This window comes from Cellulomonas sp. P5_E12 (assembly GCF_054049315.1).
The window spans coordinates 1-57,671 of sequence record NZ_JBFUMP010000014.1; the positions used below are offsets into that span (position 1 = coordinate 1).

A 57,671-nucleotide genomic window follows, 5' to 3' on the forward strand; every position below is an offset into this window, starting at 1 on the left:
GTGTCCGCGGGCAGCCCGAGCACCGCCGCCGCGACGGCGGTCGGCAGGGCTGCCGCCTCGCGCAGCGCGGCCGTCCGGTAGCGGGCGGCGCCCGCCCGCCACGAGGCGACGAGGACCGCCGAGCGGACCTCGCTCGCGCGCTCKGCACCCGGGACGGCCGCGAGCAGCGAGCAGAAGAGCGCGAGGTCGCCGGCCCGGGCCACGGTCCRCGCGGCACCGCACACGGCCTCGACCGTGGCCGCCGGCTGGGTGCCCGCCAGGCCGGCGAGCCGCGGCAGCACGTCCAGCACCGCGGCCCGATCCGGGTCGCCCGCACCCCATCGGCCCCGCGCGGCGAGGTCCGTCACACGGGCGACCAGCGCCCGGCCGAGGACCGGGTCGAGCTCACCGCCTGCGGCCCACGCCCCACCGAGCTCCACGACCGCCGACCGCACGACGTCCCGGTCGGCGCCGCGCGCGAGCGCGCCCTGCAGCATCGCGTCGACGGCCGCCCGGTCCGCGAGCAGCCAGCGTCCGAAGCCGGAGCCCCGGTCGACGCCGACGCTCACGCCCCGCTCCACCGCAGCCACGTGAGGTACGCGGAGTACCTCTGGTGCGCGTACTTGAGGGCGAGCGCGTCCTCGAACAGGCTGCCGTGCAGCTTGGTGGCGTCCTGCCAGCCGGCGAGCACGCCCTCGATCTGCGCCAGACGGCGACGGACCTCGGCCTCACCGAGCCCGTCGAGACCCGCGGCGAGCTCGGCGAGGATGGCGCCCACCGGGTCGTCGGCGTCGAGCCCCTCGGCGTCGTACTGCCGGCACGCGGTGTCGAACAGGTCGCGGATCCACGACACCCGGTCGGTGCGCAGGGACTCGCGCTCGGGGTCGTCGAACGCGGTCGACTGCAGGTCGGGCTGCAGCTTGTCGTGCAGCACGAACGGCAGCACCGCGCGCAGGTCGTCGAGCGTGACCTCCGCGTTGCCGCGGAAGTAGGCCATGGCCTTGGCGTAGGCGACCAGCGACTGCAGGGCGCGGACGGACAGCCCGTTGAGCGTCTGGGAGCCGATGTCCGCGCGCTGGTCCCGGCCGGTGTCCAGGGCGGCCAGCAGGTGCGGGTCCTGACCCGCGAGCCGGGCGGTGTCCTTGGTGCGGTACTCCAGCTGCCGGGCCGCGCGCTCGAGCAGCTCGAGCTGGGACGCGAAGTACTCGAGCCGGCGGCGCACGTCGACCGGGATGGGCACCGCGGTGACCTCGCGGTGCAGGCGCTCGTGCTCGTCCGCGTCGAACACGATGGCCGGCGGCACGTTCTCCTCGGGGCGCAGGCCGCGCTCGGCCCGCTCGACCAGGTCGCCCACGAATCGCGAGTTGAACGACAGGGCCTTCACGACGACGTCGATGCGGTCGCGCAGGGCGTCGACGACCTGGAACGTGCCGCCGCCCGCGTCGTCGTTCGCGGTGAGGTACCAGGCCGCCGCGCCCGTCTCGTAGACCTGGTCGAACACCTCGACGTACCCGTCGGCGAGGACCGTGAGCAGGGCCGACTGCGTGCGGGTCGGGATGCGGTTGTACTCGTCGACGATCTTGACCCGCAGGCCGAGCCAGGACCGCCAGGCCACCTCGATGTCCGCCAGGCTCTCCGCGGCGACGAGGTCGCGCGGCAGCGGGGTGCCGAACATGTCCTGCACCGTGAGCTGCGGGTGGCCGTGCTGCATCGCGCGCCGCACCTCGCGCACCGGGTAGCCGGCGAGCACGCCCATGAGGATCGCGCTGGCCGTCTTTCCCCGCCCGGGACCGCCGACGAGCAGGCAGCGGCCGCGGACCGCGAACGTGAGCAGCGGCAGCAGGACGAACGACGAGTACGACTGGTCCGTCGGCAGGTCGACCTCGGCCTTGGAGTCACCGAGCCGGAAGTGGGTGCGCGCCCGGCTCGGGTCCTGGAACTCGACGTCGTAGTGCGGGCTGATGATCGCGTGGTTGACCATCCAGAAGTAGGCCTGCCGCAGCTTCTCGTCCAGCGGCGCCGGACCCGCGGCGACGGACCCGTCCGCGTCCGCGAAGAGCTGGTCGACGTCGAGGTCGAGCCGGTCCGCCGGGGCGGTGCGCGCGCCGGCGCGCGTGGGTGCCGCGGACACCTGGCTCAGGAACGGGTCATGGCGTGTGTCGGTCACGGAGGGGAGTCTCGCAGAACGCTCACGCGCGCAGTGTGACGACGTCACCGTTGCGCTGCTCGAGCGGCTCCGCGAGCGTGCGCGGCGTCGCGAGCAGCGGCTCGACCAGCGCGACCGCCCGGGCGAGGCGCTCCGCGGGGGTGCCCCGCAGCTCCACCCACGGCGCGGGCTGGGCGGCCAGCACCGCACGGAACCGGTCCTGCATCGCGTGCCGCAGGTGCTCGCCGTCACGCATCCCGTCCTGCACGAACGGGATCTCGTCGCCGGTGAGCAGATAGAGGTCGGGGATCCGCTCGGCCGCGAGCGCCGTGACCGTCGGTGAGGCGTGGCCGACGTAGCGCTCGTGCCAGACGGTGGTCGCCAGCACGTCGGTGTCGCAGACGAGAAGCGGGACCGGCGTCGCCGCGGCGGCGGCGTCCTCGCGGCGCGCCTGCTCGCGCGCCACCAGGTCGAACTCGGCCGTGTGCCAGGGTGCCGCGAGCCCGCCCGGCCGGACCTGCGACCACTCGCGGCCGAACTCGGCGACCGTCGGCAGCCCGAAGCGCGCGGTCAGGTCGTCGGCCAGCGTGGTCGTGCCCGTCGACTCGGCACCGAGCACGACGACGCGGCGCACGAACCAGGACCGGACCGGGGCCGGCAGCGCCCACCAGTACCGCGCGGGGTCGGCGCGCACCGCGCTCCCCGAGACCGGGGTCGCGCACCGGTCCGGGTCGACCTGCACCCACGCCGCACCCAGCCGCCGCGCCAGCTCGGCGCCATAGCGGTCGGAGGTGAACACCGCGTCGACGGGCGCGTCGAGCAGGTCGCGGATGACCCGCACGTGCGCGTCCCACGCGTCCGGGCTGCCGTAGTCGACGGGCGCGTCATCCAGACCGGCGACGACGTGCGCACCGGGCAGCTCGGCCCGCAGCCACGCGGCGCGCAGCTCGGGCGCGAGGCTCTCCTGGGACGACCCGAGCACCTGCACTGTCACGCGGTCGCACCGCGCCATCGCGGCCCGCACGAGCGCGAGGTGGCCGGCGTGCGGCGGGTAGAACTTGCCGATGACCAGGCCGTGGCTCATGCCGCCGCCGCGACCGGCACGAGGGCCGCCGCCTGCGCGGTCAGCGCGCGCCGCCATCGGACCACGCCCTGCACGCACAGGCCGATGAAGAGGGCGTAGAGCACGGCGGTCAGGTACAGCCCCTGGCTCGCGTACAGCCCGACCAGCAGGACGTCGGTGACGATCCACACCGCCCAGCTGCCGAGCCACTTGCGGCCCATCATCAGCTGCGCGACGAGACTCAGCGCTGTGGTGAGCGAGTCCCAGAACGGCGCGGCGGACGCGTCGGCCAGCAGCACCGTGAGCCCGGCGGTGACCCCGACCACGGCCACGGCGCCCACCACCCACGCCACCCGCGGCGCGCGTCGCACCTCGAGCACGCCGTGGTCCCGCCCGCCGCGCAGCCACCAGTACCAGCCGAGCCCGTTGAGGACCAGGTAGACCACCTGCAGGCCGGCGTTGGCGTACAGGCCGGCCGAGGTGAAGAGCACCAGGAAGAGCCCGGTATTGACGATCCCGACGGGGAAGTTCCAGACGTTCTCCCGGGCGGCGAGCCAGACGCACGCGGCGCCGGTGACGAACCCGAGGATCTCGACCCAGCCCACGCCGTCAGGTGGCCGACGCGACGACGGGCGGGAGCGCCGACCACGGGAACACGATCCACTTGTCCGTGCGCCGCCAGACGTAGTCGGGCTCGACGATGGACCGTGGCTTGGAGTAGAGCACCGCCGTGCGGGCCTCCTCGCAGTGCAGCGCCATGATCTTCTGCACGAGCGCGAGCGTCTCGCCGGTGTCGGCGACGTCGTCGACGACGAGCGCGCGCAGCCCGTGCATCGCGTCCGTGTCGAGCAGCGGCGGGAGCACGACCGGGTCGGGCAGGCGCTCGTCGATGCCCGTGTAGAACTCGACGTTCAGCGTGCCCACGGCCTTGGTGCCCAGCGCGTACGCGATCGCGCCGCCCGGCGGCAGTCCCCCGCGGGCCACGGCGATGACGATGTCGGGCACGAAGCCGTCGTCGACGACCGTCTGCGCGAGCTCCCGGGCCGCGGTGCCGAAGAGCTCCCAGTCGAGCACCTCCCGCTGGTCGGGCAGCTGCTGGCCGGGTGCGGTCTCCGTGGTCGCCATGGGGTCAGCCTACGAGCGGCGACGCCGGGCGCTCGACGCCCCGGGCATGATCGATGCGTGACCTCTCCCCTCGTCCTGCTCGACCTCGACGGCACGCTCATCGACTCCATCCCCGGCATCACGGCGTCCATCGCCGTGGCGTACCGCCGGTGCGGCCTGCCGGTCCCGACGACCGCGTCGATGAGGTCGTCCGGGCCTACCGCGAAGACTTCGGCGCGACGGGCATGCACGACGCGACGGTGTTCGACGGCGTCCCCGAGCTGCTGGCCGACCTGCGTGCGGCAGGCTGCCGGCTGGTCGTCGCGACCTCCAAGCCGGAGGTGTTCGCCGTGCCGATCTGCGCGGACCTCGTGCTCACCCCGCTGATCGACGGCATCTTCGGCGCATCGCTGGACGAGTCCGGCACCAAGGCCGACGTGATCGCCCGCGCGCTGGCCGCGGAACCGCACGCGCCGTCGCCCGCGACCACGCTGATGGTCGGCGACCGCGAGCACGACGTGCACGGTGCCCGCGCGCACGGCATCGACTGCGTGGGCGTGACCTGGGGGTACGCGGCGCCGGGTGAGCTCGCGGCCGCGGGTGCCGTCGCCGTCGTCGAGACCGTCGACGAGCTCCGGCGCACGGTCCTGGCCCGCGTCGGCGACGGGATTGCTCCGCGGGCTTGACCTTGACGCTGCGTCAACTCTTACCGTGGACCGCATGGAGGCTTCGATCCAGGAGGTCGCCCGGCTGACGGGCACCACCAGCCGCGCCCTGCGGCATTACGACGCGATCGGGCTGCTGCCGCCCAGCCGCGTGGGCGAGAACGGGTACCGGTGGTACGACGACCGCGCCCTGGTCCGGCTGCAGCGGGTGCTGTTGCTGCGCCGGCTCGGGCTCGCCCTGCCGGACATCCGGCGCGTGCTCGACCGCGAGCAGGACGAGACCGCCGCCCTGCGCCACCACCTGGACTGGCTGCGCGGCGAGCAGCGACGGCTGGAGCGGCAGGCCGCCTCTGTCGAACGGACCATCACCGCACGAGAGAACGGAGGGCCACTCATGGCCGAGGACATGTTCGACGGCTTCGACCACACCCAGCACAAGGAGGAGGTCGAGCGCCGCTGGGGCGCGGACGCCTACGCCACCTCCGACGGATGGTGGCGGGGCATGACCGACGACGAGCGCGCCGCCTGGAAGGCAACGACCGCGCAGCTGGCCACCGAGTGGGGCGCGGCCGCGTCCGCGGGCGCCGACCCGGCGTCCGACGAGGCGCAGGACCTCGCCCGGCGGCACGTCGCCTGGCTCGGCAGCATCCCCGGCACGCCCGGGCACGGCTCGACGCCCGTCAAGGAGTACGTGGTCGGCCTGGCCGAGATGTACGTGGCCGACCCGCGGTTCGCCGCCAACTACGGCGGCGAGGAGGGGGCGACGTTCGTCCGGGACGCGCTGCACGAGTACGCGGCGCGGCACCTCTGACGGACGCGGCCGCGCCGACGGCGCCACGTGGTGCCTGACGGACCAGGCCGCGCCGAGGTCGGCGGCTGCGCCGACGGCGCCAGCWGGTGCCGACGGCTCCCGGTATACCGGGGGCCGTCGGTACCTGCTGGCGCCGTCGAGGGGCTGGCTCGGCGTGCGAGCCGGGCGCGGGGGCGGCCCGCCGTGCGGGTCGTCGGGATGCAGCCTCGCCCACCGACAACCGGGCGGCTCGCGGTCGGCGGCCTTCAGGTCGTGCTGCGGATCGACCGTTGCCAGTCGGCGTGCAGCTCCGCGAAGTGGCCGCCCGCCGCGACCAGCCCGTCCGGGGTGCCGTCCTCGACGATCCGGCCGCCCTCGATGACGAGCACCCGGTCCGAGCCCATCACGGTCGAGAGCCGGTGCGCGATGACGACGCTCGTCCGGTCGGCGAGCAGGGTCTGCAGGCCCAGCTGCACGAGTGCCTCGCCCGGCACGTCGAGCGAGCTGGTCGCCTCGTCGAGGATCAGCAGCGCCGGGTCCGCCAGGAACGCGCGCGCGAACGACACGAGCTGTCGCTGCCCGGCGGAGAGCCGCACGCCGCGCTTGTCCACCTCGGTGTCGTATCCGTCGGGCATCGACGCGATGAGGTCGTGCACGCCGACCGCACGCGCGGCCGCCTCGATCTCCGCGGGCGTGGCGCCCGGCTTGCCGAGGGCGATGTTGGCGCCGACGGACCCCGAGAAGAGGTACGCCTCCTGGGTCACCATGACGACCGCCCGCCGCAGGTCCACGGGGTCGATGGACCGTAGGTCGAGGCCGTCGAGGCGGACCGCGCCCTCGCGGACGTCGTAGAACCGGGCGAGCAGCTTGGCGATGGTCGACTTGCCGGCACCGGTCTCCCCGACGAGCGCGAGCGACTGGCCGGCGGGGATGTGCAGGTCGACGTGCGGCAGCACGGTCGGGCCGGTGCCGTAGCCGAACTCCACGCCGTCGAACCGCACGTCGCCCCGGGCGTCCGCCAGCCTGGTCGGGTGCGTCGGGTCGGGCACGGTCGGCTCCTCGGCCAGCAGGGAGGCGACCTTCTCGAGGGCCGCCGTCGCCGACTGGAACGAGTTGTAGAACATGCCGATCTGCTGGAGCGGGCTGAAGAACCGGCGCGCGTACAGCACCGCCGCGACCAGCACGCCGACCTCGATCCCGCCGTCCAGTGCGCGCAGACCGCCGACCAGCAGCACCGCGGCGACCGTGACGTTCCCGATGAGCGTCAGTCCGGTGTCGAAGACGCCGTTGAGCCGGATCGACTCCGCGGTGGAGCCCCGGTAGTCCTCCGCCAGCCCGCCGTACACGCCCTCGACCTGCGGCTCGCGGCGGAACGCCTGCACCGCGCGGATGCCCGTCATGGTCTCGACGAACCGCACGATGAGCCGCGCCGCCGCCGTGCGCTGCTTGCGGTACTGCAGCTGCGAGCGGACTTGGAACCAGCGGGTGAGCACCACGCCCGGGACCACCGCGATGAGCAGCACCAGGCCGCTGCGCCAGTCGAGCAGCACCAGCGACACCGCGGTGAACACCATCGCGAGCACGCTCGAGGCCAGCGTGGTGACGCCGCCGTCGAGCAGCTCGCGCAGCGCGTCGACGTCGGAGGTCTGCCTCGAGATGATCCGGCCCGACGTGTACTTCTCGTGGAACTCCAGGCTGAGCAGCTGCGTGTGCCGGAAGACCCGGCGACGCAGGTCGAGCAGCATCGTCTGGCTCACCCGCGCCGACGCACGGACGGTCGCCGCCGTGAGCACACCGCCCAGCAGGGCGGCGGTGAGGTACCCGAGCGTCGCGAGCGTGATCGGCCGCGCGTCACCGGCGGTGAGCGCAGGCAGCGCGTGGTCGATGCCGTACGCGACGAGCGCCGGACCGGCGACCGCGGCGAGCTGCGAGCCCACCACCAGGGCGGCGGTCCACCATGCTGGGCCGGCGACGGGCCGCAGGAGGAGGCCGAGCAGCGCGAGCGAGCGGCGCCGGATCCGTCGCGACTCGGCCTTGGTGCTCTCGTCCTCGAACCCCTCGGAGGTCACGAGGCTGGCCGGCGCGGTCATCGGTGCACCGCCGTCAGGTCGTCCGCGTCGTCCAGCGCCGACAGCGCGGTGAGCACGTACCGGTAGTGGGGGTGGCTGGTCAGCAGGTCCGCGTGCCGCCCGACCCCCGTGATCCGCCCGTCCTCGAGCACGGCGACCCGGTCGGCCAGGGCGACCGTGGAGGGCCGGTGGGCGACGACGAGGGTCGTGGTGCCGGTCAGCATCTGGCGCAACCGCGCCGTGACCGCCGCCTCCGTGGTGACGTCGAGCGCCGAGAGCGGGTCGTCCAGCAGCAGCACGCGCGGCCGGACGGCGATGGCGCGGGCCAGGGCGACGCGCTGCCGCTGACCGCCCGAGAGGCTGAGTCCCTCCTCGCCGATCACCGTGTCGAGCCCGTCGGGCAGCCCGTAGGCGAAGCCGGCCCGCGCCACGTCGAGCGCCTCGGTGACCAGCTCGTCGGCCTCGGGCCCGGTGAGGTCCGTGCCGAGCAGCACGTTCTCGCGCACCGACGCGGAGAACAGGATCGGGTCCTCGAACGCGACCGACACCGCAGCGCGCAGGTCGGCGCGCGTGAGGTCCCGGACGTCGACGCCGTCGATCCGGACGCTGCCCGCGGTCACGTCGTAGAGCCGCGGGACCAGCTGCAGCAGGGTCGTCTTGCCGCTCCCGGTGAGCCCGACCAGGGCCATGGTCTCCCCCGGCTCGAGCACGAGGTCGATGCCCGCGAGGATGTCGGACCCCCCGCGCGGCTTCCCCTCGGCGTCGACGCCGCGCGGGTGCCCGAAGTGGACGCCGCGCAGCTCGACGCGCGAGCCCGCCGGGTCGGCGGGCGGCAGCTGCGCCGGCGTCGCGGGGTCGCGCACCGCCGAGCCCGTGTCCATGACCTGGAGGTACCGGTCGGTCGCCGCCTTGGCGTCGAGCGTCATCGCGAGCAGCATGCCGAGCCGCTCCACGGGGCTGTTCACCACCGCCGCCGTGGCGAAGAACGCGACCAGCGCGCCGACGCTCAGCTCCCCGCGCGAGGTGAGCACGACTCCGAGGCCGAGCGAGACCGCGAGGATCGCCTCCGGGATCGCACTCAGTGCGAACGACACCCGGGACTGCGTGCTGGCCTTCTGCACCTCGACCGCGCGCAGGGCGGCCGCCTGCCGCGCGAAGTCCTCCAGGGCGTCGTCACCGCGCCCGAACGCCTTAAGCACGCGGATGCCGTGCACCGACTCCTCCACGGTCGTGGCGAGGTCGCCCGCCTGGTCCCGAGCCTGGCGCGCGACCACCTTGTAGTTCTCACGGAAGCGGAACCCGAGCCAGATCATGGGCACCGCACCCACCAGGTAGACCAGCCCGAGCACCCAGCTGGTCCACATCATCAGCCCGATGCCGACCACGACGGTGGTCGAGCTGACCAGCAGCATCACCAGTCCGAACACTGTCCACCGTCGGATGGTGCTGAGGTCCGACATCACGCGGGACAGCAGCTGCCCGCCCGACCAGCGGTCGTGGAACTCCACGGGCAGGTCGAGCAGGTGGCGGAACAGGTCGGTGCGCATGTCGCGCTCCACCGCGGTGCCGGGCGTGAGGATCAGGGCGCGCCGGCACCAGACAAGGAATGCCTCGAGCACCCCGAGGGCGAGCACGACGAGCGCGCCGAGCACGACGCCCCGCTGCGACCCCTCGCTCAGCAGCGGACCGTTGACGATGACGCGCAGCACCTGCGGCACCGCCAGCGCGAGGAGGCTGGCGCCGAGCGCCGTCAGCCCGCCGAGCGCGATCCGGGGCAGCGCGGGCCGGGCCCAGTGGCGCAGGCGCAGGAGGACCCGGGTGGTGGAGTCGGGAGTGGCGGACCGTGCGGGTGGAGCAGAAGGCACCCTTGCACCCTACGTACGACCTCCGACAGTTGCCCGACCGATCCGACCCTCGGGACGGTCAGGCGCCGGTGCGCGCGATCTTGTTGTTGCTCGCCTGCGCGCGCGGACGGACCACCAGCAGGTCGATGTTCACGTGCGCGGGGCGGCTCAGCGACCACGCGATGGCGTCGGCGATGTCGTCCGCCACCAGCGGCTCGTAGCCCGCGTAGACGGCGGCCGCCCGCTCGCTGTCCCCGTCGAACCGCACCATCGAGAACTCCTCGGTGGCCACGGCACCGGGCGCGATCTCGATGATCCGGATGGGCTCGCCCAGGATCTCCCAGCGCAGCGTCGTCGCGAGCATCCGCTCGGCGTGCTTGGCGCCGACGTACCCGGCGCCGCCCTCGTACGTGCCGTGCGCCGCGGTCGACGTCACGACGACGATGTCGCCGCCGTCCCCGTCGCGCAGCTGCGGGAGCAGCGCCTGCGTGACGCGCAGGGTGCCGAGCACGTTGAGCTCGTACATCTGCCGCCAGTGCTCGAGGTCCGACGACTCGACGGGGTCGAGCCCGAACGCGCCGCCCGCGTTGTTGACCAGCGCGTCGAGCGGGCCGCCGGCCGCCACGTGCGCGGCGAGCCGCGCGACGTCGGCGTCGTCCGTGACGTCGGCGACGACGATGTCGGCGCCGGTCTCGTCGGCCAGCGCCTGCAGGCGGTCCGCACGACGGGCGGTCGCGACGACGTCCCAGCCCTCGGCGCGCAGGCGGCGGACGGTCGCGGCGCCGATCCCGGAGGAGGCGCCGGTGACCAGGGCGCGTCGGGGCGTGACTGTGCTCATGAAGAACTCCAGAAGGTCGTGGTGGGGACTGGGCGAAAGGCTAGGCGACCTCGGCGAGCACCTCGGTCAGCAACGCGAGCCCGGTCGCCGCCTCGTCGGCAGTCACGACGCACGGCGGGACGACGTGCACCCGGTTGTCCGCGAGGAACGGGAGCAGGCCGCGGGCCAGCGCCCCGGCCTTGATCCGTCCCATGAGGGCGGCGTCGACGGGCTCCCGCGTCGCCTGGTCCTTGACCAGCTCCACGGCCCAGAACACCCCGAGCCCGCGGACCTCACCGACGAGCGGGTTCTTCTCGGCGAGCTCCGCGAGCCCCGGCCCGAGCACGTCGCGACCGATCGCCGCAGCGTTCTCGATGATGCCCTCGTCGGCCATCGCGTCCAGCGTCGCGACGATCGAGCTCATGGCCAGGGGGTGGCCCGAGTAGGTCAGGCCGCCGGGGAACACGCGGTCCTCGAACGTCGCCTCGATCGGGTCGCTGAGGATCACGCCGCCCGCCGGGACGTAGCCCGAGTTGACGCCCTTCGCGAAGGTGATGAGGTCCGGGACGACGTCGAACCCGTCGAAGGCGAACCACTGCCCGGTCCGGCCGAAGCCGGCCATGACCTCGTCGAGGATCAGCAGGATGTCGTACCGGTCGGCGATCGCGCGGACGCCCGCGAGGTAGCCGGGCGGCGGCACGAGCACGCCGGCCGTGCCGGGGATCGTCTCCAGCAGGATCGCCGCGACCGACCCCGGCCCCTCGGCCTGGATCACGCGCTCGAGGTGGTGCAGCGCGCGCTCGCTCTCCTGCTCCGGTGTGGTCGCCCAGAACTCCGAGCGGTAGAGATACGGCCCGAAGTGGTGCACGTGCGCGCGGGCGAACTCGTTGGGCACGCGCCGCCAGTCCCCCGTCGCGACCACGGCCGCGCCGGTGTTGCCGTGGTACGAGCGGTACGCCGACACCACCTTGTCGCGGCCCGTGTGCAGGCGCGCCAGCCGGATGGCGTTCTCGTTGGCGTCGGCCCCGCCGTTGGTGAAGAACACGCTGGAGAACCCGTCGGGCGCGTGGCTCAGCACCTTCTGGGCGGCCCGGCCGCGCGTGAGGTTCGCCGTGGCCGGCGCCACCGTGGTGAGCGTCGCCGCCTGCTCCTGGATCGCCGCGACGACCTTCGGGTGCTGGTGGCCGATGTTCGTGTTCACCAGCTGGCTGGAGAAGTCGAGGTACCGACGGCCGGCGTGGTCCCAGACGGTCGAGCCGAGCCCACCCGCGATGACCATCGGGTTGAGGTGGGCCTGCGCCGACCACGAGTGGAAGACGTGGTCCCGGTCGAGCCGCAGCGCGGTGGCGTCGTCGTCGGTGGTCATGGTGCCTCTCCTTGGTGGTGCGGGCTCACGCGCGGGCGCCGTGGCCGACGCCCGCGCGTGAGGGGTTACTTGCCGCCGGCCTCGAGTGTGACGTCGATCGGCTCGAACTCCTCGCCGGACACGTCGATGCCCTCGTCCATGAGATCCGCCAGCGCCCGCGCGACGTAGTCGTTGGTGTACGCGTCGGCGTCGGGCTCAGCCGTGATGACCGTCGCTCCCTGGTCGTTCTTCGTCTTCAGAGCGACGTCGACGGTCTGCTTCCAGGCCGCCTCGTCGATCCTGCCGATGCCGTCCGGCGACGGCCAGATCAGCTTGTTGATCTCGTTGGTCYGCCACAGCTGGTGGCTGGCGCCCAGCTGCGAGCCCTGGGCCACGACGATGTCCCGGGCCATCTCCGGGTAGTCCCGCGCGTAGATCCAGCCCTTGAGGCTCGCCTTGATGAACTTCACGGTCTGGTCCTGGTAGTCCTTGTCGTTCGCGAGCTTCTCGGAGTTCGCCCAGATGGCATCCTGGAGCATCGCGGTGCCCTCCTCGTTCCAGTTGACCTCCGTGAAGTCCTCAGGCGTGTACAGCTCGCCCGTGTCGGGGTTCTCGGCCTCGAGCAGCTGCGCGTACTCGTTGTAGGTCATGGCCTGCGCGGCATCGATGTCGCCCGCCAGGAGCGCGTTCATGTCGAACTGCTGCTGGACCAACGTGACGTCCGTGGCCGGGTCGAGGCCCGCCTTCGTGATGCCGGCGAACAGCTCGAACTCGTTGCCGTAGCCCCAGTTGCCCACCTTCTTGCCCTCGAGGTCGGCGGCCGTGGTGATGTCCTTGTCCTTGAACGCGACCTGCAGGGTGCCGGACCTCTGGAAGATCTGCGCGACGTCGGTGATGCCGGCGCCCTGCTCGCGCGACGCCAGCGCCTTGGGCACCCACGCGATCGCGTAGTCGACCGAGCCGTCGGCGAGCACCGACTGCGGCACGATGTCCGTGCCGCCCTCGACGATCTGGACGTCGAGCCCCTCGTCGACGTAGTAGCCCTTCTCGACCGCCGCGTAGTAGCCGGCGAACTGGGCCTGGGTGAACCACTGCAGCTGGAGCTTGACCGGGATGAGCACCTCGGAGCTCATCGAGGGTTCATCCCCGGCATCCCCGCCGTCGTCGGAGCTGCATCCGGTCAGGACGAGCGCGGCGGCGACGCCGACCACGCCCCACGCAGTACGCCTGGTGAGTCTCATCGTCAGTCCTCTCGTTGGGCTGTGCTGTGCGGATCGGCCGGCCTGGCGGCGGTGGCAGGCGGACGTGTCTAGCCCCCTTGACGCCTCGCGACCGCGCGCTCGAGCGCGAGCGTCGCGAGGTAGAACACGAGCCCCAGCAGGATGGCGCCGAGGACGAAGGCCCAGGCCCGGGCGTAGGCGCTGTTCGACGCCGCCGACGTGATCCGGGAGCCCAGGCCGTTCTGCAGACCGCCGAAGTACTCGGCGACGATCGCGGCGATGACGGCCGTCGAGGACGCGATCCGCAGGCCGGTGAACAGGTACGGCAGCGCACCGGGGATCGTCACCGTGCGCGTGATCTGCCGGGGGGTCGCCGCGTACGCCCTGAGCAGGTCGCGGTGCACCGGCTGGACCTGCCGCAGCCCGCGCAGGGTGTTGACGAACACCGGCGCGAACACCACCACGGACACCACGATCCGCCGCGGCGTGGTCGAGGTCGTCCCGAACATCGTGTTCAGCGCGGGCGCGAGCGCGACGATCGGCATCACGGACAGGGCCGCCGCGGTCGGGGACAGCAGGGTGTCCGCCATGCGGCTGCGCGCCGCCACGATCGCCGCGCCGATGGCCACGAGGCCGCCGACGATCAGCCCGACCAGCACGTTGAGGCCGGTGGCCACGGCGGCCTGCCAGACGAGCGGGACGACGAGGAGCAGCTGTTCCAGGATCGCGGTCGGGCTCGGCAGCAGGTAGGGCTTGATCCCCGTGCCGACGACGATCGCCTGCCACACGAGGAGGGCGACGATGCCGAGCGCGACCGGGGCGACCCAGCGGCGGACGGTGGCGCCGGTCATCGCAGGTCCCTGCCGCGCGCGGTGACCGGGGCGCCGTGCAGCGCCTCGCGGACCGCGGTGACCGCCGCGAAGAACGACGCGTCCTCCCGGAGCTCCTCGCCGCGGTCGGCACCGAGGTCGACCGGGACCACGGCGCTGATCCGCCCGGGCCGCGGCGACATGACGACCACCCGCTGCGACAGGAACACCGCCTCGGGGATCGAGTGCGTGACGAACACGACCGCGGCGCCGCTCTCGGCGCAGATCCGGACCAGCTCGGTCTGCATGCGCTCGCGGGTCATCTCGTCGAGCGCCCCGAACGGCTCGTCCATCAGCAGCATGCTCGGCCGCTCGGCGAGCGCGCGGGCGATGGCGACGCGCTGCTGCATGCCGCCCGACAGCTGGTGCGGGAAGTGCCCCGCGAAGTCCCCCAGCCCGACGAGGTCCAGCAGCTCGACCACCCGCGTCGCGCGCTCCGCCTTGCCGACGCCGTGCAGCTCGAGCGGCAGCTCCACGTTCGCGGTGACGGTCCGCCACGGCAGCAGCCCCGCCTGCTGGAACGCGATGCCGTAGTCCTGCGCCTCCCGCGCCTGCTGCGGGGTCTTGCCGAACACCGTGATCTGGCCGGACGTGGGGACGTCGAGGTCGGCGATCAGCCGCAGCAGCGTCGACTTGCCGCAGCCCGAGGGCCCGATGAGCGAGACGAACTCCCCCGCCGCGACGGACAGCTCGATGCCCTCGAGCGCCGTGACGTCGCCGGACCGCGACGAGAAGACCTTGCCGACGCCGGTCGCCGTGACGGCGGTCGTCGCCGGGCTCGTCGTGCTCGCGTCGTTCATCTGACCTCCGCGTAGCGGTAGCGGCCCAGGCCGAGCCCGAGCAGGGACACCAGGCCGGCGGCGACCAGCCCGAGCAGCGCGGCCGCGATGATCGCGGCCCACGGCTTGGCGGGATCGCCGCTGGCGGACTGCGCGTAGCCGATGATCAGCCGCCCGATGCCGCCCTTGGTGCCGGTGGACACCTCGGCGACGATCGCGCCGACCACGGCCGTCGCCGCACCGAGCCGCAGCGCGGGCAGCAGGTACGGCACGCTCGCCGGCAGCCGCAGCGAGACCAGCGTGCGGCTCCAGCTCGCCGCCAGGGACCGGTAGAGCTCGACCTGCGCGGCGGGTGGCGACTGGAAGCCCCGCAGCGCGCCGATGGTCACCGGGAAGAACGCCAGGTAGCTCGCGATGAGCGCCACCGACATCCAGCGCTGCCACTCGAGCCCGCCGAGGTGGATCCGGCCGCCCCAGCCGACCACCAGCGGGGCGAGCGCGATGAGGGGCACGGTCTGGCTCAGCACGGCCCAGGGCACGAGCGCGGACTCGGCCAGCTGCGACCGCTGCATGAGCGCCGCGAGCAGCAGCCCACCGATCGACCCCAGCAACCAGCCCGCGAGCGCGACCCGCAGGGTGAACCAGCAGGCCGTGAGCATCGCGCTCAGCACCGTCGGCGAGCCGGCGGCCGACGTCTCCGGCTGGAGCACCCGCTGCCCGATGGCCCACACGTGCGGCATGGCGACGTCGTCGGTGCGCGGCAGCAGGCTCGCGCCGCCCACGTAGCCACCGGCGTCGGGGACGACGACCTTCACCAGCTCCCACAGCGCGGCGAGCAGGAGGACGGCGAGCAGGCCGACGACGACGCGCCGCCCGGCTCCCCCGCGACGGGCACGACCGGGCACGGGCACCGGTGCGGTGCGCTCCGGCGCGAGCGTCGTCGCGAGATCGGTCATGCGGTGGCCACGACCGGGGTCGCCAGCGCGGGGATGACGTGCTCGCCGTACACGCGCATCGTCTCCTCCTTGTTGTCGTGCTGGAGGTAGCCGGCGAACTGCGTCACGCCCAGGTCGCGCAGGGCCTCGAGCCTCTCGACGTGCTCGCTGGAGTCGCCGAGGATGCAGAACCGCTCGACGATCTCGTCGGGCACGAAGGCCGCGTGCGTGTTCCCGGCGCGGCCGTGCTCGTTGTAGTCGTAGCCCTGGCGCCCCGCGATGTAGTCCGTGAGCGCCGTGGGCACCGACGAGTCGGCCCCGTACCGGGCGACGATGTCGGCCACGTGGTTGCCGACCATCCCGCCGAACCAGCGGCACTGCTCGCGCATGTGCGCTCTGCTGTCGGGCGAGTCGTCCCCGATGTACATCGGGGCGGCGATGCAGAACTGGATCGAGTCGGGGTCGCGGCCCACCTTCTCGGCCGCGTCGCGCACCACCTTGATGGTCCACGCGGCGATGTCGGGGTCGGCCAGCTGCAGGATGAACCCGTCGCCCACCTCGCCGGTCAGCTGGAGCGCGAGGGGCCCGTAGGCGGCGACCCAGATGTCCAGCGCCGACCCGCGCGACCACGGGAAGTGCACCTTCGCGCCGTTCACCTCCACCGACCGGTCGTTGGCCAGCTCGCGGATCACGTGCACGGCCTCACGCAGCGTCGCCAGGTTGGACGGCCTGCCGTGCAGCGTCCGCACCGCCGAGTCGCCGCGCCCGATCCCGCAGATGGTCCGGTTGCCGTACATCTCGTTGAGGGTGGCGAACAGCGACGCGATGACCGTCCAGTCCCGGGTGGCGGGGTTCGTCACCATGGGTCCGACCATGACCTTGCGGGTGGCCGCGAGGATCGCCGAGTAGATGACGAACGGCTCCTGCCACAGCAGGTGCGAGTCGAAGGTCCACACGTGGCTGAACCCGTGGGTCTCCGCCAGGCGGGCCAGCTCGACCGTCCGCGACGCGGGCGGGTTCGTCTGCAGGACGACGCCGAAGTCCATCTCAGTCCGATCTACAGGAGGTACTGGGACAGGCCGCGCGGCGCGTACTGCCCGTGCCCGGCGCGCCCGTGGTAGCCGGACTCGTCCACCACGACGGACCCGCGAGACAGGACGACGTCGACGTGCCCGTCGATCTCGTACCCCTCCCACGCGGAGTGGTCCATGTTCATGTGGTGCGTCTTGCCCACCCCGATCGACGTGTGTCCGGCCGGGTCGTAGACCACGACGTCGGCGTCGGCACCCGGGGCGATGACGCCCTTCTTGCCGTACAGGCCGAACATGCGCGCGGGTGTCGTCGAGGTGAGCTCCACCCACCGCTCGAGCGTGATCTGCCCGGTGGCGACCCCCTGGTACATGAGGTCCATCCGGTGCTCGATCGAGCCGATCCCGTTGGGGATGGCGCGGAAGTCCCCGACGCCCAGGTCCTTCTGGCCCTTCATGCAGAAGGGGCAGTGGTCCGTGCTGACCATCTGCAGGTCGTTGGTCCGCAGCGCCTGCCACATGTGCTCCTGGTGACCCTCGGCCCGCGAGCGCAGCGGCGTGGAGCACACCCACTTGGCGCCCTCGAAGCCCGGTGCGCCCAGCTGCTCCTCGAGGCTCAGGTACAGGTACTGCGGGCACGTCTCGCCGAACACGTTCTTGCCGTTGTCCCGCGCCCACGCCAGCTGCGCGACGGCCTGCTTGGCACTGACGTGCACCACGTAGAGCGGGGCGCCCGTGACGTCCGCCAGCATGATCGCCCGGTGCGTGGCCTCCTCCTCCAGCTGCCAGGCACGCGCGATGCCGTGGTAGTAGGGATCGGTCTTGCCCTGCGCCACGAGCTGCGCGGCCAGCACGTCGATGGCCGGCCCGTTCTCCGCGTGCATCATGGTGAGCAGCCCGAGGTCGGCCGCCTTCTGCATCGCGCGCAGGATCTGGGCGTCGTCGGAGTAGAAGACCCCCGGGTAGGCCATGAAGAGCTTGTAGCTCGTGATCCCCTCGGCGACCAGGCCTTCCATGGCCTTGAGCGAGTCGTCGTCCACGCCGCCGATGATCTGGTGGAAGCCGTAGTCGATCGCGCAGTTGCCCGCGGCCTTCTCGTGCCAGGCGCCGAGCCCGTCCATGACCCGCTCCCCCGTGCGCTGCACGGCGAAGTCGATGATCGTCGTCGTGCCGCCCCACGCGGCGGCCCGCGTCCCCGTCTCGAACGTGTCCGAGGCGTTGGTGCCGCCGAACGGCAGCTCCATGTGGGTGTGCGCGTCGATGCCGCCCGGGATGACGTACTTGCCGGTCGCGTCGACGACCTGGTCGACGTTCGCGGCGAGGTCGAAGCCCAGCAGGGTCGAGCCCGGGCTGAGCACCGCGGCGACCGTCTCGCCGTCGATGAGCACGTCCGCGGCCGTCCGCCCCGTCGCGCTGACGAGGGTGCCGCCGGTGATGAGGGTCTTCATCTCACGCTCCTCGTTCTCAGGGCGCCACGATCGGGCCGTAGGCCTCGGGTCGGCGGTCGCGGAAGAACTGCCACCGTTCCCGCACGATCCGCACCTGGTCCAGGTCGAGGTCGCGGACCAGCAGCTGATTCTCGCTCGACGAGCCCACCTCGCCGACGTAGTTGCCGTCGGGGCCGACCGCGTACGACGAGCCGTAGAAGTTGACGGCCTGGTCGCCGTACTCGTTGTCCTCGAGGCCGACGCGGTTGTTGGCGACGACGAAGTAGCCGTTGGCCACGGCCGCGGCCGGCTGCTCGATCTCCCAGAGCTTGTTGGAGATGCCGGGCGCCGTGGCGTTCGGGTTGAACACGATCTCCGCGCCGTTCAGCGCCAGCACGCGCCAGCCCTCGGGGAAGTGGCGGTCGTAGCAGATGTTCACGCCGATCTTGCCGACGGCGGTCTCGAACACCGGGTACCCGAGGTTGCCGGGCCGGAAGTAGAACTTCTCCCAGAACTTGGGCAGGTTCGGGATGTGGTGCTTGCGGTACTTGCCGAGGTAGGTGCCGTCGGCGTCGATCACCGCGGCCGTGTTGTACAGGACGCCGGGCTGCTCCTCCTCGTACACGGGGAGCACGATGACGATGCCCAGCTCCTTGGCCAGCGCGGAGAACCGCTCCGTCGTCGGGCCCGGCACCGACTCCGCGTAGTCGTAGTACGCGGTGTCCTGCGTGATCCCGAAGTACGGGCCGTAGAAGAGCTCCTGGAAGGCGATGATCTGGGCGCCCTGCGAGGCGGCCTCCCGGGTCCAGGCCTCGTGGAGCGCGGTCATCGACTCCTTGTCGCCCGTCCAGGTGGCCTGGGTGAACGCGACGCGTACGACGGTCATAGGGCTCCTCCGCATCTCTGTCCTCGACCGGCCTCGGAGCCCCACGTGGCGCCTGAGTGCCCGTTCTTGGCACCGTAGCCTGGAATGTGACTGTCGGGGTTGAACATTTCTGCGGCGTTACTCCCCGTTACCTGGGCGCGAACATCGATGACGCCCACGTAAACACTTCGGCCCACGAGCGGGCGCGACGCCCGAGCGGCCCGGACTGCCCTCGGCGGACGGGCATCCTGACCCGCATGGACCTCGCCGCGTACGTCGACGACCGAAGTCCGCGGGGGATCGCCGCGACCGTGGCGCGCCTGGTCCGCGGCGGTGACCTGCGCCCCGGCGACCGCCTGCCCACGGTCCGGACCCTCGCCGCCGAGCTCGGGGTCAGCCCGGCGACCGTGAGCGGGGCGTGGCAGGCGCTCGCCGCGGTCGGCATCGTCATCTCCCGCGGGCGGGCCGGCACGGTGGTGCTCCCGCCGCCCGCGAGCTGGTTGCCGCCGCGTTACCGCGACCTCGCCGGCGGCGCCCCCGCCCGGCTCGACCTCTCCACCGGCACCCCGGACCCCGAGCTCCTCCCGCTCATCGGTCCGGCGCTCGCCCGGGTCGCGCTCCAGCGCCCGGCCGCCGACACCGGCGCCTACCTCGCCGCACCCGTCGTCCCGGCCCTCGAGGAGCTGTTGCGCGAGTCGTGGCCGTTCGCCGCCCAGCGGCTCACGGTCGTCGACGGCGCCCTCGACGCGATCAGCCGGGTCCTCGAACGCGTCGCGAGCTACGGCTCGCGGGTGGCCGTCGAGGACCCCGGCTTCCCGCCGCTCTTCGACCTGCTCGACCAGCTGGGCCTCGAGCGGGTGCCGGTCACGCTCGACCGCCAGGGCATGCGTCCCGACGAGCTGGACCGGGCGCTCGAGGGCGGCGCCGGCGTCGTGGTCCTGCAACCCCGTGCGCACAACCCGACGGCGGTGAGCATGACCTCGACCCGCGCCCGCGAGCTCGCCGCGGTCCTGCGTCGGCACGGCGCGCTCGTCGTCGAGGACGACCACTCCGGCGAGATCGCGTCGGCCCGCGACGTCAGCCTCGGTGCCCTGCTGCCCGACCGCGTGGTCCACGTCCGCTCGTACTCCAAGTCCCACGGCCCGGACCTGCGGATCGCCGCCGTCGGAGGCCCCGCCGCGGTCCTCGACGGCATGGTGGCCCGCAGGATGCTCGGTCCGGGCTGGACCAGCCGCCTGCTGCAGCACGTCCTCGTCGACCTCCTCACCGACGGCGCCGCCATCGAGGCCGTCGCCCACGCGCGCCGCGTCTACTTCGCCCGCCGCCGTGCCCTGCGCGAAGCCCTGGCCACCCACGGCATCGCCCTCGAGCCCGGCGACGGCATCAACCTCTGGCTCCCGGTCCACGACGAGCGGACCGCCCTGGTCCGGCTCGAGGCCGCGGGCATCCGCGTCGCCCCCGGCTCACCGTTCTCCGCCGAGGGTCCGCCTGCACAGACCGACGCGACCGGCGACCACGTCCGCGTCACGGTCGGCCTGCTGGGCAGCGAGGTCGACGACGTCGCCCGCGCGCTCGCGCTCGCAGCCGCCCCCTGACCATGGCCTCCGCGAGTGCAGCCCCGGCGCGACGCCACCCGCCGCCGGCACTCCCGCCATCGACGGCGCCATCTACGCCCGACGGCGCCCGGTGGAACGGGCGCTGTCGGCAGTACCGGGCGCCGTCGGCGGACTCGACCGACGACGCCCCGGTTGCAGACCTCCCAGGTCAGAGGCCTACTCTGTGCGCGGAACCTGGCCGGATGTGGTCGGGGCGTGCTGCCCGGCTGTGGGCGGCCCTCCGGAGGTGCGACGTGCACCCCACCCTCAGCGCGAGCGACCCGCCGCCGCGCGCCCCACGAACCCCGGAGCCAAGCATCCCCATGCGCAGAACTCGGATCGCCGTCGTCGCCGTCGCGGCCGCGGCAGCCCTCGCCGCCTGCTCGGCCCAGGCCGCGCCGGACGTCGCGAGCACCCCGTCGACCACGAGCACGGCGTCCTTCGCTCCCGTCACCCTCGACAACTGCGGCACGACGGTGACCGTCGACGCGCCCCCGACGAAGGTCGTCACGATCAAGTCGACGGCGACTGAGATGCTGCTCGCGCTCGGCCTGCAGGACGCCATGATCGGCACGGCGTTCGCCGACGGCCCGGTGCCGGACGACCAGCAGGCGGCGTACGACCAGATCCCGGTGATCTCGGACAAGGTGCCGGGCCAGGAGGCGTTGCTCGCCCTCGAGCCGGACTTCGTCTACGGCGGCTGGGAGTCGAACTTCTCGGCCGACGGCGTCGGCGACCGCGCCACCCTGCAGGACCTCGGCATCGGCACCTACGTCTCCCCCGCGGCGTGCAAGGAGAAGGGCTACATGCCCGACCCGCTGACGTTCGAGAAGGTGGACGACGAGATCCGCGAGGTCGCCGCCGTCTTCGGCGTGCAGGACCGGGCGGAGGAGCTCATCGCCGAGCAGAAGGCGACGCTCGCGAGCGCCACGCAGCCGACGAGCGAGACGACGGCCCTCTGGTACAGCTCGGGCTCCGACACCCCGTACGTGGGGGCGGGCATCGGCGCGCCGCAGATGATGATGGACGCCGCGGGTCTGACCAACATCTTCGCGGACGTGCACGACACCTGGACGTCGGCGGGCTGGGAGCAGGTCGTCGCGGCGGACCCGGACGTCATCGTGCTCGTCGACGCCAGCTGGAACACGGCTGCCAAGAAGATCGAGCTGCTCGAGGCCAACGCCGCGACCAACCAGCTGACCGCCGTCAAGGAGCACCGGTACCTGACCATCCCGTTCCCGGCGTCCGAGGCCGGCGTGCGCAACGCGGACGCGGTGAAGTCGCTCGACGACCAGCTCGCCGCGCTGGGGTGAAGGGCCGGACACCGCTGACGCTGCTGGTCACGGCTGGCGTCGCGGCCCTCGTCGTGACCGTGCTGGTGGCCGTGACCATCGGCCCCGCCGACCTGAGCGTCGCCGAGGTGGCCCGCAGCATCGGCGGGCACCTGGGGCTCCCGGTCGAGAGCGTCTCGCGCCTGCACGACGCGATCGTCTGGGACCTGCGCCTGCCCCGCGTGCTGACGGCGGCCGCGGTCGGCGCCGGCCTCGCGCTCGCCGGCGCCGTGATGCAGAGCCTGACCCGCAACCCGCTGGCGGACCCGTACCTGCTCGGCCTGTCGTCGGGCGCGTCGCTGGGTGCCGTGGCGGTGCTCGTCGTGGGCGTGAGCGTCCTGCTGCCGGTCGCGGCGTTCGCGGGGGCGCTCCTCGCGCTCGTCGCGACCCTCGCGCTCGCCCGCACCGGCGGCACGCTGGCGCCGGGCCGGACCGTGCTGGCCGGTCTCGCGGTCTCGCAGCTCGCCGCCGCAGGCACCAGCTTCGTCATCTTCTGGACCGCCACGGGCGACTCCTACCGCGAGATCCTCAACTGGCTGCTCGGCTCGTTGGCGGGGGCCACCTGGGGCTCGGTCGCGACCGCGGGCGTCGCGGTGCTCGTCGTCGGCGCGGTCCTGATCCTCAGCTCCACACGCCTCGACGCGTTCGCCTTCGGGGACACGTCGGCCGCGGCCCTGGGCATCGACGTCAACCGCACCCGGTGGACGCTGATGACCGTCGTCGCGCTGCTCACGGGGGCGATGGTCGCGGTCAGCGGCGCGATCGGATTCGTCGGCCTGATCCTGCCCCACGCGGTCTCCTCGCTCACCGGGCCCGCGCACCGCCGGCTGCTGCCCGTCGCCGCGCTCAGCGGTGCGGTCTTCCTGGTCTGGGCCGACACGCTCGCGCGCACCCTCTTCGACCCGCGTGAGCTGCCCGTCGGCATCGTGACGGCCCTCATCGGTGTGCCGGTGTTCGCCTACCTGCTGCGGCGCGGGAAGGGGACGGCATGGACCTGACCCTCGACGGCGTCGGCACCCGCCTGGGCGGACGGTGGGTGGTGGACGGCATCGACGCGACCCCGCCCCACGGCCATCTCACCGGCCTGCTCGGCCCCAACGGCGCGGGCAAGACGACGCTGCTCCGGCTCATCGCGGGCCTGCTGCCACCCGAGAAGGGTGCTGTCCTGGTCGAGACCACGCCCGTCCACCACTTGCCGAGGAGGGGCCGGGCGCAGCGGATCGCCCTGCTCGAGCAGGAGTCGACGAGCACGATCCCGCTCACGGTCCGCGAGGTCGTCTCGCTCGGCCGCATCCCGTACCGGACGATCTGGGGCAGCGATCCCGACGACGCGGCGATCGACCGCGCCCTGGTGAGCGCCCAGGCGGACCACCTCGCCGACCGCCCGTGGTCCTCGCTGTCCGGCGGCGAGCGGCAGCGCGTCCAGATCGCCCGCGCGCTCGCGCAGGAGCCCGACCTGCTGCTCCTCGACGAGCCCACGAACCACCTCGACGTCAGCGCGCAGCTCAGCCTGCTCGCGTTCGTCCGGGACCTGGGCACGACGACCGTCGCGGCCCTGCACGACCTCAACCTGGCCGCCGCCTTCTGCGAGCACGTGCTCGTCCTGGCCGACGGGCACCTCGCGGMCGCCGGCCACCCGCGCGACGTGCTGGTGCCCGACCTCCTGCGCGAGGTGTACGGCGTCGAGGCCGACGTCCTCGAGCACCCCCGGACCGGTCGTCCGGTGATCGCGTTCCACGAACCCTCCAGGGAGCCCCGATGAAGGTCACCGTCCTGTCCGGCGGCGTCGGCGGCGCGCGCTTCACGCGCGGGCTGCGAGAGCTCGCCGACACCGAGATCACGGTGATCGCCAACACCGGCGACGACATGTGGCTGCACGGCGTGCGGGTGTGCCCCGACCTCGACACGCTGATGTACACGCTCGGCGGCGCGGTGCACGAGGACCAGGGCTGGGGCCGGCGCGACGAGTCCCGGCGCGTGAGCGACGACCTGCAGGCGTACGGCCTGGGCTGGGAGTGGTTCACGCTCGGCGACCTCGACCTGGCGACGCACCTGGCCCGGACCGAGCTCCTCCGGGGCGGGCTGCCGCTCTCGGGCGTCACCGCCCGGCTGGCCGACCGCTGGCAGCCCGGCGTCACGCTGCTGCCGATGACCGACGACGAGGTGGAGACGCACGTCGTCGTCGAGGACGGCCGGACGATCCACTTCGAGGAGTGGTGGGTCCGGCACCGGGCCGCGCTGCCCGCCAAGCGGTTCGTCCAGACGAACGTGGCGACGGCCCGACCGGCGCCCGGCGTGCTGGAGGCGATCGCCGACGCCGACGTCGTCGTGATCCCGCCGTCGAACCCGGTGGTCTCCGTCGGCACGATCCTCGCGATCCCGGGGATCCGCGACGCGCTGCGCACCACGGCCGCGCCGGTGGTCGGGGTCAGCCCGGTGATCGGCGGCGCCCCTGTGCGGGGCATGGCCGACGCCTGCCTGGCGGCCATCGGCGTCGAGACGACCGCGCTCGCCGTGGCGCAGCACTACGGCCGCCGGCCGGACGGGATCCTCGACGCGTGGCTGGTCGATGCGCGCGACGCCGACGCGGTCGTTGCGCTGCGCGCCGCGGGACTGACCGCCCGCGCCGTCGACACCCTCATGACCGACCTGCCGACGACCGCCCGCATCGCGACAGACGCCCTCGCGCTGGTGGGCCGCTAGGGCCCGAACGGGTGCTCGACGCGGGACGCCGTCACGACGCGGTGCACGAAGTCGAGCTTGCCGGCGACGGGCTTGGAGATGGTGAACGGGTACAGGTCGTGCTTGCCCATCGCGCGGTTGACGCGGTTGAGGAACGTGGCCAGCGGGAGCCAGTCGGCCAGGACCTCCTCCATCGTCGCGTCGGCATAGCTGGTGCGCGGGCGCACCTCACCGTCGGGGAACTGCGGGACGCCCTCGACCTGCACGGTCAGCCGGCCGGCGGCCGCCGTCTGCAGGGTGCCCGTGAGGTGCAGGTAGTGGGCGAACGACTCCGCGAAGTCCTCCCACGGGTGCATCGTCGCGTACTCCGAGATGAAGCTCTCCGCCCAGTCCCGCGGTGCCCCCGTGCGGTAGTGCCGGGCGATCGCGTCGCGGTAGGAGGCGCGCTCGTCGCCGAAGATCGTGCGGCACTCGTCGATCCAGTCGGTCTGCTCGACCAGGATCCACTCGTAGTAGTGCCCGACCTCGTGCCGGAAGTGGCCGAGCATCGTCCGGTACGGCTCCCCGAGGCTGATCCGCAGCGCCTCGCGGTGCGCGTCGAGGGACTCCGCGAGGTCGATCGAGATGATCCCGTTCGCGTGCCCGATCGGCACCCGCGCACCGTCGGAACGCGACGAGAGCAGGTCGAACCCGAGACCGCCGGGCCTCTCGTGCCAGGGCACGACGGGGAGCCCGAGATCGGCGAGCTGCACGAGCAGCCGGCGTTCGTCGGTCGAGGCCTTCGCCAGCTTCTCCAGCGCGAGGGTGTCGTCGTTGCTCGGGCGGGTGCGGATCAGCCGGCACGCGACGCAGCGACCGGCACCCGAGTCTGCGGCGGCGAGCCAGTTGCAGCCCCAGCTCCGGTTGGTGCACGGGAACCACCAGGTGCCGTCGATGTCGGTGCCCTGCTCGGGCGCCGGGCGCATCGCCAGCGTCGGCGGGTGCAGCCCCATCTGCAGGCCGCAGGCGTCGCACGCGGTGGTCTCGATGAAGGCGACGCTCTCGCAGCGGGGGCAACGGTAGAGGAGCACGCGGCCGACGCTAGCCCACGCGCGACCCGGCTCGGACCAGACCGTCAGTCCACGCCGAGCACCGCGCGTGTCGCGCCGCCGACGCCGAGCCGCACGACCTCCGCCAGGTCGTCGGCCACGTCGACGTCCCGCCGCACGGTCGACGTGGCCGGCACCGCCAGCCGGACGTGCCCGGCCCGCTCGTGCGCCGCCGCGGATCCCGCGCCGAACCGCGGGTCGAGCGCGAGCCCGGGCAGCGCCGTGAGGAGGGTCGTGCCGGTTCCGTCGGCGTCGGCGACGACGGCACGGTCGTGCGCCGCGGCCATGCTCAGGGCGTCCGCGAGGTCGGCCGGTCGCAGCGCGGGCAGGTCGCCCAGCAGGGCGGCGATCCCGACGTCCCCCGCGCGGGCGCGGTCGATGCCCGCGCGCACGGCCGCGTTCAGGCCGCCGCCGGGCTCGTCCACCAGCTCCACGGTCGCCGCGAGCAGCTCCCGCAACGGTCCGTCGGCGGTCACGACCACCACCCGCTCGACGCCCTCGGCGGCCGCCGCCGCGACGATCGTGTCGATCGCCATCGCCCGCACCAGCCGCTCCCGCGACGACGGGGACAACGCGCTGGCCAGCCGCGTCTTCCCGTCTGCGGCCGGCTTCACGGGTACCACCACGACCCATCGCACGGGCGCATCCTCCCCCACCCGCGAGAGGATGCCCTCATGACGCTCTGGCTCACCGGCGACCCGACCGCCGACCAGCTCCTGACCGACGACCCGTTCGCGCTGCTCATCGGAATGCTCCTCGACCAGCAGGTCACCATGGAGTCAGCCTTCGCGGGCCCCGCCAAGATCGCCGCCCGCATGGACGGGCTCGACGTGCACCGCGTCGCGGAGGCGGATCCCGAGGCGTTCGCCGCCCTGTGCGCGACCCCGCCGTCCGTGCACCGGTACCCCGGCTCGATGGCCGGCCGCATCCAGGCCGTCGCCGCGGCGATCGTGCACGACTACGACGGCGACGTGACCCGGCTGTGGACCGACGGCGACCCCGACGGGCCCACGGTCCTCGAGCGGCTCAAGGCGCTGCCCGGCTTCGGCGACCAGAAGGCCCGCATCTTCCTCGCGCTCCTGGGCAAGCAGCGCGGCGTGCAGCCCGCCGGCTGGGCCGAGGCGGCCGGCGCCTACGGGGAGCCCGGGGCTCGTCGGTCCATCGCGGACGTCACTGACCCCGTGTCGCTGAGCGAGGTCCGCGCGACGAAGCAGGCGGCCAAGGCCGCGGCGAAGGCACAGGCCGGCTGAGCCCTCACTGGTCCCGCAGCGCGTCCTTCCAGCCCTGCGAGTACGCCTCGGCGCTGCCCTGGGCGAACATGTCCTCGGCCCCGAGCCGCACCAGCGCCCGCGCGCCGGGGCCGTCGTCGTCGGTCACCAGGTGCCCGAGCCCGCGGACGACGGCGAGCGGCCGCCCCTCGGCCTTGCCCTTGACCAGCTCGCCGGCGGATGCGATCTCGTCGGCCACCGCCGCCTGCGTCATGACCAGCGGGCGGCCGAACGTGTCGGCCTGACCGCGCAGGTCGTCCAGCACCACGAGCCCGGCGGCGCCGATCGCGATGTCGGTGACGCCCTGCCGCCACGGCCGCCCGGCCGTGTCGGTGATGACGACGCCGATCCGCGCGCCGAACACGTCCGACAGCCCCGCCCGCAGGCGACGCGCCGACGCGTCCGGGTCGACCGGCAGCAGCAGCACGGTCCCCTCGGGCGTGTTCGAGGCGTCGACGCCGGCGGCCGCCATGACGAGGCCGAGCCGGTTCTCGACGATCCGCGTGACGCCGGTCGAGTGCTCGCGGGTGGCGACGACGCGCACGGTCTCGTCGGTGATCGCCTGCTCGCGGTCGTCGGCGGACACCACGCGGCCCTCGGCCTTGGAGACCACCTTCGACGTGAGCACGAGCACGTCGCCGTCGACCGGCGGGTCGTCGCGGAGCAGGTCGGCGAGCAGCGCGACCAGGTCGTCGCCGGGCGCGATCTCCGGCAGCCCGGCAGGCGCCCAGACCTCGAGGCGCGCGGTCATCGCACCAGCTTGGGCAGCACGTCCGCCCCGAAGGTCTCGATCCACTCGCGCTGGTTGCGCCCGACGTTGTGCAGGTAGATGCGGTCGAAGCCGAGGTCGACGTACTTCTGGATCTCGACGCGGTGCTTGTCGGGGTCCGCGGAGATGACCATGCGACCCTCGAAGTCCTCGGGGCGGACCAGCTTCGCCATCTGCTCGAAGTCGAACGGGGAGCGGATGTCGGCCTTGGGGAACTTCATGCCGCCGTTCGGCCACTCGTGCATCGCGTGCGCCAGCGCCAGCTCGTCGGTCTCGGCCCAGGACAGGTGCAGCTGCAGCACCTTCGGCATCGACGCCGGGTCCTTGCCGGCCTCACGGGCGCCCTCGTCGAACTTGCCGAACAGCCCGGAGATCTTCTCCAGCGGCGCCCCGACGGTGATGAGCCCGTCGGCGAGGCGGCCGGCGCGCTTGGCGGTCACGGGCCCGGCGGTGGCGACGAGGATCTCGGGCGCGACCTCCGGCATGGTCCACAGTCGCGTGGACTCGAGCTTGTAGAACTGCCCGGCGTGCTTGACGTCCTTGCCCGCGATCGACGACGAGAACAGCTTCTTGATGATCTCGATGGCCTCGAACATGCGGTTGATGCGCTCGGGGGCCTCGGGCCAGTAGCCGGCCACGATGTGCTCGTTGAGCGCCTCGCCCGAACCCAGCCCGAGCCAGTGCCGGCCCGGGTACATCGCGGCCAGGGTCGCCGACGCCTGCGCGACCATCGCGGGGTGCCAGCGGAACGTCGGCGCCGTCACGCCGGGGCCGATGTCACCGGTCGTGCGCTCGCCCAGCGCGGTCAGCACGTTCCAGACGAACGCCGCCTGCCCCTGCGCCGGCACCCAGGGCTGGTAGTGGTCGGCCGCCATGACGCCGGAGAACCCGTGGGCCTCCGCGTGGGCGGACAGGTCGACCGCCTCGGTGGGGTGGAACTGCTCGAGCATCGCCGCGTACCCGACCGTGAGGCCGTCCGCCGTGACCTGTGCCATCAACACTCCTGGTGAACGAGGGATTCGCGGTGGTCCGCGAGGTCATCCCCGCGTTCACCCTAACCGCGGGTGGGCACCGGCAGCGCGGGCAGGGCAGCGGCGTAGAGCCACTCGTCGAGCAGGGGCCTGAGGAACATCCCGGAGACGTGGCTCGCGGTCGCGACGAACAGCTCCGTGCTCACGGACCCGTGCCGGAACCGGGCGGTCCACGCGCGCAGGATGTCGAAGAAGGTGGTGTCCCCGACCGTGACCCGCACGGCGTGCAGGGCCAGGGCACCGCGCTTGTACAGCCGGTCGTCGAACATGGCGTGAGGCCCGGGATCCCCGATCACGAGGTCCTGCGGCAGGCCGGCGAGGCGCCCCCAGGCCGCCCGCGCGTGCCGGTCGGCGGCCCAGCCGCCGGCCTCCTGCGACCACAGCCACTCGGCGTAGCAGGCGAACCCCTCGTGCAGCCAGATGTCCTTCCAGCGCGCGACCGTGAGGCTGTTGCCGAACCACTGGTGCGCGAGCTCGTGCGCCACCAGGCGCTCCGACCCGCGGCGCCCGTCCATGTGGTTGGCGCCGAACACGGACAGCCCCTGCGCCTCGAGCGGGATCTCGAGGTCGTCGTCGGTCACCACCACGGTGTACGAGCCGAACGGGTAGGGCCCGAAGCGGTCCTCGAAGAGCGCGAGCATCTGCGGCTGCCGGCCGAGGTCGTGCATGGCCGCGGCGCGCAGGCGCGCCGGGACGAGCACCTCGCCGCCGGAGAAGGCCCGCGCGTACCGGCCGATCTGCACTGTGGCGAGGTAGGGCGCCATCGGCTCGCTCTGCTCGTACACCCACCGGACGCGGCCCGCGCGCGGGGTGCGCGACAGCAGGCGCCCGTTGGCGACCACCTCGTAGCCTGCCTCGGCCGAGATGGCGATGCCGAAGGTCGCCTTGTCCGCGGGGCTGTCGTGGCACGGGAACCAGCTGGGCGCGCCGTCGGGCTGGCCCGCGACGATGACCCCGTCCTCGAGCTCCTCCCAGCCGACCTCGCCCCACGGGCCCGTCACCGGCCCGGGCTGCCCGCCGTAGATGACCTCGACGACGAGCATGGTCCCGGCGGGAACCTCGCGGCCCAGCCGGATGGAGATCCGGCCCCCGCGGTGCGTCCACCGGTCGGGGCGCCGTCCGCCGACGAGCACGTGAGACACCCGCAGCCCGTGCAGCTCCAGCGACACCTTGTCGATCGGCCGGGTCGCGCGCGCGTGCACGACCGCGCGGCCCGCGAGGCGGTTGGTGGCGACGCGGTACTCGAGCTCGAGCTCGTACCGGGCGACGTCGATGCCCCCCTCGGGCCGCCCAGGCAGGTAGGGGTCCTCCGCCGGGCTGGTCACGCGGGGGCCACCGGGTTGCCGGTCCACCGGGAGCCCGCGGGGATCGCGTCGCCGCGCAGCACCAGGGACGCCGGACCCACGCGCGACCCGTCGTCGAGGCTGGCCGCGGGCAGCACCACCCCGTGCGGGCCGAGGCTCGCCCCCCGCCCGAGCACCACCGTGTCCATGCTCATCACTCGATCATGGAAGAGGTGGGTCTGCAGGACGCAGCCGCGGTTCACCGTCGCGGAGTCGCCGAGAGTCACCAGGTCAGCCTCGGGCAGCCAGTAGGTCTCGCACCAGACGCCGCGGCCGATGTGCGCGCCGAGCGTGCGCAGCCACACGGTGAGCGCGGGCGAGCCGATGGTGGCCGGACCCATCCAGGGGACGGCGACGGACTCGAGGAACGTGTCCGCGAGCTCGTTGCGCCAGATGAACGAGCTCCACAGCGGGTGGTCGCCCGCCCGGAGGCGGCCGACGAGGATCCACTTCGCGGCCGTCGCGAGCGCGCAGGCCACGCCGGCCGCGGCCAGCACGACCGCCGGGGACAGCACGGCGGCGGCTCCCAGACCCCACGCGTCGAGCACCGCCTGCAGCGCGAGCAGCACGAGCACGCCGAGGCCGAACGTGCAGATCACGGGCACGATCCGGCACAGCTCGACCAGCGAACGGGCCACCCGCAGGCGCGGAGGCGGCTCGAACGTGCGCGCGTCGTCGGACTCCCCCGCCACCCGCCGCAGCTTCACGGGCGGGGAACCCAGCCAGCTCGTGCCGGCCCGCGCGTCCTCGGGTGTGGCGGACAGGACTGCGACGAGCCCGCGCTTGGGCACCGTGCGGCCGGGCGCGATCATCCCCGAGTTGCCCAGGAAGGCACGCTTGCCCACCTTGCTGCGCTCGACCCGCATCCACCCGTGCCCGAGCTCGTACGAGCCGATCAGGGTGTCGTCGGCCAGGAACGCGCCGTCCCCGACCGAGGTCATCGACGGGATCATCAGCGCGGTCGACGCCTCGACGTCGCGGCCGATGTCCGCGCCGAGCGCCCGCAGCCAGACGGAGGTCGCCATGCTCGAGTAGAGCGGGAAGAGCGTGGTGCGGGCGTCGTCCATGAGCCGCAGCGTCGCCCAGATCTGCCAACCCGTCCGGCTGCGGACCGCGTGGTACCCCTCGCGCATCCCGACCGCGAGCAGGCGCACCGCCACGAGCGTCACGACCGCGAGCACCAGCACCATGGTGACGGCGCCGAGCGGCACGGCGATGAGGGCGTCGAGCGCCGCGTCCCCCAGCGTCACCGAGCCCCGCAGCCCGAGACCCACGACGAGCAGCCCGCACACCGCGGCGACCACGGGCAGCGCCGCGAGCAGCGCGGCGGTCGCCCCGTAGGCCCCGACCCAACGGCGGCTCCGCGGCGCGCGGTCGCGCGGCCAGTGCCGGCGCGACGGCCCGTCGAAGGTGGCCGGCGAGCCGACCCACAGCTCCCCGGGCGGCACGGACGTGAGCACCGCGGACCCGGGCGCGACCTCGGACCACGCGCCGACGCGCGTGCCCGGTGCCAACGTGCTGCGGGTCCCCACCGTCGCGCGCTTGTCGATCCGCACGCGCCCCACCCGCAGCACGTCGCCGTCGAGCCAGTGCCCGCGCAGGTCCACCTCCGGCTCGACCGCGCAGCCGTTGCCGAGCGTGAGCAGGCCCGTGACCGGCGGGAGCGCGTGCAGGTCGACGTTCTTGCCGACGGTCGCGCCGAGCGCGCGTGCGTACTCGGAGACCCACGGCGCGCACGACAGGTTCTCGGCCCCCGCGGCCGCGGCCCACGACTCGGTGAACCAGAGCCGCAGGTGCATCGACCCGCCGCGGGGGTAGCGGCCCGGCTCGATGTCGCCGAGCAATGCCCGCGCGACGAGCACGGTGGTCCCCATCCGGCCGAGCGGGCTGATGAGCACCACCCAGCCGAGCGCGACCCACCACCAGACCCCCGGCACGACGGGCACCCAGGGCGCCGACGTCGTCGCGACGAGCACGGCGTCCGCCGCCAGCAGCCACGTGAGCCAGCGCAGGCCGACCAACGCCGCCAACGGGATCGCGAGCACCGTCTGCAGCACCTGGGCCCGCCGCGGCGTCGGGACGACGACGCGCTCGTCGGCCGCGACCGGCGCATCGAACTCGTCGAGCCGCGCGGCCAGGTCCCCGAGGCGCGGGTAGTCGTAGACGTCGGCGACCGTCACCGTGGGGAACCGGGCGCGCAAGGCGCTGACCAGCTGCGCGGCGACCAGGCTGCCGCCGCCGGACGCGAAGAAGTCCTCGCCGGGGCCGGCCACCGCGACGCCGAGCGCGGCGGTCCAGCGCTCGGCCACCCACTCACCGGTGGGCGTGAGCCCGACGGCGGGCGCGGACTCCTCGTCGGGCCGCTCGAGCGGCCAGGGCAGCGCGTCGCGGTCGACCTTGCCGGAGCCCCGCGTCGGGATCGCGTCGACCCGCGCGAGCAGCGGGACCAGGGCCGCGGGCAGGCTCGCGGTGAGGCGCCGACGCGACTCAGCCAGGTCCAGCTCGACGCCCGGTTCGGGCACCACGTACCCGACGAGCACGGCCGTCCCCGCCGGTGTCCGCCGGACCGCCGCCGCCGCGCTCGCCACGCCCGCCAGGCCCAGCAGCGCGGAGTCGACCTCGCCCAGCTCGATGCGCCGGCCACCGACCTTGACCTGGTCGTCGGCCCGGCCCTGGAACAGCAGCCCGTCGGCCTCGTACCGGACCAGGTCACCGCTGCGGTACGCCCGCTCCCAGCCGAGCCCGTCGACGGCCGCGTACTTCTCCGCGTCCTTCGCCGGGTCGAGGTACCGGGCGAGGCCGACGCCGCCGATGATCAGCTCCCCGACGCCGCCCTCCTCGACCTGCGTCCCGTCCGGCGCGACGACCGCGAGGTCCCAGCCGTCGAGCGCGTGCCCGATGCGCACCGGCCCCTCGCCGGTGAGCAGCGCGGCGCACGCGACGACGGTCGCCTCGGTCGGGCCGTACGTGTTCCACACCTCGCGCCCGTCCCCCACCAGCCGCGCGGCCAGCTCGGGCGGGCACGCCTCGCCGCCGAAGATGAGCAGCCGCACGCCGGCCAGCTCCTCGCCGCGCCACAGCCCCGCCAGCGTCGGGACCGTCGAGATGACGGTGATGCCCTGCGCCACGAGCCACGGCCCGAGGTCCATGCCCGTGCGCACCAGCGCGCGCGGCGCGGGCACCAGGCACGCACCGTGCGCCCACGCGAGCCACATCTCCTCGCAGCTGGCGTCGAAAGCCACCGACAGGCCGGCGAGCACGCGGTCGCCCGGGCCGAGCGGCGCGTCCTGCAGGAACAGCCGGGCCTCGGCGTCGACGAACGCCGCGGCGGACCGGTGCGTCACGGCCACACCCTTGGGCGCCCCGGTCGAGCCGCTGGTGAAGATGATCCACGCGTCGTCGTCGAGCCCAGGACGCACCGGGGGCGCCGCCTTCTTCGTCTCCAGGTCGCCCTCGGTGAGCACCCGCGCCACGTCCGCCTCGCCGAACACGGTCCGCGCGCGCTCGTCGGGGTCGTCCACGTCCACCGGCACGTACGCCGCCCCGGCCGCCAGCACCGAGAGGATCGCCGTGTAGAGCTCGGCCGTGCCCGACGGGATGCGCACCCCGACCCGGTCACCCGGCCCGATGCCGACCGCCGCGAGTCCCGCGGCCCCGGCGCCGACCGCCTCGGCCAGCTCCCGGTAGGTCAGGACCGCGCTGCCGTCGTCGATCGCGGGGGCGTCCGGGTGCGCGGCCACCGTGGCGTCGAGCACGTCCAGGAGGGTGCGCGGTGGTGCGGCGAGGTGCGACCGGAGGAAGCCCTCGGAGGCCATCGGCAAGCCTCCCCGTCGCTCCGTGTGCATGTGTCCACCCGATCATCCGCTCCCGACCGGCGAGTGGCGATCCTTGCACCACGCGCGCTCCGGTCGCGTACGCGTCCAGCCGTGTTTACCGACTGTTCGTCGGATGGTCGCCAGGCCACCCCGGCCCCACCGATCTGGGAAGATGTCTGCCCATGAGCTCCGCGCACCCCAACACGCCCACCGCACCCGTCGTCACGACCGGCACGCGGCAGGTACCGGACCGGGTCTCGCTCGACGGTGTCGAGACCCGCTGGGACGAGGCGTGGACCGCGCAGAACCTGTACGGGTTCGACCGCACCGCGACCCGCGAGCAGGTCTACTCGATCGACACGCCGCCGCCCACCGTGTCCGGCTCGCTGCACATCGGCCACGTGTTCTCCTACACGCACACCGACGTCGTCGCGCGCTTCCAGCGGATGCGTGGCCGCGAGGTGTTCTACCCGATGGGCTGGGACGACAACGGCCTGCCCACGGAGCGCCGCGTGCAGAACTACTACGGCGTCCGCTGCGACCCGTCGCTGCCCTATGAGGCCGAGTTCACCCCGCCCTTCGAGGGCGGCGAGGGCAAGTCCGGGCCGCAGGTGCCGGTGAGCCGCAAGAACTTCGTCGAGCTGTGCGAGCGCCTGACCGTCGAGGACGAGCAGCTGTTCGAGGCGGTCTGGCGCCGGCTCGGCCTGTCCGTCGACTGGTCGCGGACCTACCAGACGGTCTCGGCGGAGTCCCGCGCCGTGGCCCAGCAGGCCTTCCTGCGCAACCTCGCGCGCGGCGAGGCGTACCAGGCCGAGGCGCCCGGGCTGTGGGACGTGACGTTCCAGACCGCCGTGGCGCAGGCCGAGCTCGAGGCGCGCGACTACCCGGGTGCCTTCCACCGGGTCGCCTTCCACGGGGCCGACGGACCGGTCTACATCGAGACCACCCGACCCGAGCTGCTCCCCGCCTGCGTCGCGCTCATCGCGCACCCCGACGACGAGCGGTACCAGCACCTGTTCGGCACGACGGTCCGCTCGCCGCTGTTCGACGTCGAGATCCCCGTCCTGGCGCACCCCCTGGCCGAGCCCGACAAGGGCGCGGGCATCGCGATGTGCTGCACGTTCGGCGACCTCACCGACGTGCAGTGGTGGCGCGAGCTCCAGCTGCCGACGCGTTCCGTCGTGGGCCGTGACGGCCGCATCCTGCGCGACACCCCGGAGTGGCTGAGCACCAACGCCGCGCGCGCCCGCTACGAGGAGCTCGCCGGCAAGACCACCTTCTCCGCACGCGAGGCGGTCGTCGCCGGCCTGCGCGAGACGGGCGACCTCGATGGCGAGCCCGTCACCACGCAGCGCAAGGCGAACTTCTACGAGAAGGGCGACAAGCCGCTCGAGATCGTCACCAGCCGCCAGTGGTACATCCGCAACGGCGGTCGCGACGAGATGCTGCGCGCGGCCCTGCTGGCACGCGGGACCGAGCTGGGGTTCAACCCCGACTTCATGAAGGTCCGCTACGAGAACTGGGTCAGCGGCCTGAACGGCGACTGGCTGGTCTCGCGGCAGCGGTTCTTCGGCGTCCCGTTCCCGGTCTGGTACCCGCTCGACGAGCAGGGCGAGCCGCGGCACGACGCGCCGCTGCTGCCCACCGAGGACCAGCTGCCGATCGACCCGTCCTCCGACGTGCCCGCCGGCTACACGGCCGACCAGCGCGGCGTGCCCGGCGGGTTCGCCGCCGACCCCGACATCATGGACACGTGGGCCACCAGCTCGCTGACCCCGCAGATCGTCGGCGGCTGGCGCACCGACCCCGACCTGTTCAGCCGCGTGTTCCCCATGGACCTGCGCCCCCAGGGCCAGGACATCATCCGCACCTGGCTGTTCTCCACGGTGGTCCGCTCGCACCTCGAGCACGGCTCGCCCCCGTGGTCGGACGCGGCCATCAGCGGCTGGATCCTCGACCCGGACCGCAAGAAGATGTCGAAGTCCAAGGGCAACGTGGTCACCCCCATGAGCCTGCTCGAGGAGCACGGGTCCGACGCGGTCCGCTACTGGGCCGCCTCGGCGCGCCTGGGCACCGACGCCGCGTTCGAGATCGGCCAGATGAAGATCGGCCGCCGCCTGGCCATCAAGGTGCTCAACGCCTCGAAGTTCGCGCTCTCGTTCGGCGCGGCCGACGAGCCCCTCGCGCTGGACCCGGCGCTGGTCACCGTCGAGATCGACCGCGCGATGCTGGCGGGCCTGGCCGACGTCGTCGACAAGGCCACCGCCGCCCTCGCCGCGTACGACCACACTCGCGCGCTCGAGCTGTCGGAGACGTTCTTCTGGACGTTCTGCGACGACTACCTCGAGCTGGTCAAGGACCGCGCCTACGGCGACCCCTCCCCCGAGACGGTCTCCGCCCGCACGGCCCTGGCGATCGCCCTCGACGTGCTGCTGCGCCTGTTCGCCCCGGTGCTGCCGTTCGCCACCGAGGAGGTCTGGTCGTGGTGGCGCGAGGGTTCGGTGCACCGCGCGCCGTGGCCGTCCGCCGAGCCGCTGCGCACCGCCGCCGACCCCGGCATCGTCGCCGCGGCGGGCTCCGCGCTCGCGGCGCTGCGCAAGGTCAAGTCGGAGGCCAAGCTGTCGATGCGCACCGAGATCACGGCCGTCGAGCTCGCCGTCCCGGCCGCCCTGCGACCGGGCGTCGAGGTCGCGCTCGACGACATCCGGTCCGCGGGCCGGGTCACCGGCACGCTCACGCTGGCCGACGGCGACGGCGACACGTGTGTCGCCCGCGACGCCGAGCTGGTGCCCCCCGAGCCGAAGGCCTGACATGCGCGAGATCCGGTCCGAGACCCTCGTCGAGGTCGACCCCGCGGACAGCATCCCCGGGATGCTCGCCGAACGGCTGCTGCGTGACCCGACGGGGACGTTCGCCGAGCGGCAGGTCGACGGCGCGTGGACCGCGGTCACCGTCGCGGAGTTCGTCGCCGAGGTGACGGCGGTGGCCAAGGGCCTCGTCGCGCACGGCATCGAGCCGGGCGAACGCGTCGCGATCATGTCCCGCACGCGCTACGAGTGGACCCTGCTCGACTTCGCCTGCTGGGCGGCCGGAGCCCTCGGCGTGCCCGTCTACGAGACCTCGTCGGCCGAGCAGGTCCGCTGGATCATGGCCGACGCCGGGGTCCGGCTGGCCCTGGTCGAGAACGCGAAGCACGCGGCGGTCGTCGCGCAGGTTCGCGACGACCTGCCCGGCCTCACCGAGGTCCTCGTCATCGACGACGGCGCCGTCGCGGCGCTCGTCGAGTCAGGCACCGCGGTCTCGGACGCCGAGATCCGCCGTCGCAGCGCGATCGCCCGCGCCGACCACCTGGCGACCGTCATCTACACGTCCGGCACCACCGGCCGGCCCAAGGGCGTCGAGCTCACGCACGGGAACTTCGTCGCGATCACCCGCAACGGGGTGGCCGGCCTGGGCGAGGTCGTCGCGATGCCCCACTCGCGCACGTTGCTGTTCATGCCGCTCGCGCACGTGTTCGCGCGGTTCATCCAGGTGCTCTGCGTGCCCTCGGGAGCGGTGCTGGGCCACACGCCGGACACCAAGTCCCTGGTCCCGGACCTCGGGACGTTCCAGCCGACGTTCATCCTCGCGGTGCCCCGCGTCTTCGAGAAGGTCTACAACTCGGCCGAGCAGAAGGCCGGCTCCGGGACGAAGCTCAAGCTCTTCCGCTGGGCCGCCCGAGCGGCCGAGGACTACTCCCGCTCGCTGGAGACCGGCGGCCCGGGCGCCGCCCTGCGTGCCCGCCACGCCCTGGCCGGCAGGCTCGTGCACGCGAAGCTGCGCGCGGCGCTGGGCGGCCACGCGGAGTTCGCGATCTCCGGCGGCGCGCCGCTGGGCGAGCGGCTCGGGCACTTCTACCGCGGCATCGGCGTCGAGGTCCTCGAGGGCTACGGCCTGACCGAGACCACCGCCGCGACGGCCGTGACCCACCCCCGCGCGACGACCATCGGCACCGTCGGCCCCCCGTACCCCGGCACGGCGCTGCGGGTCGACGACGAGGGACAGATCTTCGTCTCCGGGCCGCACGTCTTCCGCGGCTACCGGCACGACGCCGAGGCGACCGCCGAGGTGCTCGTCGACGGCTGGTTCCGCACCGGCGACCTGGGCTCCTTCGACGAGCTGGGCAACCTGCGGATCACGGGCCGCACCAAGGAGATCATCGTCACCGCCGGCGGCAAGAACGTCGCCCCTGCCGTGCTCGAGGACCGGTTGCGCGGACACCCCCTGGTCAGCCAGGTCGTCGTGGTCGGCGACCAGCGCCCGTTCATCGGCGCCCTGGTCACGCTCGACGCCGAGATGCTCCCCGGCTGGCTCTCGAACCACGGCATGCCGGCCATGTCCGTCGACGAGGCCGCCGCCGATCCGGGCGTCCTCGAGGCGCTCGACCGCGCCGCCGACCGCGCGAACGAGGCCGTCTCGCGCGCCGAGTCCATCCGCAAGCTGCGCGTGCTCACCACGGACTTCACCGAGGCCAACGGCTACCTCACGCCGTCCCAGAAGGTGAAGCGCGCCCTGGTCCTCAAGGACTTCGCGGCAGACATCGACGCGCTCTACGTGGACACCCGCCCCACCGACTGACCACAACGTCCGCACTCGATGGGCCTCTGACCCGATCGAGTGCGGACGTTGCCGATCCGCCACGCGCAACGTCCGCACTCCCGAGGGCTCTGACCCCCACGAGTGCGGACGTTACGTGCTGTCACACCACCGTGCGCAGGCGGGCCTGGTCGGCGGACTGGGTCGGGACCGCCTCGCTCGGGGTCGAGTCGTCGGACCAGCGCAGGACGGCGCCGATGCCGTCCACCAGGTCGACCGTGCCGTCCTCGGCGAACGTCAGCCCGGCGTCCTGCCCGAGCGCCGCCCGGACGAGGGCGACGTTGGCGTCCATCTGCCGCGCCTCACCCGTCACGCCGATCGACGAGAGGTCGGCCGCGCTCGTCGCGAGCTGCAGCGGCTCTGGTCCCACCCAGAGCGTCCGCTCCCCGAGGCCCGTGGCCAGCGCGTCGACGTGCAGCACCAGCTCGGCCACCTGGCCGCGCCGCAGCACCTCGATGACGTCGTCGAGCGTCGTCACCGCGCCGCCACCGCGACCCTGAGCCTCCCGGAACCGGTCCAGCACGGCCTGTCGGCGCCGCTCGCGGAACGCCGCCAACGTCTCGGTCACCTTGGTCTCGAACGCGTCGCGACGGACGCCGTCGCCACGCCCGCCGCCGGGCACCTCGACCACCAGCTCCCGCGTGTGCTGGCCGACCTCCTCGCAGACGAGGGACACGGCGCGCACGTCGCCGGTCACCAGCACCAGGTCGGGGCTGCGCTCGGTGACGCGCTTGTCCAGCACCGCCGCGACGGCCTCCGCGTTGCGCTCCCACGAGTCCTCCGCGCGGGTCTGGCTGCGCCGGTCCAGTCCCCCCTCGCGCGTCTTGTGCACGTCGTCGTGCCCACCCTCGACGGTCTCGGTCTCCGGACCACCCTCGGTCCGTACGGTTCCCCCCGCAGCCCACGTGAGGTCCGCGCCGTTGCGGTCCACCTCGACGAGCAGGTAGGTCACGGTCTGGTCGGCCGCCCGCACCGCGGGCAGGAGCGCGGGCGCCGGCCCGAACACCGCGTGCGACTGCGCCGGCGGCTCGGAGAGCACGCGGTCGACGACCACCCCCTGGGCGTCCGCGACGACGACCCGACCGTGCGGACCACGCACGCCGGTCGGGACGGACACCACGTCCGCGATGTCGTCCAGCACGCCCGCGGTCGCACCGTCTCGCTCGAGGGCGCGACGGACGGCCTTCCACCGCTCGAGAGCCTCCGCATCACCGGTCGCCCCGGCGCGCGTGGCGTCGAGGTAGACGGTCGTGAATGGCGACGGGCGGCCGAGCAGCGGCTTGAGCCAGTGCAGGTCCATGGGCAGCACCTCCGGGATCGACGATCCCCGGCGACCGCAGGCGTGCTCCGCCCCGCACGGCCCGCCGGAGCTGACCCCTCCTACCTTCCGCCCCTCGGGGACGGTGCGCCACCCCGGACGGTCAGTCCCTGCGTGCGTGTCCCTGCGCGATGGCCTCGTGGTGGCGGATGACCTCTTCGACGATGAACGCGAGGAACTTCTCCGCGAACACCGGGTCCAGGTCGGCCGTGTGCGCGAGCTCGCGCAGGCGGGCCACCTGCTGCTCCTCACGCGCCGGGTCCGACGGGGGCAACCCCGTGGTCGCCTTGAGAACGCCCACCTGCTGCGTGGCCTTGAACCGCTCCGCCAGCAGGTAGACGAGGGCCGCGTCGATGTTGTCGATGCTGCCGCGCAGGCGCGCCAGCTCGGCGGGGATCGGGGTCGGCAGGTCGCTCACGGACGCGATCCTAGGCCGGGACGCGGGACGGTCAGGCGCTCTTCTCACGGGGCGGGCGCTTCTCCTGCGCGGTGTCGCGCGGGATCAGCGTCGGGTTGACGTTCTCGAGCACGACCTCGCGCGTGATGACGACCCGGGCCACGTCGTCGCGGCTGGGCACCTCGAACATCACCTGCTGGAGGACCTCCTCCATGATGGCCCGCAAGCCGCGCGCACCGGTGCCGCGCAGCAGCGCCTGGTCGGCGATCGAGGCCACGGCCTCGTCGTCGAACTCGAGCTCGACGCCGTCGATCTGGAACATCCGCTGGTACTGCTTGACCAGCGCGTTCTTGGGCTCCGTGAGGATCCGCACGAGCGCGTCCTGGTCGAGCCGGGAGACCGCGGCGACGACGGGGAGCCGGCCGATGAACTCGGGGATGAGGCCGTACTTCTGCAGGTCCTCGGGCCGCACCTCGGCGAACAGGTCGCCCTCGTCGACGGTGTCGAGCAGCGGGGCCCCGAAGCCGACCACGCGCTTGCGCGCGCGGGCCGCGATGATGTCGTCCAGGCCGGAGAAGGCGCCCGCCACGATGAACAGCACGTTCGTCGTGTCGATCTGGATGAACTCCTGGTGCGGGTGCTTGCGACCACCCTGGGGCGGCACCGAGGCCGTGGTGCCCTCGATGATCTTCAGCAGCGCCTGCTGGACGCCCTCGCCGGATACGTCGCGCGTGATCGACGGGTTCTCGCTCTTGCGGGCGATCTTGTCGATCTCGTCGATGTAGATGATCCCCGACTCGGCCTTCTTGACGTCGTAGTCGGCGGCCTGGATGAGCTTGAGGAGGATGTTCTCGACGTCCTCGCCCACGTAGCCCGCCTCGGTGAGGGCCGTGGCGTCCGCGATGGCGAACGGGACGTTGAGCATGCGGGCCAGGGTCTGCGCGAGGTACGTCTTGCCGGTGCCCGTGGGGCCGACCAGCAGGATGTTCGACTTCGCGATCTCGATGTGGTCGTCCGTGGTGGACGTCCGCGTCTCACCGGCCTGGACCCGCTTGTAGTGGTTGTACACCGCGACCGCGAGGGCCCGCTTCGCTGACTCCTGGCCGATGATGTACTGCTCGAGGAACTCGAAGATCTCCTTCGGCTTCGGCAGCTCGACCAGGCCGACCTCGGTGGCCTCCGCCAGCTCTTCCTCGATGATCTCGTTGCACAGCTCGATGCACTCGTCGCAGATGTAGACGCCAGGTCCGGCGATGAGCTTCTTGACCTGCTTCTGCGACTTGCCGCAGAACGAACACTTGAGGAGATCGGCCCCGTCCCCGATACGAGCCACGTCGATCCCCTTCCTCGTGTCGCCCTCCGCCCGTCGGGCGGTGCGTCGTTCTCGCGCCGCCCCGCGGGGTGGCGCGTCCTCCCCCATTGCACACCACCGCGGCCGGGATGTCAGCCGTACACACGCCGAGAGCGAGCACGTAGTGTCACGACGGCCACCCGTTCAGACGCGACCCGAGCCGGGCCCGCTGGACGCGGACCCGGCCCGAGGTGGTGCTACGGCTTCGGCTGGACCGTCGTCGGGACGACGCCCTTGCGGCTGGCCAGCACCTGGTCGACGATCCCGTACTCCAGCGCCTGCTGCGCCGTGAGGATCTTGTCGCGCTCGATGTCCTTGCGGACCAGCTCGATGTCCCGCCCGGTGTGGTGGGCGATGGTCAGCTCGAGCCACTCGCGCATCCGGATCAGCTCGTTGGCGTGGATCTCGATGTCGGACGCCTGCGCGTAGCCGCCACCCTCCATCGCGGGCTGGTGGATGAGCACGCGCGCGTTGGGCAGGGCCAGGCGCTTGCCCGGCGAGCCCGCGGCGAGCAGCACGGCCGCGGCCGAGGCGGCCTGCCCGAGGCAGACCGTCTGGATGTGCGGCTTGATGTACTGCATCGTGTCGTAGATCGCCGTGAGCGCCGTGAACGAGCCGCCGGGCGAGTTGATGTACAGGATGATGTCGCGGTCCGGGTCGGTGCTCTCCAGCACCAGCAGCTGGGCCATGACGTCGTCGGCCGAGGCGTCGTCCACCTGCACGCCGAGGAAGATGATGCGGTCCTCGAACAGCTTGGTGTACGGGTCCTGGCGCTTGAAGCCGTAGGCCGTGCGCTCCTCGAACTGCGGCAGCACGTACCGGCTGGCGGGCGACGACGGCGCAAGGCCGCCGGGTCCGGCCAGCATCCCGGCGCGGGCCATGAACTGGGATTCCATGCTCATGAGCTTCTCCTCAAGATGAAAGGTCGGTGGGGGCGACGGCGGTCAGGCCGTGCCACCGCCGCCGGCGACCGAGTCGGCCTTCTCGACGACGTGGTCGACGAAGCCGTACTCGAGCGCCTCGGGGGCCGTGAACCAGCGGTCGCGGTCGGCGTCGTTGTTGATCTGGTCGACGCTCTTGCCGGTCTGGGCCGCCGTGAGCTCGGCCAGCACGGTCTTCATGTGGAGGATCAGCTGGGCGTTGATCCGCACGTCGGTCGCGGTGCCGCCGATGCCGCCCGAGGGCTGGTGCATCATCACGCGGGCGTGCGGCAGGGCGTAGCGCTTGCCCTGGGCGCCCGACGAGAGCAGGAACTGGCCCATGGACGCGGCCATGCCCATCGCGATCGTCGCGACGTCCGGCTGGATGTACTGCATGGTGTCGTAGATCGCCATGCCCGCGGTGATCGAGCCACCGGGTGAGTTGATGTACAGCCAGATGTCCTTGTCCGGGTCCTCCGCGGCCAGCAGCATCATCTGCGCGCAGATGGCGTTGGCGTTCTCGTCGCGCACCTCGGAACCGAGCCAGATGATGCGCTCGCGGAGCAGTCGGTTGTAGATGGAGTCATTGAGGCCGAAGGCCGGGCCGTCGGCCCTGGCCATCATCGGCACTAGCTCGTTCACGAAGGCTCCCTCGTCTGACGGTGACGTCTGTCCTGCACCGCCCGGCACTCCCCTGTCGGGGACCCGTGCGATGCAGTGACCCTAACGCGCGGCCACACCCGCCCATGTCCCCGCACCGAGCGTTTTCGCTGACGGCAGAGCCGGGCCGGTGGACCCTCGAGAACGCGGAAGGCCCCGCACCCGAGCGGGGTGCGGGGCCTTCCGACGAGGTGACGCGTCAGGCCTTGGCGTCCTCGACGGTCTCGGCGTCGTCGAGCACCGAGATGTCCGCGGCGGCGTCGCCACCGGCGACCGAGGCGGCCTCCTCGGCGTCCTCGGCGTCAGACCCGATGAACTCGCTCAGGTCGACGGCCTGGCCGGCGTTGTCGGTGACCGCGACGCGGCGCAGCGCGACGGCGAGCGCCTTCGAGCGGGCGACCTCGGCGACCATCGTCGGGATCTGGCCCTGCTGGTCGATGGTCTGGATGAAGGTGTTCGGGTCCATGCCGTACTGGCGCGACGCGTTCACCAGGTAGTCGAGCAGCTCGTTCTGGCTGACCTTGATCTCGAGCTGCTCGGCGAGCGTGTCCAGGAGGATCTGGTTGCGCAGCGCGGTGGTGGCCTGCTCGCCCACCTCGGCGCGGTGCTCGTCGTCCTCGAGCCGGCCCTCGCCCTCGAGGTGACGGTGCACCTCGGCCTCGACGACGCCGTTCGGGACCGGGATCTCGGTGCCGGCGAGCAGCTGCTCGAGCAGGAGGTCGCGGGCCTGCACGGCCTGGTTGGAGATCTTGATCCGCGACGCCTGCTCGCGCAGGTCCGCCGTCAGCTCCTCCAGCGTGTCGAACTCGCTGGCCAGCTGCGCGAAGTCGTCGTCGGCGTCGGGGAGCTGGCGCTCCTTGACCGTCGTGGCGGTGACCGCGACGAGCGCGGTCTCACCGGCGTGGTCGCCACCCGCGAGGGCCGTCTCGAACGTGGTGGACTCGCCGGCCGACAGGCCCGTGAGCGCCTCGTCGAGACCCTCGAGCATGTTGCCCGAGCCGATCTGGTAGCTCACGCCGGAGACGTTGTCGACCTGCTCGTCGCCGATCGTGGCGGTGAGGTCGATGACGACGAAGTCGCCCTCGGCGGCCGGGCGGTCGACGCCGACCAGCGTGCCGAAGCGCTCGCGAAGCGCGTCGAGACGGCCCTGGACGTCCTCCTCGGAGACCTCGACGTCGTCGACCGTGACGGCCAGGCCGTCGAGCGCCGGGACGGTGATCTCGGGACGGACCTCGACCTCGGCGGTGAAGTGCAGCTCGCCCTCCTCGCCCTTCGGCGCGGCGGTCAGGCCGGGGACCTGCGTGACCTCGACCTCGGGCTGACCCAGCGGGCGGAGCTTGTTCTCGCGCACGGCCTCGGCGTAGAAGCCGGACAGACCCTCGTTGATCGCGTGCTCGAGGACGGCCGGACGGCCGATGCGCTGGTCGATGATGCGCGGCGGCACCTTGCCCTTGCGGAAGCCCGGGACCACGACGTCCTGGGCGATGTGCTCGTACGCGTGCTCGATGCTCGGCTTGAGCTCGTCGTACGTCACCTCGACGGTCAGCTTGACCTTGGTGGGCTCCAGGGTCTCGACGGCGCTCTTCACTTCGATGGTCTCCAACTGATCGGGGCGGGCGCCGGCGACTCCGGCGATCTCCGTGGTGTCAGGGCCGCGCACCGTCGCACCGCCACCCTGTGGAGGGGGCCGACGACCGCACGCTGGCGACCCTCGACCTTACGCCACCGCGGGCGGCGGTCCCAAGCCCGCAGGTTGTGGGACCGCCCACGCCCTCCAGGCCCGTCCACACGCCCTCACCGTCCTGCGCCCGCGACCTCCGTGACGACCGAGACGGTCCGCGCGACGCCGTCGTACTCGGCGTACTCGGCCGCCAGGTCGCGGGCCCGGCGCGCGAACGAGGGGTTGTCCAGGACCCGGCGCACGCCCTCGCGCACGGCCTCCGAGGTGGTGGCGTCGGTGGTCTTGTCGGTCGCGATCGTGAGCCCCGCGCCGGACCAGGCCACCCGGGCGCCCACCTCGGCCTTGTCCTCCGTGCGCCCGGCCACGACGACCGGGACCCCGGCAGCGAGCGCCTGCTGCACCCCGCCGAACCCGCCGTTGGTGACCATGACGTCCACCAGCGGCAGCAGCCGGTCGAACGGGATGAACGGCGCCGCCCGCACGTTCGACGCGTAACCGAGGTCCTCGGTCGTCGCGACGACGAGGACGTCCTCGTCGGCCAGCGCGTCGATCGCGGGCCACAGCAGCCGCTCGGGGTCGGTGGCGATCGTGCCCTGCGTGACCAGCACGACGGGCCGGCCCGCGGCCCGGGCCTCGAGCACGTCGTCCCACCACGCCGGGGGCTCGAACCGGTCGATCCCCGAGGGCAGGTACGGACCCACCAGCTCGACGTGCTCGGGGAGGTCGCTGCGGGGGTACTCGAACGACGGCACCGACGTGTGCAGCACGCGGGTGACCTCGGTCTGCGTCCAGTCGAAGAAGAATCCGGCGGGGACGGGCTCGCCGGCGTCCGCGACGACGCGCTGCGCCGCCCTCTGGGCGTCCCGGAACACGACCTTCTGCGTGAACCAGTCGAGGAACGCGTACCGCAGACCGTCGATGCCGGTCCGCGGCGGCTGGAGCCCCATCCCGTAGGGCGCCGCGTCCTTGCTGGGGATGGCCAACGGCGAGACCGTGTACTGGACGGTCGGCAGGTCGTGCCGCCGCCCCGCGATCGAGCCGGCGAAGAACGCGTTGTCGAGGACGAGCACGTCGGGCCGCTCGGCCGCGACGAGGTCGTCGATGTCGGAGAGGAAGCCGGGCACGGTCTCGACGAAGTGGTGCAGCACGTCCCACTGGAGACGCTTGAGCCCGGTCGCCGGGGCGCCGTGCGCCAGCGACCAGGCGTCGAGCTCGGCGTCGTCGAGGTCGCGGCCCTGCACGATCGGCGCGTGCTTGGCACCGGTCGCCGTGACCGCCTGCGCGAACTTGCGACCCGTGTAGACGACGACGTCGTGGCCCTCCTCGACGAGGGCGCGCGCCAGCGGCAGCGCGGGTCGCACGTGGCCGGTGACGGGCGTGAGGGTGAACAGGATCCTGCTCATGGTGCGGATCTCCCAGAGTGTCGGGGCATTTCCCCGAACAAGACCCTGGGCGATTCGCCCTGATACATCCCCGCGTCAGTGGTGATGCAGGATCCGGTCGCGCAGGCGCTCGCGCCGCTCGGCGAACCGGTTCCACACGGTCTTCTGGAAGAGCAGCGTGAGCCAGCCCGCGAGCGCCATGCCGACGATGTTGACGCCGAGCTGCAGCGCGCTGCCGCGGACCTCGACCATCTGCCCGAACGCCAGCCCGAGCGCGACGTTGCCCGCGGCCGGCACGGTCGTCACGGAGATGAATACCCCGGCGAGCCCACCGACCCGCGCGGACGTGAGCGAGAGCACCCCCGCCGCGCCAGCGATGACCGCCACGATGAACGACCACTTGTCGGGGGTGTAGATGAACTCGGTGTCTGGCCGCGGTGCTGTGACCTGCTCGACCGTCGCCCAACCGAGCTGCTTGCCGACGAGCGCGGCCACGCACGTCACGGCGATCGCGATCAGGAAGCCGACCACCAGCGTCCACAGCGCGATCCGCAAGAGGTGGAACCGGCGGCGGACCAGCGCGATGCCGAGCGCGGCGATCGGCCCGAACTCCGGTCCGAGCACCATCGCGCCGATGACGAGGATCTGCGAGTCGAGCACGATCGCGATGGCGGCGATGAGGGTCGCGAAGCACATGAAGCTCAGATAGGTCCAGTTGAGCTCCGAGTCGGCGTACGCGCGCCTGGTGACGTCGATCCACACGACCGCGTCGGCGCTGCTGCCCGGGGCGAGGCGCTCGGCGTCGTACCCGGGCTGGGACACCCACGTCTCCACGGGCTCGAGCTGCAGCGTGCCCTCGCGCTGCACACCCAGCTCGAGGAGCTCGTCGAGGATGTCGTTGGCCGCCTCCCTCGCGATGTCCGCGAGAACGACGTCGCCGACGGGCAGCCGCGACGCCCCGTCGAGCACCGCGAGGCTGCTCACCGACGGCGCGCGCTCGAGCGCAGCGACGACGCCCTCGGTCAGGTGCGTCGGGCTCGCGATCCGCAGGTGCAGCACAGCGCCAGTGTGTCGTCGCGGACCCCCCGAACCGGGGAGCCGCTCCGTACCCACTCCCCTGACCGTGGTCAGGTGATCTGTCGGGGTGGCGGGATTCGAACCCACGACCTTCCGCTCCCAAAGCGGACGCGCTACCAACCTGCGCCACACCCCGTGCGCACCCGGCAGCGGCCCTCGCGGGCGACCCGGGTGCACGAGACGCCCTCCTGCACCCGGTACCCTGGGTGCCGCGGTCCGGGCTCGACCAGAGCCGGGACCAGTGCGGACGTAGCTCAATGGTAGAGCCCCAGTCTTCCAAACTGGCTACGCGGGTTCGATTCCCGTCGTCCGCTCCCTGTACGCCGTCGACGACATCTCTGCCGCCGGCTCGAGACATCTCAGCACCGAAACTCCTGGTCTGCGCGACGCCCGCGCCGCCCACCTGCACCTCGTTCATGCACGAACGCCAGCCGCCCCACAGAACCAGCGGTGGGCCGCAGCGGCGCTTTTCGGGCGATCGACATCGTCGCAGCCTCGCTCCAGCCGAGGCCGGATGCCGGTCCGTTGCACCTGGATGCCGCGTGCCGCCGTTCGTCGGCGGCACGCGGCATCCCACGCACTACTTCCGGAAGGTGAACAGCGCGCTGTGCGTCGTCCCGTCGTCGAGCTGCAACGAGAACGTGGCGCACTTCCCGGCCCAGGACTTGTCCGTCTTCCAGACGTAGACGTACTGGTCCGAGGCGGGGTCGTACTGGAGACCGCTGGCACCGGCGCTGGCGGTCTCCTCGATCGCGTCGACCGTCGCCGTGGCAGAGCACGATCCGAACGTGACGGTCGGCGAACCCGCCGCCACGACGCCCGTGCCCTGATCGCCGTGGAGGCTGAACTTCATCGGGACCGCGCTCCCGGCCTTGACCGAGTTCACGACGCCTCCCATGTCGTCGGGGGCTGCGAAGCCGTGCCAGTCGTAGACGACCGAGTAGCTGCAGCTCACGGCGACGGAGGCATTGCCTGCGTTGTCGACAGCAGTCGCCGCGGGGGCTTCTGCGGTCTTGGCGCCGACGGTCGACGTGTCCAGGGAGAAGGTCCCGCTCGACGGTGTCGCCAGGCCGGAGCCGTGCTCCTCGTCGGTCGCCGACCACGAAGCGGCCGCTGATGCACCGAGGAGCACCGGGCTGCTCGGGCACTCGAGCGCCACGACCGGTGCCGTGACATCGGTCGGGGATGCCGACCCAGAGCGGGCGCTCTCGCCGACGATGTTGACTGCCGACACCGAGAAGCGCGCAGCGTCCCCGGGCCAGCCCGTGATCGTCGCCGACGTCACCCCTGCCCCGGTGGTTGCCACCGGGTCCGCCACGCCGTCCTGGTAGACGCGGTAGCCGGTGAGGGGACTCCCACCGTCATCGGGTGCCGTCCACGAGACCGTCACGCCGGTCGGGGTCGCGATGACCGTGGGCGTGCTCGGCGCCTGCGGAACGTTCGCGGCACGGAGGCTGAACGAGTCGAACACGTTGATCGCCGACTGCGCCGCGTCGTGCGACGTGGAGAAGATTCCCGCGTCTTGCGTCTGTGCCGACGAGGCGAGAGTGACCGGGGACCCGATCCGTGAGTAGCTGGTCCCGTCCAGCGAGTAGGACGCCGTGTAGACCTTCCCGAGGCGGGTGAGCTTCACCCACACCGGACGGTAGCTGTCGACCTTGACGTTCGCACTGCTCTCGAGGTAACCGTCGCCGTTCGCGTCCCATTCGAACTCGACTCCGTTGCGACCGGTCACAGCGACCACTGCGTACCCACCCGCTGAGCCTGCTGACGAGATGCTGTTGCGGACCATGACGCCCGACTTCGCCCAGGCGTTCGCGTCGTTCACGGAGACGACCCGGGCAGCGACACTGGCATCGGGCGTGAAGGACGCCGGCCGATAGATGGAGCCGTACTGATCGTCATGCTGGCCCCCACCGCCCCACACGTCTGCCCCCTTTGCCGCGATGCCGAACCCGGAGCCCGACTGCCCGAAGACCGAGGTGGCGTCCGAGGAGTAGGTCGAGAAGCTCGGATCGACCGGGGCGCTCGTCGGGCACTGGCTGAGCCCGACGAGGTTGGCGTTCAGCGGCGTCCGGTACTGCGGCGCGACGCCGGCGTCGCACATCACGGCCAGGGCGGCCGCCGGCCAGCTGGCGCCGGGCACCTTGACGTTGTTGATGAGCAGGTTGCGGTGCGCGGCCGCGTTCGGTGTCGACGCACCGCCGGAGTTGTACCAGTTGTTCTGGAGCACGTTGTCGCTGGTGTTGTTGCGCAGGCTGTAGCCGTTGGTAAACGCCCACGCACCGCCACCCTGCAAGACGTTGTTCTCGTAGGTGAGGTATCGGGAACCCTCGTCGGCGTACAACGCCACTCCGGAGATGTTGAAGAGGTAGTTCTTGTCGATGACGGTCCCGGGGCTGGCCGACAGGTTGTACACCGTGCCGCCGTCCGCGAAGCGGCCCTTGGTGTTGTGCACCAGGTTCGCCTCGACGCGGTTGTCCTTCAAGGTCGTGGGTGTCGTGTAGAGCGGGTTCCACTTGTAGTACCCACGGTCGACGTAGTCGTTCGAGCCTCCGGCGTCATTGATGCCCCAGCCGAAGCCGGTGTCGATGCCGTCGTATGGCACGTTCTGCACCTCGTTGTGCAGGATCTGGGCCCGCGTGACATAGGTGCTGAGGATGCCGCCGTTGTCCTTGTAGTCGACGGAGACGCGATCCACGGTGTTGTCCCGGATCAGGATGTCCTGGTTGGTCATTCGCGGGTCGCTCGGGTGGTGCGCGTCGGGCAAGACGCCTCCGACGGCGATGCCGTGGCCGGCGTCCTCGGTGAACCGGTTGCCGATCACCTGCACGTTGCTCGCCCCGAGGCCCACCCCCGTGGCCGTCGCGTTGGCGTCGTTGCCGATGCCGAGGGCGGACTGGCCGAGTCCGGTGAACGCGTTGTTCGTGAAGGTGATCCGGTTCGCGGCGGAGACCTGCACCGCGGCGGGCTCCTGGTGCCAGGTCGTGCGCGCGCGCTCGAACATCTCGCACCCGCGGGCGCAGCTCGTGAAGGCATCGCTCGGACGGTAGGGGTAGCTTCCGCTCAGGAACGTCCCGTTCTGCTGGTCCGCGTAGCCCTCGGCCGAGGACGGCCCCAGCCACGAGGTGCCCGAGAACTGGATGCCGGTGAAGGCAAGGCCCGAGATCGGCGCGTCGTACGTGCCGCCGATGCTCAGCAGGGACTGCAGCCGAGGCAGCTCCACGTCCAGGTCGTTGGGGTCGATGCCGCTCACGGGCTTGTAGTAGAGCTTGCCTGCGCCGGGGCTGATGTACCACTGCCCGGGATCGGTCAGGAAGCGGAGCGAGTTCTCGAGGTACCAGGTCGGCGCGGCGAGCAACGAGCTCTGGTTCGTGTCCCAGCCCCAGGTGTTGTTGTCCCAGCCCGGCTGCTTCATCGTGATGGTGGTGCCGGTGATGCTCTCGACCTGCGAGTACCGGTCAGTGAAGTCGCCCATCGACTCGAACTCGATCCGGCCCTGGTCGGGAAGCGTCGCGAGGTCGTTGAGCGCAGCGTTCTTGATCGTGATGCCGGTCGCCGTGAGCGCGACGTCCGAGCTTGTCACCTTGATGCCTGCCCGGGGCGCCAGGACCCCGTTGACCACCAGCTGACGAGTGTCGAGCCCGGCTGGCGTCGGCGCCTCCCAGATGCCGGCTCCGGCGGCTGATTGCTGCCAGCCGGTGACTCGGCTCGCTCCCGTGATGACCGGATGGGCGCCCGGGGCGGCGCTCCACTCGACGGTGTGGTCGCCGCCGCCGGCGGCAGCATCGAACCGCAGCGGCGAACCGATGCGATAGGTGCCGTCGGCGAGCTGGACGGTGATGTCGCCGTCTTTCGGCGCTCCCTGGACGACAGCCAGGGCCTGTTCGATCGAGCAGGGGTCGGACTGCGTGCACGACCCTGACATGCCGCCGTCGGGTGCGGCGTAGAACGTCACGGGTGACGCTGCCTGCGCACTGGTCGCGGTCAACGCTGAGGCGACCACGGCGACGGCACTGAGGGTTGCGGCCGCCGAGCGCGCTCTGCGCCGCCGGGCTCGGGGAGGTGGCTGGAGAATTCCTGACGTCGATGTCATGTGATCTTCCCGCTTCGTGGAGGCGTCGATGCCTGACGCGGCCAGGGTAGTCACATGTATGACGTATGACAACACTCTTCGTCCTCCGCCTCCACGAATAGCGGCCCGCGCCGCCGATCCACTCGTCTCAGATCGCCAGAAGCTGCTCGGCCGAGTCGACCGCCAGGTCGCAGAAGCACTCGCACGCCTCGTAGCAAGCTCACCCACGGTCGAGCCCGGATGGCGGAGAACGCGCGATTCAGAATGCCGGCGCCGCGCCCTCGCTCCTATTCCAGAAGGACGCGGACGTCCCACGGCCCCAGCTCGACCAGCGCGTCGGCCTCCAAGGGCTCGGTGGAGAGCAGATCCGTGACGTCGGTCGGCAACCGCACCGAGCAGGCGTCCCACGACCAGTTGTGCAGGACTCGCAGCCGACGACCTGCGGCCGTCGTCGCTGAGGTCGCCGTGATCGAACCGGTGTTCAGCGAGCTCCAGGCGTCCCTGTCAGCCGGCATCGCCCAGGACAGCAGCGCAGCCGACAGTTCCGCGTTGGGGACGGTACCGACGACGGTGACGCGCCCCAGCCCCGCCTCGGTGGTGGTGATCGCCGGATACAGGCCGAACGCGGGGTGCTGATACCGGGCGAGGATCTGGACCGAGTTGTCCGAGACCCGCAAGTAGTCGACCCATGCTGCGCCGGCGGCGGCGTCGGGCAGCTCCAGTGCGTCGTCGGAGCCCGTCACGCGCACCGGAGTCGCCAGGTTGCTGAACTCCTGGTAGCTGACGCCCGCGGTGGCGGCGAGCCGCGCCGGCTTGACCTCCGCGCGCGCTCGGGCCTCGGTGTCCGCATAGCCAGTGCGCGGTCCGAGCACCAGGTGTCCGCCCGCCTCGGCGTAGTCGCGCAACCAGTCGAGCAGCGCGTCGCTGGCCACGTAGAGCGCAGGCGCCAGCAGGACGGGCAGCTCGGCGGCGACCTCGGCCGGATCGCGGAGCCGCGTGCCGTCGCCCTGTTCGACCAGCTGGACGTCGTGGACGATTCGCACCGGCGCACCGGCGTCGAACGCTCCCCGGTAGAAGGCGTGCACTATCCGCTGGTAGCTGTCGGGGTCCGCGGAGCCGTCGGTGCGGGCGAGCGCCGGCTGACCTTCGAGGCCCCACATCGACTCGTTGGACCACAGCAGCCCCACGGCAGCGTCCGGGACGAGTCCGCTCAGGTGATCCTGGGCAGACGCGATCTCTGCACCCAGCGCGGCCAGCTGCTCGTAGACCCGCCCGGGCCGCTGGTCGTGCGGGAGGATTCCGATCCAGTACGTCTCGGCGCCGAAGTGCAGTGTGTGCCAGTGCCAGTACTCGATCATTCGTGCGCCCCGGGCGATCATTGCCCAGGCGGCCTGTCGCCACTGGCCATCGAACGCGGGCGCGTTCATGGCCGGGCCACCGATGGCCCCGGCATTCGTCTCGGTGACGAGGAACCGCGCCTGCTTCGAGGAGTACATCCGGTCTGCGCTGTGGAAGATCGCCCAGGCCCCGTTCACCGTCCAGCCCAGCGGGACGTGTTCTGTGGCTGGGAGAGCGAGACCGTCCTGCATCGCGTAGTAGGGATTGCCCGCGGTCACATCCAGCGCTGCCGTCAGCTCCGGGTCCTGCACTCCTGGCCTGTCGTAGGCGATGCAGGTGGTCACGAACCTCTCGGTCCCAGCGATCTCCCGGACGATCTCGGCCTGCCAACCGATGAACTCGGTGACCATCCGGGCCTGGAACTTCCGCCAGGCGAGGTCGTACTGCGGTTGGGCGTTGCTGTCCGGTCGCCAGAGATCCGCCCAGGTCGTGAGCCGATGCGACCAGTAGACGAGTCCCCACTCCCGGTTCAGCGTCTCGACGTCGCCGTAGGTGCGGCGCAGGTCGTCGACGAAGGCCTGGAACACACCCTCGTTGTGCAGCAGCTCGAGACCGGGTTCGTTGTCCACCTGGAACCCGACCACTGCGGGATGGTCGTGGTAGCGCCCGACGACGGCACGGATCACGCGCTCGGCGTGGAATCGGTAGGCGGCGTGCGTCAGGTCCATCTCTTGACGGGCCCCCCAACCGATGCGCTCGCCGGTGCGTCGCTCACCGGCGATCTCGGGATACTTGCGCGCCAACCACGGGGGTACGGCGTAGGTGGGCGTACCCAGCACGACGGCGATCCCTCGCGAACGCGCGCCGTCCAGGACTGGCTGCAGCCAGTCAAGGTCGAACACTCCGTCCTCTGGCTCCCAGGTGGCCCACGTGGACTCGCCCACCCGGATCACGGTGAACCCAGCTTCCTGCATGAGGTCGAGGTCGTGGTCAAGCCGCGGGGAGGGTTGGTACTCGTGGTAGTACGCGGCGCCGAAGAGCACGCGGTCGTCAATGTCCGTCAAGGCAACGAGGTCCTCATCTGTTGGGGCAGGCGAGACCGGCGACGTCGCCGATCGTGGTCACTCTTCGCTCGTGGTCGTCGCCGAACCGGTCCGAACATGCCGCACGTTTCGGTGCGTGCCCTGGCCGTTGAGGCTCCGCCGGCGGCGAGGCACCCCCGCGCCAGGAATATCGCGGGGGCGCCTCGCCAGGCGGTGCCAGCAGCTGTGCTACGGGGTCTCGGTCGCGGCGACGGTCTGGCACCGCGGGTCGATACCGCCGAGGTTGACGTTGAGCTCCGTGCGGTACTCGGGGGCGACGCCCGCTGCGCAGATGACCTCCCACGCAGCGCTGGGCCAGTTGCTCCCGCTGACCTTCACGTTGTTGATGAGCCGGTTGTTGCGCTGCGCGGCGTTCGGGATCTGGGCCCCGCCGGAGTTGTACCAGTTCTCCTGCAGCGTGTTGTCGTTCGTGCCGTTGCCCGCGTCGTACGCGTTGGTGAACACCCACGTGTTCAGGCCACTCAGAACGTTGTGCTGCGAGAGCGTGTAGCGGCTGCCCTCGTCCAGATAGATGCCGACGCCGGAGACGTTGTACAGGTAGTTGTTCTCGATCACCGTCCCCGGGCTCGCCGAGAGGTTGTAGATGTTGCCCGAGTCGGCGAAGGAGGCCTTGATGTCGTGCACGAGGTTGCCCGCGACCAGGTTGTCCTTGAGCGTCGTCGGCGTCTGGTAGAGCGGGTTGTACTTGTAGTACCCGCGGTTGACGTACGGCTGGGAGCCGCCGGCGTCGTTGATCCCCCAGCCGTAACCGGTGTCGATCGCGTAGGCGAGGTTCTCGACCTCGTTGTGGACGATCTGCGCCCTGGTCACGTAGGTGCTGAGGATGCCGGAGTTGTCCTTGTACTCCACGGCGACGTGGCTGATGGTGTTGTTCTCGATGAGGATGTCCTGGTTCGTCATCCGGGGGTCGCTGGGATGATGCGCGTCCGCCCGAATCCCCCCCACGAACAGGGCGTGGCCACCGACCTGGGTGAACACGTTGCCGGTCACGTCGATGTTGCTGGCGCCGAGCCCGACACCGGTGAGCGTCGCGTTGTCGTCGTTGCCGATGCCAAGGCCCGACGACCCGAGGTTGCGGAAGGTGTTCCCCGCGAACGTGATGTGGTCGGCGGCGGACACCTGCACGGCGGAAGGCTCCTGGAACCAGGTGTTGCGCGTCCGCTCGTACTGCTCGCAGCCGCGGCTGCAGCTGGTGAAGGCGTCGGCGGGGCGGTAATCGACCGTGCCCTTGAGGTAGCCCCCGTTCTGCTGGCTGGCGTAACCGTCGGGCGAGGAGGGGCCGAGCCAGGAGGTGCCGGTGAAGGTGAGACCGCTGAACTCGAGGTGGGAGACGGGGGCGTCGTAGGTGCCGCCGACGCTGATGAGGGCCTGCACTCGCGGGAGCTCGATGTCGAGGTCCTGTGGGTTCACGCCGTCCGCGGGCTTGTAGTAGAGCTTGCCCGCGTCGGGGTCGACGTACCACTCCCCTGCCTGGTCCAGGAAGCTGAGCGAGTTGTCCAGGTACCAGTGCGGCTTGGCGAGCAGCGAGTACTGCGCCGTGTCCCAGCCCCACGTGTTGTTGTTCCAGGCGGGCTGGGCCATCGTGATCGTGTTGCCCGCGATGCTCTGCACCGGGGAGTAGCGGTCGGTGAAGTCGCCGAGTGACTCGAACTCGATCCGGTTCTGCTTGGGCAGGTTCGCCAGGTAGGCGAGCGCAGGGTTGTTGATCGTCATCCCCGTCGGGGTGAGCGTCAGGTCGCTCAGCGCCACGCTGGTCGAGGCCCGCGGAGCGTCGACGCCGTTGACGTAGAGCTGCCGGGTGTCGAGACCGGCTGGCGTGTCCGCGACGTAGATGTTCTTGGCCTGGTCGTACTGCTGCCAGCCCGTGAGCTGGGTCGAGCCCGAGATCTCGGGGTGGGCGCCCGGGGCAGCCGTCCAGCGCACGGTGTGCCCGTCCTGGCCGCTGTCCTGTGCACGGAACTCGAGCGGGTGGTCGATGCGATAGGTGCCGTCGGCGAGCACGACGGTGACGTCGCCCTTCCCCTTGGCGGCCTCGTGTCGCACCACGCCCTGCACCTGCTCCAGCGAGCACGGGTGCTGCTGCTGGCACTCCCCTTGGTCGCGACCGTCGGGTGACGCGTAGTAGACGCTGTCCTTCTCCGGTGGTGTCGCCTGGGCGACCGATGCGCCCACGCCACTCAGGAGCAGGGCTCCCGCGCCGGCAGCTCCGGCAGTCGCTCGCCACCGGCCCTTCCTTCGAACAGAAACTTCCCCCGTGCGTGACATCAATGTCATGGCTGTTCGCTTCCGTGATGGTGATCGGGGCCGCTTTGCCCCGTTCCACAAAATCATACGTATGATGTATGCGCAAGCCTCACGCGGCGGAAGCACGGCCTCTCGCATGCGGCCCCGCCCGGCGCCCCTCGTGCCTCGATGGCCGGCCGGCCGCCGGCGCGTCCAGGCGTCCCCGACGTGCCTGGCATGGTCGACGCCGCCTCGTCGGCCGACCCGGCCGCGATGGCGACAGAGGTCTGCTCGTGGAACGCGGCGGGCACGTCTGCGGAGTGCCGGCTGCCTTCCGTGCCCGCTCGAACAGCGACCGCGCGACGCGCTCCGCCATGCGGTTGTGCGACAGCGCCTTCACGGTCTCCTGGAAGGAGACGTCGGCCGCCTGGAAGCGTGGGAACTCGTCGAGGGACGTCCGTCTGCTCCAGGGTGCCGTGCAACGCCTCGGCTCGATGTTCGAGCGTGTGGCCGCCTCTCTGCGCTTCACGCCCCGTCGGAGGGCCGTTGGCTCATCGCCCGAGCCAGCCGCCGTCGACGGGAAGGGTGACACCGTCGACGTAGTCGGAGGCGGACGACGCGAGGAAGACCACCGCCCCGCCGAGGTCGGCGGCTCTGCCCCACCGGCCGGCGGGGATCCGCTCGAGGATCGCCCGAGACCGCTCGGGGTCGTCCTGCAGGGCCTGGGTGTTGTCGGTCGCGATGTAGCCAGGTGCGATCGAGTTCACGTTGACCCCGTGCGATGCCCACTCGTTCGCGAGGGCCTTGGTGAGCCCGGCGACGGCGGACTTCGACGCGGTGTACCCGGGGACGTTGATCCCGCCCTGGTAGCTGAGCAGGCTCGCGGTGAAGATGATCTTCCCGGAGCCGCGCTCGAGCATCGGCCGCGCGACGAGCTGAGTCAGCACGAAGTGGCTCGTGAGGTTCACCTCCAGGACGCGGTCCCACCAGTCGACGGGATGCTCCGCGGCCGGCATCCGGGCGATCGTGCCGGCGTTGTTGACGAGGATGTCGGGCGCCCGCTCGGCGAGCTCTCCTCCGAGCGTGGTGACCGCCTCACGATCGCCGAAGTCCACCGCAAAGCTCTGGAACGTGCGCCCGTGCGACTCGACCGCCCTCGCCACGGCACTGCCTTCGCGCTCGAGAGTGGCGCTCACACCGATCACGTCGGCACCGGCGGCCGCGAGCGCTTCCGCGAGGGCGAATCCGATGCCGCGCCTTGCACCGGTGACGACGGCGAGCCGTCCGGTCAGGTCGAACGGGTTCACTGGGCGCCCTCCTCGGCGGCGACGTCCACCAGGATCTTCATGGCGAGCCCTCTCTCGAGGTCGTCGAAAGCGGCTCGCACCGCGGTCAGAGGCACGACCTGCGAGATGAGCAGCTTGCTGGGCACGACCCCGTCGGCCAGCAGGGAGCTCGCCGTCTCGAAGTCGGACCGCTCGTAGACGCGGGCGCCCAGGATCCGGAGCTCGCGCCAGAAGACCTGCTTGAGATCGACCTCTCTGGGGGCTCCGTGGATCGCGACGACGACGATCGTCCCTCGAACCTTGGCCAGCCCGGTGGCGGCGGCGACCGCGGCCGCAGCGCCGGAGACCTCGAAGACCA

The 57,671-nt window shown here is 72.2% G+C and carries 45 protein-coding genes and 2 tRNA genes (1 of these 47 running past the window's edge); 11 read left to right on the forward strand and 36 right to left on the reverse strand.

Features of this window, described 5'->3' with window-relative positions:
* The 5 genes from ACXJKA_RS12575 to ACXJKA_RS12595 form a co-directional block, all read right to left on the reverse strand.
* Positions 1 to 548, reverse strand: a 548-nt coding sequence (locus ACXJKA_RS12575) for a hypothetical protein (protein WP_456825543.1), incomplete at its 3' end; no start/stop codon positions are given.
* Positions 545 to 2,146: an ATPase gene (locus tag ACXJKA_RS12580; protein WP_456825544.1), complete on the reverse strand. Its 1,602-nt coding sequence runs from the start codon at positions 2,144 to 2,146 to the stop codon at positions 545 to 547. The genes ACXJKA_RS12575 and ACXJKA_RS12580, both read right to left, overlap by 4 nt.
* A gap of 22 nt (positions 2,147 to 2,168) precedes the next feature.
* Positions 2,169 to 3,209 (reverse strand): AAA family ATPase, encoded by a 1,041-nt coding sequence (locus tag ACXJKA_RS12585; protein ID WP_456825545.1) that lies wholly within the window; start codon positions 3,207 to 3,209, stop codon positions 2,169 to 2,171.
* The gene (pnuC, locus tag ACXJKA_RS12590) at positions 3,206 to 3,793 is read right to left on the reverse strand and encodes a nicotinamide riboside transporter PnuC (protein WP_456825546.1); all 588 of its coding nucleotides are present in this window, start codon (positions 3,791 to 3,793) and stop codon (positions 3,206 to 3,208) included. Before pnuC ends, ACXJKA_RS12585 begins: the two co-directional genes overlap by 4 nt.
* A 4-nt stretch (positions 3,794 to 3,797) precedes the next feature.
* Positions 3,798 to 4,313, reverse strand: coding sequence for a phosphoribosyltransferase (locus ACXJKA_RS12595; RefSeq protein ID WP_456825547.1), 516 nt, complete (start codon positions 4,311 to 4,313; stop codon positions 3,798 to 3,800).
* A gap of 149 nt (positions 4,314 to 4,462) precedes the next feature.
* On the opposite strand from ACXJKA_RS12595, the gene ACXJKA_RS12600 reads away from it, so the two are divergent.
* Positions 4,463 to 4,978 carry an HAD hydrolase-like protein gene (locus ACXJKA_RS12600; RefSeq protein ID WP_456825548.1) on the forward strand — a complete coding sequence of 172 codons (516 nt, stop codon included), beginning with the start codon at positions 4,463 to 4,465 and terminating at the stop codon, positions 4,976 to 4,978.
* Positions 4,979 to 5,012: 34 nt separating this feature from the next.
* Entirely contained in the window at positions 5,013 to 5,768 is a 756-nt protein-coding gene (locus ACXJKA_RS12605; protein WP_456825549.1) for a MerR family transcriptional regulator, read from the forward strand.
* Between the two features lie 245 nt (positions 5,769 to 6,013).
* On the opposite strand, the gene ACXJKA_RS12610 is transcribed toward ACXJKA_RS12605, so the two are convergent.
* From ACXJKA_RS12610 to ACXJKA_RS12660, 11 genes are all read right to left on the reverse strand, one after another.
* A complete protein-coding gene (locus ACXJKA_RS12610; RefSeq protein ID WP_456825550.1) occupies positions 6,014 to 7,837 on the reverse strand; it encodes an ABC transporter ATP-binding protein in 1,824 nt (607 codons plus the stop codon).
* Positions 7,834 to 9,681, reverse strand: coding sequence for an ABC transporter ATP-binding protein (locus ACXJKA_RS12615; protein ID WP_456825551.1), 1,848 nt, complete (start codon positions 9,679 to 9,681; stop codon positions 7,834 to 7,836). Before ACXJKA_RS12615 ends, ACXJKA_RS12610 begins: the two co-directional genes overlap by 4 nt.
* A 58-nt stretch (positions 9,682 to 9,739) precedes the next feature.
* Positions 9,740 to 10,498: an SDR family oxidoreductase gene (locus ACXJKA_RS12620; RefSeq protein ID WP_456825552.1), complete on the reverse strand. Its 759-nt coding sequence runs from the start codon at positions 10,496 to 10,498 to the stop codon at positions 9,740 to 9,742.
* A gap of 40 nt (positions 10,499 to 10,538) precedes the next feature.
* The gene (locus tag ACXJKA_RS12625) at positions 10,539 to 11,843 is read right to left on the reverse strand and encodes an aminotransferase class III-fold pyridoxal phosphate-dependent enzyme (protein WP_456825553.1); all 1,305 of its coding nucleotides are present in this window, start codon (positions 11,841 to 11,843) and stop codon (positions 10,539 to 10,541) included.
* Between the two features lie 65 nt (positions 11,844 to 11,908).
* On the reverse strand, positions 11,909 to 13,063 hold the full coding sequence (locus tag ACXJKA_RS12630; protein ID WP_456825554.1) for an ABC transporter substrate-binding protein: 1,155 nt from the start codon (positions 13,061 to 13,063) through the stop codon (positions 11,909 to 11,911).
* Positions 13,064 to 13,131: 68 nt separating this feature from the next.
* Positions 13,132 to 13,893, reverse strand: a complete 762-nt coding sequence (locus ACXJKA_RS12635) for an ABC transporter permease (RefSeq protein WP_456825555.1) — start codon at positions 13,891 to 13,893, stop codon at positions 13,132 to 13,134.
* On the reverse strand, positions 13,890 to 14,711 hold the full coding sequence (locus tag ACXJKA_RS12640; RefSeq protein WP_456825556.1) for an ABC transporter ATP-binding protein: 822 nt from the start codon (positions 14,709 to 14,711) through the stop codon (positions 13,890 to 13,892). The genes ACXJKA_RS12635 and ACXJKA_RS12640 overlap by 4 nt, the downstream gene beginning before the upstream one ends.
* Entirely contained in the window at positions 14,708 to 15,646 is a 939-nt protein-coding gene (locus ACXJKA_RS12645; protein ID WP_456825557.1) for an ABC transporter permease, read from the reverse strand. Before ACXJKA_RS12645 ends, ACXJKA_RS12640 begins: the two co-directional genes overlap by 4 nt.
* Entirely contained in the window at positions 15,643 to 16,671 is a 1,029-nt protein-coding gene (locus tag ACXJKA_RS12650) for a TIGR03842 family LLM class F420-dependent oxidoreductase (RefSeq protein ID WP_456825558.1), read from the reverse strand. Before ACXJKA_RS12650 ends, ACXJKA_RS12645 begins: the two co-directional genes overlap by 4 nt.
* 11 nt (positions 16,672 to 16,682) lie before the next feature.
* The gene (gene hydA / locus ACXJKA_RS12655) at positions 16,683 to 18,101 is read right to left on the reverse strand and encodes a dihydropyrimidinase (RefSeq protein ID WP_456825559.1); all 1,419 of its coding nucleotides are present in this window, start codon (positions 18,099 to 18,101) and stop codon (positions 16,683 to 16,685) included.
* Between the two features lie 16 nt (positions 18,102 to 18,117).
* Positions 18,118 to 18,966 carry a nitrilase-related carbon-nitrogen hydrolase gene (locus tag ACXJKA_RS12660; protein WP_456825560.1) on the reverse strand — a complete coding sequence of 283 codons (849 nt, stop codon included), beginning with the start codon at positions 18,964 to 18,966 and terminating at the stop codon, positions 18,118 to 18,120.
* 236 nt (positions 18,967 to 19,202) lie between these two features.
* On the opposite strand from ACXJKA_RS12660, the gene ACXJKA_RS12665 reads away from it, so the two are divergent.
* The 5 genes from ACXJKA_RS12665 to cofD all read left to right on the forward strand — a co-directional run bounded on the left by ACXJKA_RS12665 (position 19,203) and on the right by cofD (position 24,574).
* Positions 19,203 to 20,540 carry an aminotransferase-like domain-containing protein gene (locus ACXJKA_RS12665; protein WP_456825561.1) on the forward strand — a complete coding sequence of 446 codons (1,338 nt, stop codon included), beginning with the start codon at positions 19,203 to 19,205 and terminating at the stop codon, positions 20,538 to 20,540.
* A 323-nt stretch (positions 20,541 to 20,863) separates the two neighbouring features.
* Positions 20,864 to 21,853: a putative F420-0 ABC transporter substrate-binding protein gene (locus ACXJKA_RS12670; RefSeq protein WP_456825562.1), complete on the forward strand. Its 990-nt coding sequence runs from the start codon at positions 20,864 to 20,866 to the stop codon at positions 21,851 to 21,853.
* Entirely contained in the window at positions 21,850 to 22,869 is a 1,020-nt protein-coding gene (locus ACXJKA_RS12675; protein WP_456825563.1) for a putative F420-0 ABC transporter permease subunit, read from the forward strand. Before ACXJKA_RS12670 ends, ACXJKA_RS12675 begins: the two co-directional genes overlap by 4 nt.
* Positions 22,860 to 23,633 (forward strand): putative F420-0 ABC transporter ATP-binding protein, encoded by a 774-nt coding sequence (locus tag ACXJKA_RS12680; RefSeq protein ID WP_456825564.1) that lies wholly within the window; start codon positions 22,860 to 22,862, stop codon positions 23,631 to 23,633. Before ACXJKA_RS12675 ends, ACXJKA_RS12680 begins: the two co-directional genes overlap by 10 nt.
* Complete coding sequence (gene cofD, locus ACXJKA_RS12685; protein ID WP_456825565.1) at positions 23,630 to 24,574, forward strand: 2-phospho-L-lactate transferase; 945 nt, start codon at positions 23,630 to 23,632, stop codon at positions 24,572 to 24,574. Before ACXJKA_RS12680 ends, cofD begins: the two co-directional genes overlap by 4 nt.
* Here cofD and ACXJKA_RS12690 read toward each other — a convergent pair.
* Together ACXJKA_RS12690 and cofC are read right to left on the reverse strand one after the other, a co-directional pair.
* A complete protein-coding gene (locus ACXJKA_RS12690) occupies positions 24,571 to 25,623 on the reverse strand; it encodes a zinc-binding metallopeptidase family protein (protein WP_456825566.1) in 1,053 nt (350 codons plus the stop codon). The genes cofD and ACXJKA_RS12690 overlap by 4 nt on opposite strands.
* A 44-nt stretch (positions 25,624 to 25,667) precedes the next feature.
* The gene (cofC, locus tag ACXJKA_RS12695) at positions 25,668 to 26,279 is read right to left on the reverse strand and encodes a 2-phospho-L-lactate guanylyltransferase (RefSeq protein ID WP_456825567.1); all 612 of its coding nucleotides are present in this window, start codon (positions 26,277 to 26,279) and stop codon (positions 25,668 to 25,670) included.
* Between the two features lie 36 nt (positions 26,280 to 26,315).
* Here cofC and ACXJKA_RS12700 point away from each other — a divergent pair, with 36 nt between their 5' ends.
* Positions 26,316 to 26,891 (forward strand): HhH-GPD-type base excision DNA repair protein, encoded by a 576-nt coding sequence (locus ACXJKA_RS12700; RefSeq protein WP_456825568.1) that lies wholly within the window; start codon positions 26,316 to 26,318, stop codon positions 26,889 to 26,891.
* Positions 26,892 to 26,895: 4 nt separating this feature from the next.
* Here the strand turns inward: ACXJKA_RS12700 and ACXJKA_RS12705 are convergent, their stop codons facing one another.
* Genes ACXJKA_RS12705 through ACXJKA_RS12720 form a run of 4 tightly spaced genes read right to left on the reverse strand, consistent with a single transcriptional unit; the run spans position 26,896 to position 33,867 of the window.
* On the reverse strand, positions 26,896 to 27,660 hold the full coding sequence (locus tag ACXJKA_RS12705; RefSeq protein ID WP_456825569.1) for a coenzyme F420-0:L-glutamate ligase: 765 nt from the start codon (positions 27,658 to 27,660) through the stop codon (positions 26,896 to 26,898).
* Entirely contained in the window at positions 27,657 to 28,673 is a 1,017-nt protein-coding gene (locus ACXJKA_RS12710) for a TIGR03557 family F420-dependent LLM class oxidoreductase (protein WP_456825570.1), read from the reverse strand. Before ACXJKA_RS12710 ends, ACXJKA_RS12705 begins: the two co-directional genes overlap by 4 nt.
* Positions 28,674 to 28,732: 59 nt before the next feature.
* Positions 28,733 to 30,034, reverse strand: coding sequence for a M1 family metallopeptidase (locus tag ACXJKA_RS12715; protein WP_456825571.1), 1,302 nt, complete (start codon positions 30,032 to 30,034; stop codon positions 28,733 to 28,735).
* Positions 30,031 to 33,867 (reverse strand): Pls/PosA family non-ribosomal peptide synthetase, encoded by a 3,837-nt coding sequence (locus ACXJKA_RS12720; RefSeq protein ID WP_456825572.1) that lies wholly within the window; start codon positions 33,865 to 33,867, stop codon positions 30,031 to 30,033. The genes ACXJKA_RS12715 and ACXJKA_RS12720 overlap by 4 nt, the downstream gene beginning before the upstream one ends.
* 182 nt (positions 33,868 to 34,049) lie before the next feature.
* On the opposite strand from ACXJKA_RS12720, the gene valS reads away from it, so the two are divergent.
* Both valS and ACXJKA_RS12730 read left to right on the forward strand, forming a co-directional pair.
* On the forward strand, positions 34,050 to 36,677 hold the full coding sequence (gene valS / locus ACXJKA_RS12725) for a valine--tRNA ligase (protein WP_456825573.1): 2,628 nt from the start codon (positions 34,050 to 34,052) through the stop codon (positions 36,675 to 36,677).
* Between the two features lies 1 nt (position 36,678).
* Positions 36,679 to 38,484, forward strand: coding sequence for an AMP-dependent synthetase/ligase (locus ACXJKA_RS12730; protein WP_456825574.1), 1,806 nt, complete (start codon positions 36,679 to 36,681; stop codon positions 38,482 to 38,484).
* A gap of 121 nt (positions 38,485 to 38,605) precedes the next feature.
* On the opposite strand, the gene ACXJKA_RS12735 is transcribed toward ACXJKA_RS12730, so the two are convergent.
* The 9 genes from ACXJKA_RS12735 to ACXJKA_RS12775 form a co-directional block, all read right to left on the reverse strand.
* Positions 38,606 to 39,802, reverse strand: a complete 1,197-nt coding sequence (locus tag ACXJKA_RS12735) for a baeRF2 domain-containing protein (RefSeq protein ID WP_456825575.1) — start codon at positions 39,800 to 39,802, stop codon at positions 38,606 to 38,608.
* Between the two features lie 121 nt (positions 39,803 to 39,923).
* Positions 39,924 to 40,238, reverse strand: coding sequence for a chorismate mutase (locus ACXJKA_RS12740; RefSeq protein ID WP_456825576.1), 315 nt, complete (start codon positions 40,236 to 40,238; stop codon positions 39,924 to 39,926).
* A gap of 31 nt (positions 40,239 to 40,269) precedes the next feature.
* Positions 40,270 to 41,550: an ATP-dependent Clp protease ATP-binding subunit ClpX gene (gene clpX / locus ACXJKA_RS12745; protein ID WP_456825577.1), complete on the reverse strand. Its 1,281-nt coding sequence runs from the start codon at positions 41,548 to 41,550 to the stop codon at positions 40,270 to 40,272.
* 215 nt (positions 41,551 to 41,765) lie between these two features.
* Positions 41,766 to 42,470 (reverse strand): ATP-dependent Clp protease proteolytic subunit, encoded by a 705-nt coding sequence (locus tag ACXJKA_RS12750; RefSeq protein WP_456825578.1) that lies wholly within the window; start codon positions 42,468 to 42,470, stop codon positions 41,766 to 41,768.
* A 42-nt stretch (positions 42,471 to 42,512) separates the two neighbouring features.
* The gene (locus tag ACXJKA_RS12755) at positions 42,513 to 43,130 is read right to left on the reverse strand and encodes an ATP-dependent Clp protease proteolytic subunit (protein WP_456825579.1); all 618 of its coding nucleotides are present in this window, start codon (positions 43,128 to 43,130) and stop codon (positions 42,513 to 42,515) included.
* Positions 43,131 to 43,347: 217 nt separating this feature from the next.
* On the reverse strand, positions 43,348 to 44,736 hold the full coding sequence (tig, locus tag ACXJKA_RS12760) for a trigger factor (RefSeq protein ID WP_456825580.1): 1,389 nt from the start codon (positions 44,734 to 44,736) through the stop codon (positions 43,348 to 43,350).
* A gap of 206 nt (positions 44,737 to 44,942) precedes the next feature.
* Entirely contained in the window at positions 44,943 to 46,232 is a 1,290-nt protein-coding gene (locus ACXJKA_RS12765) for a glycosyltransferase (RefSeq protein WP_456825581.1), read from the reverse strand.
* Between the two features lie 75 nt (positions 46,233 to 46,307).
* The gene (locus ACXJKA_RS12770; RefSeq protein ID WP_456825582.1) at positions 46,308 to 47,270 is read right to left on the reverse strand and encodes a DUF389 domain-containing protein; all 963 of its coding nucleotides are present in this window, start codon (positions 47,268 to 47,270) and stop codon (positions 46,308 to 46,310) included.
* A gap of 80 nt (positions 47,271 to 47,350) precedes the next feature.
* Positions 47,351 to 47,424: transfer RNA gene (locus ACXJKA_RS12775), tRNA-Pro, on the reverse strand.
* Between the two features lie 107 nt (positions 47,425 to 47,531).
* Here ACXJKA_RS12775 and ACXJKA_RS12780 point away from each other — a divergent pair.
* Positions 47,532 to 47,602 (forward strand) — tRNA-Gly (locus ACXJKA_RS12780).
* A 266-nt stretch (positions 47,603 to 47,868) separates the two neighbouring features.
* Here the strand turns inward: ACXJKA_RS12780 and ACXJKA_RS12785 are convergent.
* From ACXJKA_RS12785 to ACXJKA_RS12805, 5 genes are all read right to left on the reverse strand, one after another.
* A complete protein-coding gene (locus ACXJKA_RS12785) occupies positions 47,869 to 51,246 on the reverse strand; it encodes a PxKF domain-containing protein (RefSeq protein WP_456825583.1) in 3,378 nt (1,125 codons plus the stop codon).
* 404 nt (positions 51,247 to 51,650) lie between these two features.
* On the reverse strand, positions 51,651 to 53,765 hold the full coding sequence (locus ACXJKA_RS12790; protein ID WP_456825584.1) for a beta-galactosidase: 2,115 nt from the start codon (positions 53,763 to 53,765) through the stop codon (positions 51,651 to 51,653).
* Positions 53,766 to 53,972: 207 nt separating this feature from the next.
* The gene (locus tag ACXJKA_RS12795; RefSeq protein ID WP_456825585.1) at positions 53,973 to 55,976 is read right to left on the reverse strand and encodes a right-handed parallel beta-helix repeat-containing protein; all 2,004 of its coding nucleotides are present in this window, start codon (positions 55,974 to 55,976) and stop codon (positions 53,973 to 53,975) included.
* Positions 55,977 to 56,578: 602 nt separating this feature from the next.
* Positions 56,579 to 57,334: an SDR family oxidoreductase gene (locus tag ACXJKA_RS12800; RefSeq protein ID WP_456825586.1), complete on the reverse strand. Its 756-nt coding sequence runs from the start codon at positions 57,332 to 57,334 to the stop codon at positions 56,579 to 56,581.
* A protein-coding gene (locus ACXJKA_RS12805) for a zinc-dependent alcohol dehydrogenase (RefSeq protein ID WP_456825587.1) crosses the window boundary here: on the reverse strand, positions 57,331 to 57,671 show its 3' end. Its footprint extends 691 nt past the window's final position; 341 of the gene's 1,032 nt are visible here — the last part of the coding sequence; its start codon lies off the right edge, out of view — the gene reads right to left on this strand; it ends in the stop codon at positions 57,331 to 57,333. The genes ACXJKA_RS12800 and ACXJKA_RS12805 overlap by 4 nt, the downstream gene beginning before the upstream one ends.

Bases quoted from the DNA above. Each gene is read 5' to 3' on its own strand.
- ACXJKA_RS12620 (WP_456825552.1), bottom strand. From the start codon at position 10,498: ATGAGCACAGTCACGCCCCGACGCGCCCTGGTCACCGGCGCCTCCTCC.
- hydA (WP_456825559.1), bottom strand. From the start codon at position 18,101: ATGAAGACCCTCATCACCGGCGGCACCCTCGTCAGCGCGACGGGGCGG.
- cofD (WP_456825565.1), top strand. From the start codon at position 23,630: ATGAAGGTCACCGTCCTGTCCGGCGGCGTCGGCGGCGCGCGCTTCACG.
- ACXJKA_RS12635 (WP_456825555.1), bottom strand. From the start codon at position 13,893: ATGACCGGCGCCACCGTCCGCCGCTGGGTCGCCCCGGTCGCGCTCGGC.
- ACXJKA_RS12700 (WP_456825568.1), top strand. From the start codon at position 26,316: ATGACGCTCTGGCTCACCGGCGACCCGACCGCCGACCAGCTCCTGACC.
- ACXJKA_RS12640 (WP_456825556.1), bottom strand. From the start codon at position 14,711: ATGAACGACGCGAGCACGACGAGCCCGGCGACGACCGCCGTCACGGCG.
- ACXJKA_RS12765 (WP_456825581.1), bottom strand. From the start codon at position 46,232: ATGAGCAGGATCCTGTTCACCCTCACGCCCGTCACCGGCCACGTGCGA.
- ACXJKA_RS12665 (WP_456825561.1), top strand. From the start codon at position 19,203: ATGGACCTCGCCGCGTACGTCGACGACCGAAGTCCGCGGGGGATCGCC.
- ACXJKA_RS12625 (WP_456825553.1), bottom strand. From the start codon at position 11,843: ATGACCACCGACGACGACGCCACCGCGCTGCGGCTCGACCGGGACCAC.
- ACXJKA_RS12645 (WP_456825557.1), bottom strand. From the start codon at position 15,646: ATGACCGATCTCGCGACGACGCTCGCGCCGGAGCGCACCGCACCGGTG.
- ACXJKA_RS12605 (WP_456825549.1), top strand. From the start codon at position 5,013: ATGGAGGCTTCGATCCAGGAGGTCGCCCGGCTGACGGGCACCACCAGC.
- ACXJKA_RS12585 (WP_456825545.1), bottom strand. From the start codon at position 3,209: ATGAGCCACGGCCTGGTCATCGGCAAGTTCTACCCGCCGCACGCCGGC.
- valS (WP_456825573.1), top strand. From the start codon at position 34,050: ATGAGCTCCGCGCACCCCAACACGCCCACCGCACCCGTCGTCACGACC.
- ACXJKA_RS12660 (WP_456825560.1), bottom strand. From the start codon at position 18,966: ATGACCGTCGTACGCGTCGCGTTCACCCAGGCCACCTGGACGGGCGAC.
- ACXJKA_RS12750 (WP_456825578.1), bottom strand. From the start codon at position 42,470: ATGAGCATGGAATCCCAGTTCATGGCCCGCGCCGGGATGCTGGCCGGA.
- ACXJKA_RS12710 (WP_456825570.1), bottom strand. From the start codon at position 28,673: ATGGCACAGGTCACGGCGGACGGCCTCACGGTCGGGTACGCGGCGATG.
- ACXJKA_RS12610 (WP_456825550.1), bottom strand. From the start codon at position 7,837: ATGACCGCGCCGGCCAGCCTCGTGACCTCCGAGGGGTTCGAGGACGAG.
- ACXJKA_RS12595 (WP_456825547.1), bottom strand. From the start codon at position 4,313: ATGGCGACCACGGAGACCGCACCCGGCCAGCAGCTGCCCGACCAGCGG.
- ACXJKA_RS12735 (WP_456825575.1), bottom strand. From the start codon at position 39,802: ATGGACCTGCACTGGCTCAAGCCGCTGCTCGGCCGCCCGTCGCCATTC.
- ACXJKA_RS12730 (WP_456825574.1), top strand. From the start codon at position 36,679: ATGCGCGAGATCCGGTCCGAGACCCTCGTCGAGGTCGACCCCGCGGAC.
- ACXJKA_RS12720 (WP_456825572.1), bottom strand. From the start codon at position 33,867: ATGGCCTCCGAGGGCTTCCTCCGGTCGCACCTCGCCGCACCACCGCGC.
- ACXJKA_RS12650 (WP_456825558.1), bottom strand. From the start codon at position 16,671: ATGGACTTCGGCGTCGTCCTGCAGACGAACCCGCCCGCGTCGCGGACG.
- ACXJKA_RS12705 (WP_456825569.1), bottom strand. From the start codon at position 27,660: ATGACCGCGCGCCTCGAGGTCTGGGCGCCTGCCGGGCTGCCGGAGATC.
- ACXJKA_RS12670 (WP_456825562.1), top strand. From the start codon at position 20,864: ATGCGCAGAACTCGGATCGCCGTCGTCGCCGTCGCGGCCGCGGCAGCC.